Below are 57,671 nucleotides of genomic sequence, written 5' to 3'. Positions count from 1 at the left end.
AGCCACATCGTCTTGATGGGTTTGCCGCCGGTAATGGCCGACGCCGCGAAGGGCGAGAGTGCAGTGGGCGGGGACACTTCGCTAAGCACCGAGTAGTAGAAGATGAACATCGCGGCCGCGAAGGCTGGAACGCCGACATCCTGCAGGGCCGGTCCGATAATCACCCACGAGATGATGAAGCTTGCCGTCACCGGCACCGCAAGTCCCAGGAGGGTTACGGAGATTGCGGAGAAGATGGCGGTCAGGAGCAGACTGCCGCCGGCAAAGTCCACGATGATGTTCGCGAGCTTGAGGCCCAGGCCGGTGAGGGTCATGATTCCGACGATGAGGCCTGCGGCCGCCATCACCGGGATCACGGAGAGGGCGCCCATGGCACCGGTGGCGAGCGCGTCCCAGATGCGCTTGGGCGTCAGCCAGGACTGGCGGTCCAGGAAACTGAGCACGAATGCGAGACCGGTGGCGAACACCACAGCCCGGAAAGGTGTCATGCCCATGGCCATGAACACCACGATCGCAACAAGGGAACTGAAGTGGTATCCGAACCGCAGCAGCAGTTTGCCCACCCGCTTGACCTCCAAATCCACCGCCCGGGTCTTGAACCGCCGGGCGTCCATTTCGATGGCGAGGATGATGCCGAAGTAGTAGAGGACCGTGGGAATGGTGGCCCAGATGAGCACCTGGAGGTATGAGACTCCAAGCAGCGCGGCGATGATGAAGGCTGCGGCACCAAGCGTGGGCGGGGACATGATGGCGCCGATGCCGGCAGCGGCCAGGATGGCGCCGCCGTATTCCTTCGGGTAGCCGGCCTTGCGGAGCAGCGGCCAGGAGATGCCGCCCAGGGTCACGGTGGTGGCGACGCCGGAACCCGACACGGTGCCCAGCAGGAAGCCGGCAAGCGTCACGGTCCGGCCGGGGCCCGACTTCGACTGTCCGAAGGCGGAGAACGAGAGATCGATAAAGAATTTGGTGGCGCCCGAGGCGCCCAGAACGGCGCCGTAGATGGTGAAAAGAATGATGTATGACGCCGCGACGTCGGTGGGGACCCCGAATAGGCCTTGCGTCCCCATGACGTTGTGGCCAACAAGGCGGATCCAGTTGAAGGAGGCCGTGTTGAAAGGGGCAGGGATGAAGGACCCGAACGCCGCGTAGGCGAAGAAGGCCAGCACAACCAGCGGGACGAGAATGCCGACCGTCCTGCGGGATGCTTCCAAGGTGACCAGAATGGCGATGACGCCCATGATCAGGTCAAGGTAGGTGGGTGTGATTGCGCGGCGGAAAAAGCCGTCCCAGTCCGAGATGATGTAGGCGAACGGAACTACCGCGACTGCGGCGAGCAGCCAGTCGAGTATGTGGGGGTTGTCAGAACGTCCGGACGCCTTGGCCGCAGGGGAACGGCCCCACCCGCGGTAGACCAGGAACGTCAGGGGCAGCCCGATCATCAGGAACGCGGGCAGGTAGAACTGGGTGGGCATGGGGTTGAAGACCCAGTACAGGCTGAACAGGGACAGTGCCGCACCGATGGCGTGTATCACAGTGCCGGGTATCCCGTTCAGATGGCGGGCAGGCTTCTCCGCCTCGTACTCCGCGATCAGCGCCTCTTCATCAATCACCCCTTCCTTGTCCTGAGGGCCGGCTTCCTTGTCCCGGGGGCCGGCGACATCCTCCTCCGCATCCCTTCGCACGGAGTGCCGCGGGGGCTCGGGCGCCTTGCGTGCCTCAACGGCGCCGTTGCCGTAAGGATTGTCGGTCATGGGGTCTCCTTGAGGGATAGCACAACGAACGGGTCGCTGTCTTCGACTAACTTCCATAGTTCAAGCGGCGGGGCGCCCGGGACGTACACCGTGCGGTGGCCCAGATCCGTTGCTGCGAGTGACAGCCGGCTAAACTCCGCCGGGTGCGCCGGATCAGGGTCGGCCACCCATTCCCGGCGGTCGCCGCCCCCGGCCGCCGACGGCGGTCCGGGAACGGCGTAATACTCTTCAAGCACCGCCAGCTGGTCGGCGGCCAGCTGCGTCAGGCGGTAGCTTCCGCCGTCGTGGACGGTGTACCGCTCTTCAGCGGCGGTGCCGTAGAGGGAGTTGCGGTAGCTCACCGCGAACGTGTCCCCGGCAAGGGGAATGCTGGCCAGCACGCCGCCGTCCTTGCTGATCACGATGGCACGGGCACGGTGGGGTTCCACCGGCCCGCCGGCCACGGCTATTCCGCCTGCGCCCAGCATGCCGAGGCAGACGAGTCCGACGACGGCGGCGGCTGGCTTAGGCACGGGGTGCTAGCTTCCGGCCTTGTCGAAGTAGGCCTTCGCACCTGGGCAGGTCTCCACGAAGGGAACTTTCCCTGCTGTGGCCTTATCCATTTCGCCGGCTGCGGGATGGACCTTGACCAGCGCCTCTTTGTTGTCAAAGAGGGCGGTGGTGATGTCCTGCTGCAACTTCTGATCCATCTTCTTGCTCGCCACCAGGATGTTCGGCGAGGCGATCGCCGGGACGGCCTCGGTCTGGCCTTCATAGGTGTTGGCAGGGATGTCCTTCTTCACGTAGTAGGCCCCGTATTTCTGCGCGAGCGGGTCCGCGTACTCACCGATCGGAAGCAGCTTCATGTCGCCGTCGCCGGCCAGGTCAATCAGCGCGCCGGTGGGCAGCCCTCCGGACCAGAATCCGGCGTCGATCGTTCCGTCGCGCAGGGCGGCGACGGTCTCCGCCGCTCCGAGCTGGCGGCGCTGGATGCCGGAGGTCGGATCAATTCCGGCGGCCTCGAGGACGCGCAGCGCCCCAACCTCGGTGGCGGAGCTTGGTGCACCGACCGAGATGACCTTGCCAGCCATGTCCTTGACGTTCTTGATCCCCTTGTCGTTAACGGTGACGGCCTGCATGAAGTTGTTGTAGATGTTGCCCAGAGAGCAAAGCTCCAGGGGTTTTCCCTTGAATTCACCCTCGCCCTTGACGGCATCGGACACCACATCACCCACGGAGAAGGCGAGCTGGGCGGAGCCGTTATCGAGCAGCAGCATGTTGTCCACGGAAGCGTTCGTTTCCTGCACAGTGGCGTCATAGCCCTTGACGTTGTCCCGGATCACGGTGGCGAAGCCGCCGCCCAGCGGATAGTAGACCCCGCCGGTGCCGCCCGTGGCGATGGACAACGTGCCGCCCTCGCCGGCCGCACCACCGCCTCCACCCCCGCCGCCGCTGGGAGCGGGGCTGCCGCAGGCGGTCAGGAAAATTGCCGGTACAAGCGCTGCTGCCGCCCACAGGCGGTGCACGCGTCTCCGGGCCGGGGTTGTCATTGCGGTCATGGTTGTTCTCCCTGGGTAGTGATGATGGTGTTGGTTGAATGAAGGTGGGCCGGTCTTGTGCGCGGTTCTCCGGTGGCCGCTGGCGGAACGGGAACATCGCCGGCGGCGAGGATGCCTGCCAGCAGTCGGTAGTAGCCCACCAGCACCGAAAGCTCCGTGATGCCGCTGTGTCCGAAGTGTTCGAGGGCCGCCGCATGGACGTCCTCGCCGACGGCGGTGCCCCGCAGCAGGGCAAGCGCCAGGCCCAGCGCCGCGCCTTCGTCCGCCGACAGCGTGTCCGGGGATTCGCCGTCGTGCAGCTTTTGCAGTTCGGTGGCGTTGACGCCCACGGTCGTGGCGACCCGGCTGTGCGCGTACCATTCGTAGGCGGACTCCAGTTCCGCGGCGACGGCGCAGATGACCAGCTCCCGTGTGCGGTCCGGCAGGGATCCGCCGAAGCGCAGGACGGCACCCAAGGCCTGCACCGCGCTTCCGATGGCGGGCGAGTACAACAGCGCGTTGAAGGGGCCGGTAAGGCAGCCGCCTTCGTCGACGATGGAAAATGGCCCATTTCCCCTCGGCGGGCCTGCGATGGCGACGTACAAGTCGCGCTGCTGGTCCGAGAGTTCAGGCGGGGCGAGGAGGGGAAAGCGGCCGCCCCGGGGTGCGGCGGGGCTGACTTCCTCGTGGACCGATTTAGACAAGGGTCCTTCCCCCGTCCACGTACAGGACGTGACCGGTGACGAACGCCGCCTGGCGGGACGCCAAATAGACAACAGGACCGGTAAGGTCGTGGACCGTTCCGAGCCGTCTGGCAGGGACCATCGAGGTATAGTGGCGGCGCACTCCGGGTTGGTCCAGATGCGCCTTGGTAAGTTCCGTGTCCACGTAGCCTGGGGCGATGGCGTTTACCGTGACTCCGCTGGAGGCCCATTCGCGGGCCATGACCCGGACCAGCTGGTTGATGCCGCCCTTGCTGGCTGCGTAGGGACCGTGGTCGGGGTGCGCCAGGATACTTGAGACCGATGAGCAGTAGATCTGGCGCCCGAAGCCGGCCTGGACCATGACGCGGCCGGCTGCACGGCCCAGCTTGAAGGCGCTGGTGAGGTTGATCTCGAGGATGCGGCTCCAGTCCTCATCCTCAGTGTCGAGGATCGGGGTCCGATGGTTGATGCCGACGGAGTGCACCAGAACGTCCAGTCCGCCGAGCCGTTCCCGGGCCGCGGCGACGGCGTCCTCGCAGCCGGCCGTGGAAGTGAGGTCAACCTGTTCGGTTACGACGCCCTCACCAAGCGCAGCCAGCCGGGCCTGGTCACGGTCAACCGCGAGCACGTTCGCCCCGGCTGCCATGAATTCCTCGATGCAGGCGCTCCCGATTCCGCCGGCGCCTGCCACCAGAACGCGGGCACCGTTCAATCCGAGCCAGTCATTCACGGACGCCACGATGTTTCGCTGGCCGGTTGTGCCACGGCTGCGTTGAAGTCCGCATCATTGCGGAGGGTTCGGGAGACCATTCGTATATTGTATCCAATATCCCGACCTGGTGTAACCCGCGTCACACAACCGTTATGTTATCGGCGGCCGGGGGCGTCCAGGAACGTCCGGAGGGCATCCACTGCGTGCTCACGGTGCTCGTCCAGCAGCCCGATAAGCAGCTCCGCGTCCGAGTCCGCATAAGCCTCGATGATGCGGGCGTGTTCGCGCTCCACTGTGGCCCGGTTATGTTCAGACCCGTAGTAGACGAACCGGTAAGCCTCGGTCGCGTCCCACAGGACCTGGACGATCCGTTCCAGGCGGGGCATGCGCGCCGCTGCCAACAGTTCGAAGTGGAACCGGCGGTTCGCCTCTGTCATCTTGAGCAGATCGCCGGCCGCGCTGGCCGTTTCAACGTCAGTGGCGGCCACCCTCATCGCCGCAAGTACGCCGTCGCTCCGGTTTTTGACGGCAACCCGTGCAGCCTCTGATTCGAGCAGCTGCCTGAGCCTGTAGACCTCCAAAAGGTCCGCGAGCGACAGGCTGGCCACTTTGTGGCCGCGGTGGGGCTCGTAGACCACCTGGCCCTCACTTTCAAGGACCTTGAATGCCTCGCGGACGGGAACCCTGCTGACGCCGAACCGCTCGGCGAGCGTGTTTTGGCGGAGCGGCTGTCCGGGAAGGAAATCCCCAGCGATGATTGCCCGCCGCAGCTCGGTAAGGACGAAAGCCTGCGCAGTGGGAGGGCGCCTAAACTCTTTCGCGGCGTCCTCGCTCATCCCGCCACCGCAATCGCATCTGCTTTCACACCTGAATTCTAGTGGCGCGCAGGGCGTCCGCGATGACTTGGACCAGGTGCCGGCTCTCCAGTCCGGCCAAGTCGCGGACCTGGGTGCGGCAGGAAAAGCCGTCGGCCATGATGCCGTAATCGGGCAAGGACTCTGCTTTGGCGAGAATCCCCCGTCGCGCGATGTTCTCGGACACGTCGTAGTGCCCCTTTTCCATGCCAAAGTTGCCGGCCAGCCCGCAGCAGCCGGCAGACGTTTCCACGTCGCATCCCATGGCTGCCAGCAGGGCCTCATCGGCCGCGTAGCCCATCACCGCGTAGTGGTGGCAGTGCGGCTGGACGAGGAGCCTTTCCGCGGCGGGCGGCGGAGTCCAGTCGATCCCGGCCAGGAATTCAGCGACAGTTTTCACGGCGGCTGACACTTGCGCGGCGCGGGGATCGCCGGCCAGGAGTTCCACCAGGTCCGAGCGCAGCGTCGCGGTGCAGCTGGGTTCGAGCCCAACCACCGTGCGGCCGGCCTGGGTATGCGGCAGGAGGAGGTCTACCGTCGCGCGGAGCTTCGCTTTCGCGGCCGTCAGCTGTCCTGTGGAGATGAGCGTCAGTCCGCAGCATGCCCCGGGGCCGGCGATCTCCACGTCGCAGCCGGCGGCCACGAGGACTTCGACGGCGTCGCGCGCCACCTCGGGCGCCAGCGCGTCGGAGAATGAATCGACCCAAAGCAGGACTTTGTGTCCTCCCTTCCGGCCATGGCTGCGGTTCCGGCCCACCTTCGTCCTCCTGAACGGGGCACGGGGCAGCTGCGGAAAGGACCTGCGGCTGTCGGCCCCCATCAGCGCCATAATGGTCTCCCGCAGCAGCGGAAGGCGCCCGGCGAGGTTGACCAGGGGTGCCACCGGGGCGGAGAGGCGCAGCCATTGGGGAAGGCGTCCCAGCGTGTAGTGGCTCAGCGGACGTAACCGTCCCCGGTAGGACTGGTGGAGCGTTTCGGACTTGAACATGGCCATGTCGATGCCGGTGGGGCAGTCGCTGGCGCAGGCTTTGCAGCTAAGGCAGAGGTCGAGTGCGTCGTGCACTTCCGGCGAGGACCAGCCCAGGGTCACCACGCCGCCGTTCAGCATCTCCTGGAGTACCCGTGCCCGGCCGCGGGTGGAGTCTTTCTCCTCCCGGGTTGCGATATAGGACGGACACATGAAACCGCCCTGGGAGCGCAGGTCCGCGCGGCATTTTCCGACCCCCACGCAGCGGTGTACGGCTTTGGTGATGTCGCCGTCGTCGTGGGCGAATGCGAATCCGTCACTGGCGCGCAGGGACAGCGCCTGTGGCCGGCGCAGGTCAGCGTCGAGGGGCGACGGCCGGACTACGACACCGGGGTTGAACAGGTCTTCCGAATCGAAAAGGGCCTTGAAATCACTCATTGCCCGAAGTGCTGCGGGGCTGTACATGGTGGGGAGCAATTCCGAGCGGGCCCTGCCGTCGCCGTGTTCGCCCGAGAGCGATCCCCCGTGCCCGACTGCCAAGGCCGCGGCGCGCTCCAGGAAGCGGCGCATGACCACCCCGTTGGCGTCCAGCGGGAAGTCGATGCGGACGTGAACGCACCCGTCGCCGAAGTGGCCGTAAGCCAGTCCGGAAAGCCCTTCCTCACCCATCAGCCGTTCCAGGCCGCGGAGGTAGCTGCCGAGCCTCTCCGGCGGGACGGCAGAGTCTTCCCATCCTGGCCAGGCCTGCTCCCCTGAAGCGGTGCGGCCGGCCAGTCCCGCCCCGTCCGCACGGATCTGCCAGAGGCGGGTGGCTTCAGGGCCGGCGGGCAGCACCGTGGCAGCATCCGCCTTGGAGGCGGCGACCAGGTTCTCGGCGGACTCAACGGCTTCTTCTGCGGTGGCGCCGCCGAGCTCGGCCATCAGCCAGCCGCCGCCGGCGGGAAGCGCCGGGACGCTGGCGGGGCCGTGCGCCCGGCGCACGACGTCGACGAGCTTCGCGTCCAGCCCTTCCAGTGCCAGCGGGCGGAACGGCAGCAGTGCCGGAACGTCATCGGCGGCGGTTGCCATATCCGTGTAGCCAAGCACGGCCAAGGCAGGGGCCGGCGCCTTCGGAACGAGCCTGAGCTCCGCTTCGAGGAGTATTCCGCAGCTCCCCTCTGTGCCTGTCAGGGCAGCCGCGAGATTGTGCCCCTTCTCGGGCAGCAGGTGCTCCAGCGAGTACCCGGAGATCTGCCGGCCGAACCGGCCGAATTCGGTCCTCAGGACGGCCATGTTTTCCGCCACGAAGGCGGCCAGCCCGGGCACGGCCTCCAAGGCGTCCGTGCCCGAGCCTGCGGTGACAATGTCCCCCGAACCTGTCAGCCAGGTCATTGACACAACGTTGTCCGCGGTGCGCCCGTAGGAGAGTCCGTGCGGTCCGCAGGCGTTGTTTCCGATCATGCCGCCGATAGTGCAGCGTGTTGCTGTCGAAGGGTCTGGACCGAACCGCAGCCCGAACGGGGCAGCGGCATCCTGAAGGTCACTGAGCAGCACTCCGGGTTCCACGACGGCGGTGGCCGCATCGGGGTCGATGGCAAGGATGCGGTTCATGTAACGGGACAGGTCCAGGACCATGCCCGGGCCGATAGCGTTCCCGGCGCAGGACGTGCCGCCGCCGCGTACGGTAACGGGCATGCGGTGTTTCCGTGCGATTGCCACTGCCTCCTCGACGTCCCGGCGGGTCCTGGGCAGCACCACGATTTCGGGGACCACCCGGAAGTTGGAGGCATCTGTGGTGTATTGCGCCCTGGCCAGCGAGGAGTCATCCGCGGTTCCCTCGAGCACGGTGCGCAGCTCAGCGACAATCGCATGCGTGGGTTGTAGCGGGATCGGTGTACTCAGGGTCACGGCCGAAATGCTCCTCATTGGGCGGTAGGGTCTAGAGCTGCCGCACGGGAGAATCGCCCGCGCACACCTTTGTTCGGCGGGTCTCAGTCCTTCGGGCGGAAAGGCCCCGGCCAGTCCTTGAGCCGGATCCGTTTGAGTTCCTGGACGGCGCTCTGCGTGCCCCACTCGTCCAGCCCCAGCCGGGACAGCGGCTCCAGCAGGTCAATCCGAGGGTGGCTGCCCTCCAGCACCTCGTCACTCACCGCCGCGTGCGTCACTTCGCCAAAAACCAGCGTGGAGTCCCCCATCGGCAGCACGGAATGGAGACGGCATTCGAGCACCGCCAGCGATTCCTTCACCCGCGGCGCAGCCACGGTGAGGCTCGGCTCCCGGGTGAGGCCGGCGGCGTCAAACTCACTGACATCGGGCGGAAAATTGGTGCCGGTGGCGTTGACCTCCTCCAGCAGCGCTGCCGGGGCGAGGTTCACCACGAATTCTTTGGACTCGGTGATGTTGCGGAGCGAATCCTTCTCCCCCACCGAGGTGAACTGCACGATGGGCGGATTCGTGGAGGCCACGGTGAAGAACGAGTGCGGGGCCAGGTTGTCAACGCCCTCCGGCGAGACGCTCGATACCCAGGCGATGGGCCGGGGCACCACCACCGCGGTGAGCAGCCGGTAGAAATCACCGGCGGACATGGTTGCGGGATCGAAATCAGTGCGCATACTGCCAGACTAGCGGTCAGGGAAGTTCGGGAAGGAGAGAGGATATGACGTTCCAGCCATACCGTTCACCGTCAACCGGGTGCGGGGTGCGCGCCGTCCTCTTCGACACCTTCGGCACGGTGGTGGACTGGCGCACCGGCGTCGCCCGGCAAGCGGCCGCCTTCGCCGCAACACATGGACAGGATCTCGACGCCGAGGCGTTCGCCGATGACTGGCGCGCCCTCTACCAGCCGGCAATGGAGGCGATCCGCACCGGATCCCGCGAATTCGCCACCCTGGACACACTCCACCGCGAAAACCTGGACCAGGTGCTCCGCTATCACGGCTTCGATCCGGACCGGCTGGACGCAGGAACCCTGGAGGAGTTGAACACGTCCTGGCACCATCTGCCCCCATGGCCGGACAGCGTGGAAGGCCTGGCCGCCGTGCGCCGCAGCTACATCGTGGGTCCCCTCTCCAATGGCAACACGTCGCTGTTACTGGACATGGCCAGAAACGCCGGCCTTCCGTGGGACGTGATCGTCGGCTCGGACATGACGCGCACCTACAAGCCTGTGCCCGCGGCCTACCTTCGGACTGCGGAGTTCCTGGACCTCAGACCGGGTGCCGTGATGCTCGTGGCCGCCCACAACAACGACCTGCGTGCTGCCCGGGAGGCCGGTCTGGCGACTGCGTTCATCGCCCGCCCCACCGAATACGGACCCGGCCAGGTTGCGGATCTGACGCCGGAGAGCGACTGGGACCTCTCGGCGTCGAGCATTCCGGAGCTGGCGGAACGGCTCGGAGCCTGAACCGGCTCAAACTGCTGAAGGGTTGCCGGTCTCGATCCGGGCCGGATCAGGCATCAAGCCGCTTGCGCAGGAGGCAGAACTCGTTGCCCTCAGGGTCGGCCAGGACGTGCCATGGCTCGTCGCCTGCCTGCCCGACGTCGGCCGGGCGGGCCCCCAGGGCAAGCAGGCGTTCCAGCTCGGCGTCCTGGTCCCGGTCGACGGGGTTGACGTCGATGTGCAGGGGGAGGCGACCGGTCCGAGGATTGCTGCTCGGGCTCAGGATGATGGTGGGCTGCAGGCCGCCGAACCCGGCGTCCGGCGGGCCGATCTCGATGGCACCGTCCTCCCGGCCGAGCTCGACATAGCCGAGGACATCGTTCCAGAACCCTGCCAGGAGTTCCGGATTGGCGCAGTTGAGGACCAGTTCGCTGATACGGGAGACCATGACCCCCAGTGTACGGAGGTCCTGGCCGCTGCGGGTGTCCACGCTCCAACTCGTGGAGGCTGGCGTCCTCTCTTAGGCAGGTGATTTGGCCCTCCCCTTAACGGCGGCCACGTCCGTAAAATGGACCATGGTGGTAATTTTCTCCGCGATCGGGCTGCTGTTGTGGATTGCCGTCCTGTTCGCCGCGATGGTCCTGTGCGGCATCATCTGGACGGGCTGCAAGCTGATTCTCTGGGCGATGGACCTGAAGCCCCTGCTCGCCGGGCCCGGAACCCGGCCAAAAGCGCTGGCCAGGCCAGCCGTGGGCAACGCACGGATGGTGGCGCGCGCACCCTCCCCGCCGAAGGTCCCCCGCGTCCAGGACCGGCCGCCGGCACAAGCGCAGCCCGCGTCCGGGATCTGGCCAAAATGGAGCCCGTCGCACAGGCTCTACAAGGCCCGCGAGCTGTCCCTCTGGCAGGAGCAGTTCGACGCCCTGGACTCCCGCGGCTAGGGTCCGAGGGTTAGGGGATCAGCTCGCCGGTTTCCCGGCGGACCCTCCGGCGCGGCCTCTGCGCCGGAGGACAAGCCGTGCGGTGACGGCTGCAATCAGGCCGGCGAGGGTCACCAGCTGCACTTCGTCAAAGGACAACCCGTCAATGTTCGGCTGCAGCTCCTCCTCGGTGGCCCAGCCGAACCAGGCTTCGCTGACCAGGATCCCCGCCACGAAATAGGCCAGGGCTGAATAGAGCCAGAGCCAGCGAGCCACGTGCCAGCCCACGATCAGCTGCGCCACCAGGCCAAAGGCCAGCGCCATGGCCGCCAGCAGCGCCAGTCCGGCTATTCCCAAGTCCCAGCTGCTCATGCCAGCCACCTCCCTGTTTCCTCTCCTGCCATCCAGCCTCCCCGGCCGCGGCCACGGCAGGGAAGGGGCGAAGGTCCCCGGTGCGGCGCGGTGGAACTCTGGGCAGCACCACTGCCGCGGCGCGCGGCGCGCAGATGCTCGACGCCGACTCCCGCCGCCGGTGCCCTGGCCCCCGAACTGCGCGGTTTGAGGAGCTGGGGGTGCCCACTAAGGGCAGGGCATCGACGGAACGGCCTTGAGTCAGTGGTCCGTGTTCTTGCGCCAAAGCTGGGAAGAAATTGCGCAGGCGTTGAGGCAGCAGGACAAGGATTGCTTCCATGGCCCTGCTTTTCCCACGCTCAGCTGGCGCATGTCCCATGCTGACCAACGGCATATTGCCTCAGCAATTTCATTCGGACTCCGGTGCTCGCAGCTAAGCCGGTTCGTGGCGATGATCAGGTCCCGCACCATAAGAATCACGAATGTTCGCAATTATGAGAATTACGGGGGCACAAATGAATATACGCATCGGACGCAATGGAGTGCGAAAGCCGATCACCAATGAAGCTGACCATGTGGTCCGGATGTCGCCGCGTCCGTTGATTTCCCGGCGTCGAGTGGCTGGTGCGGCTGTAGTTGCAGCCGTAGTGATATCCACGACGGCATGCGGTCAGTCGGCTGCCTCGTCCAGGGCCGCCCTAACAAGCGAGACCGCGTCCTCCACCGCAACGCCGACTCCTACTCCAACGGCACCGGCGTCATCCGCCTGCATCACAGAAAACGCGACCGAAAAGTACGCGCCCAAAGTCTTCATCTGCACGAAGAGCGACGCCGGGAATCTGCTGTGGATGGAGCAGTCGGAATCGAAGCGGGTAACGGACGCGCGGGCGGCAGCGGCCGCCAAGGCCGCCGCCGAGAAGGCGGCGGCAGAAAAGGCAGCACAAGAAGAAGCCGCAGCCAAGGCAGCAGCAGAGCAGGCCGCCGCGGAGCAGGCCCGACAGGAAGCTGCTGCTGCAGAAGCGGCCCGCCAGCAGGAAGCCGCGGCCGCAGCAGCTGCCGCCGCGGCGGCCTCAAAAGCCCAGACGCCTGTGCAGCCCGCCGTCCCCGCAGCCCCTACCGGATGCGATCCGAACTATGCAGGCGCGTGTGTGCCGATTGCGTCCGACGTCGATTGCGCCGGAGGGAGCGGTAACGGCCCCGCGTACGTGAGGGGACCCGTCACTGTCGTCGGGTCCGACATCTATGGCCTCGACAGCAACCGCGACGGCGTGGGCTGCGAAAGGTAAGCACCCCTACTCGGCGATGTCCTCCGCCCACAGGTCCGGGTTGTCGGACTGGAAGGTACGCATCATGTCCACGCAGCGCTGATCATCCAGGACCACCACCTCCACCCCGCGTGACCGCAGGAGTTCCAATTCGCCGTCGAACGTGCGTGCCTCCCCCACCACCACGCGGGGGATCTTGAACTGGATGATGGTCCCGGCGCACATGGCGCACGGGGCCAGGGTGGTGTAGAGCGTGGTGTCCCGGTAGCTCCTCTGCCGGCCGGCGGCGCGGAGCGCTGACATTTCTCCGTGTGCGATCGGGTCGTCCTGTTGGACGCGTTCGTTGTGCCCGCTGGCAATCACCACGCCGTCCCGGGCGATCGCCGCTCCGATGGGGATGCCGCCTTCGGCCAGGCCTTTTTGGGCGGCCTGGTAGGCGGCTTCGAAGGCGGGGAGGTCGGTGCTGTCCGGTTCCGGCACGGCGGACTGATGCTGCTCGTGGGTCATGGCGTCATTGTTGCACGCGGCTACGTCCCTTTCGGTGATGCAGCAGTTCCAGTCCTAGGACCTGACTTCCTCATTTGCAGCGACGGACTCGGCAATACGCTTGATTGCTGCGAGCGTTTTCGGAATGCCGTCCAGCGCCTGCCGGGTGCGGTCGGCGATCTGGGCGTCAGCGTCAGCACCGTACTTCTCCCCGAACATGGCTATCCCCTCCGGCAGGAATTCCCAGGACTCGCTCAGGATGGTTCCGTCGTCTGCCGGGGTGAGGGTGAAGCCCCAGCGGACAAACCTGCCGCCCACCACCCAGGCGAACTCGCGGCCGCGTTCGGCAGCCACCACCTGCGAGCGGGTCTCCCAGGACCGGTGCGGGAGCTCGTTACGGCCGGTGAACCAGGCACCGGGCTGGCCGGCGCTTTCCTCGTCGTCCCACCAGCACGATGTACAGACCGGGCTCCACTCACCGGTGCGGGTGATGTCGGAGACCAGGTCGTACAGCGCCTCTGCTGATGCCTTGACCGTGACCGACTCCTGGTGGTGGCGGATGCTGTTCTGGTTCATGGGTCCATCCTTACAGACGGTCACTTCTTCTGCCGTCGGCTGCCGCCGTGCCAGTCCTCCTGCTGGCCAGCCGTACCGGGGCTGACCCCGAAGGCCGGGAGCTGCGGCTGCTCGCGCAGGCTTCGCTTGAGCTCCGCGAAACCAGGGAACCGTGCCAGCCCCACCACGTGGTCCCACAGCTCGGCGGCCGACTGGTCGTCCGGCAGCCGGCTGATCACCGGCCCGAAGAAGGCCACACCGGCGGGCGGCTCAAAGTGGATGATGGGCGTGCCCACGTCCTTGCCCGTCAGCCCCAGCGCCTCATCCGTCTCCTGCCGGATCTCGCAGTCCCAGGAGTCGTCGTCGAGAGCCTCCGCAAGCTCCAGGGGCAGGCCGGCCTGGGCCAGGACCGGCTCCACGAACTCCCGCGTCCCCCGTTCCTCGCGCACCTCGGCCTCGCTGCGCTGGCCGGCCGTGTCCGGGGCAGTTTCGAAAATCTGGGTGCCGAATGCCTCGTACAGCCGGGCGATCGACTCGCGGCCATGCTCAGCACGTGCCCGGGCCGCCACCCGCAGGAGCCGGAGCCCGGCCGTGTGTCCGGCCTCATACTCAGGCGGGAACTGCGCGTCATAGTCAACGTGGGCGTTGATCAGGCGCAACGAAATAAACCGCCAGTCCACGGTGTACTCGCGCTGCGCCTGCACCTGCCGCACCCACTTGCTTGTCATCCAGGCGAAAGGGCAGACGGGGTCGAAATAGAAGTTGATGTCGGCATTCACGCGTCCACCCTTGCACCTGTTAGTGACCTGCGTCTAATTTCGCTTCCCGGTCTCTCCAGCCTTTGAGAGCGTGAAGATCCCATACCGCATCGCGCCGGTGCGGTAGGCCAGGATCAGGCGGGGAATGCCCAGAAAGGAGTTGCGGTTGCGCGCGCCCAGGGCCAGGCGGCGCGTCCCGCGGTCGGTGAGCAAGGCCTTCACGAGCCGGCCGGCGCAGATCGGCCAGGTGCGGGCGACGCGGCGGCTGACGTCCTCAAAGCCGGTGATCTCAAAGCCCGCCGCCGTTGCCATCGCCTCATACTCCTCGCGCGTGCCCATCGAGGGCAGGCGCCCCTCGCGGCAGATCGGCTCGAGCAGGTGGCGGACCTTCCAGCCGCTGGCACCGGTCCCGGCGAGCCACGCGCAGATGACGAAGCGGCCGCCGGGCGCGAGCACGCGGTGCGCCTCGGCGAAGAACCTGGGCTTGTCCACCATGTGCTCGCTCGACTCGATCGCCCAAGCCGCATCGGCCGAGGCGTCGGCCAGCCCGTTGGCGAGCCAGTCCCGGACCTGGATATCAACGCCGGGGACAGGATGCGCGGCGGCGTAGCGGGCCTGCTCAGCGGACAGCGTGAAGCCGGTGACGCGGACCCCGCGGGTCACCGCAAGCCGCCGTGCGGTGGAGCCGTAGCCGCAGCCGATGTCGACGCACGTCTGGCCCGGCATGAGCCCCAGCCTGTCTCCGACCGTGTCCACCAGCGCCTCGACGGCCTCGCCGGGTGTCTCGCGGCCCGTCGCCCACAGCCCGTGGTGGACATGATCACCCCACACCCGGCGGTAAATGGGATCGAGCTCGTCGTAGTGATCCGCCACCGCCACGGCGTTCTGGGAAATATCGGGGACGATCACGCCCTGACCCTACATCGGTGCTCCGCAGCGAAGGAAGAGGCAGGACGACGGCGGCACGTGCGTCCCGCCGTCGTCGTTCCTTCCCTGCCGTGTCCTTGTGGTTGATCAGGGTGTCGAAGCCCTGCCGCCAGGTCCTCCAGCGCGATCCTGCCGGTGATGAACGGCTTGAGGTCCACCTAGCCCTCCTGCACCGTCTTGATGACGGCGGGGTGGTCGCGGACGTAGGCGATGGTGCCGGGCAGGTTGATCTCCTTCGGAAGCGACGCGACTGCGACGCGGCATCGAAGGAAACTGCACCGTCCATACGCGCAACTGTCCGATAAGGTCAATGACGCGTTTCTGCGACGCTAGTACACCATTTGCGGCTTCATGGTCTTCCCAGTCTCGCAGGGCGGTCTCAACCAAACTCGAGGCATTCATCCGCGGATACAGGACCGATGGGACTTGACCCTCGAAGCCATCCGGCGCTTTTACGACGGTGGCACGAGTCCCTTGGCTTAACCATTGACCGTCATGCGGACTTCTTCGAGCTATTCGGCTCCTTTTGAGGATACGTCGATACATTTCGTTCTGGGTGACTTCTTGGATGAGTGTGGTGCTGTGCGCTTCTTACTCCCCTTCGACAACTACGAATCGCCTGCGCTGCCCTCCGACCTGCCAACCTAAGCGCCCTACCGCCTTGGCAGCCTGGAACTTTTCAAGGCACGCCGCTTGAGCATTTCGGATGAGATCAAGCGCCGCTGCGTGCTCCGCTGATGGCTAGGTCCGGCACCAGGGCTTTCTCACCACCACAGGACGCTGAAGCTGAGCAAAATCTGAGCCAAATCTTGGACTCTCATCTGCGGCCGGCCTATAGGATGCCCTAGACGCCCCGTGCCATGGGCACTGGGCGTCACTGGAAAGGGGGAACCGATGCAGGAGCTGGGCTGCATGTATCGGCGACGTCAGAACCTTTACATGGCGCAGTCGGCAGTGATGGTGTTGCTCGCCACCACGAACCGGGTGTGCGCGAGCGGCTTGAAAGGTAAAAATGTTTGACTCCCACGAAAAGCGAGTTAGGAAGCAAGCTTCTTTGCGAGAATCCCGGCTGCAAGCTGCGCTCAGAAGGTATGACGGCTCTTCCGCTCCTATGCCCTCGGCGTCTTTCGTCGGTGCTCGAGGAAGCTTGCTTGTTTACTCGGATCACATACTGATTCAGAAGGCGACAGACCTAGGTCCGGTGCGGGAAAAACGCTTTTCATTCAAGGACGTAGGCGGCCTCCTGCGATCGACTGGTGAACAGGAAGCCATCGCCGTTATTCACAAAGGCTCGAGCTTGGTCGTACTTGATGTTGCTGCAAATCCATGGGCTATTGCTGCGTACCCGGGCGAGAATCCAGACTTCTGGCGTGATTTCTTCGATCTCGCAACAACAGTGCCGGTGGAAACCGTGACAAGCCCCCGAGCTGCGATTGAAGAGCTTTGCCGCGGCGTCCGGGACCCCGCAAGACTAGCCGAGCTTCCATTCGAAGTCGGTTATGCAAAGTTCCCCGACTTTTCAGTCTCACGACTCCTGCACAATGACTATGATTCGATTGCCCTCGATAGCACAAGGAATAGGCTGGGAATACTCAACAAAGAATTCATGGCTGGCAGGGTTTACGACGCAGCGGACGTCATGTCTGTGGAAGTCTACGAAGACGGACGTTCGATAGCCCAAGCAGGCCGCGGACGCCAGGTTGGAGCGGCTCTGGTTGGAAACATGATCGCCGGCGGACCTGGTGCCGTGATTGGCGGTCTCGGGGCCAGAGTCAGAAGCCGGGACGAGATTCACGACCTGACTTTGCGACTCACCCTGAACGATAATGAATTTCCAATCTTTGACCTGCGCCTGAACAAGGCGCCTGTGCTCAAAGGTTCTGATCTACATGTAAAACTAAGTACAACGGTCCGGGGTTGGGCATCTTTTATTGAGGCGATGATGCGGAATGCCGAAGCCAGTACCCAAGATTCACGAGCCCCAGCCGAAGTCGGGACTGGTGAATCCATTTCAACGGTGCGTGGACTAGCGGATGAACTGGCCAAGTTGGCGTCGCTGCGGGATAGCGGTGTACTCAGCATGAACGAGTTCAACACACTAAAACAGCGCCTCATCGAGTGAGTCGCTATGCACCTCGCCCGCCATCCGCTCGATCTGGGAGACGACGTCGGTACTTGCCGCCGGCGGTGGTCGCGCCCCTAAAGATGCACCAGCACCTTCACCGCCGTGTACTTGTGTTTGATAAAGGCGTCCAGGCCCTGCTCCACCAGGGCCTCCAGCGCGATCCGGCCAGTGTGCACAGTTTGAGGTCCATTTTGCCCTCCTGCACCATCCTGTCCCCTCGCCCGGAAACGACGCTCAGGGCAGACTCGCCGGATCATCGCTCCGTCCTGCCATGCCTGTCTCGCACTGGGTACACTCACGCGAGAACTTAGAGAGGAATCCGCCATGACCAATACGACCGCCCTCGAGCCGGAGGAGACGCCGACGTCCGCCGTTCCCGAGGCTGATGAAGCGCCGACGGCTGCCATCATCGAAGACGAGGAAGTCTCGATGACCACCGCCGAGAAGGCATCAAACCAGCTCATGAAAATGGTGGGCACCGTGGTCGACACCGGTATCGGTCCACTGACAGGGTCGATCGCGTGGGCGGAAGATCGTTTGGCTCGAGTCCAGGGAAGTCGCTACGAGCACAATGACAACCCGACACGGACAGTCCGGACGGACGAGCACGACGATATCGAGAAGACGATCACAAAGCTGATTCTCGAGTCGGTTCAAGCTGCCAGTGTCAACGGTTTCGTGACGGGGCTCGGTGGGTTCATCGCGATGCCAGTGACCGTTCCAGCAAACATGGCCGGCGCACTCGTGGTCAACGCGCGTCTCGCCGCCGCAATCGCCTACCTGCGCGGATACAACCCTAAGGACCCGCACGTAATCACGGTTGTCACCCTCATCGCAGTGGGTTCGAACGCACAGCAAATCGCCAAGACCGTCGGCATCAAGATTGGCCAAAAGGTGGCAATGGAGGCGATTAGGAAGCTCCCGATCGCGCTGATACGCGAGATTAATAAGAAGGTCGGTTTCATGCTGCTGGCCAAGTACGGCACGAAGCGTGGGCTCATTGTCTTGGCCAAGGGTGTTCCGCTCGTTGGTGGAGTGGTCGGCGGCGCGGTGGACGCAACCATGACCCACGTTATCGGCCGCACCGCGCGAGGGATGTTCTCCCTCGACTGAATAGCGGCGCCTGCTGGACGAAGTGTGACCGTGCCAGCCGGGCGGCGAAAGTGCGGGAGCATCCGTGGAGAACGTGCATTTAGTGAGAGAGCGTTGGAGGTGTGGACACGGTAGACGGCGAGGGCGGCCTGCCGGTGGTTGGGTCCGTCGAGTTCCAACGGGCTCAACCACCAGGATTCGCAGGGTTCAGTCCCCGGGGTTCAGCGGGTGTGGTGGCTGGGCTGCAGTTCGTACACCGGCGTCTCCAGCCCTTCCATCCGGGCCTTGAACTGCAGGGCCAGGTAGGAGGAGTAGTGCCTGCTTGGTGCAGGTTGCCGCCGTGGATCCAGACGTTGGGGACGTTGGGGGTTTCCACATATTGCCTAGGACGACGACCGCAATTTTCCCTCAAGAAGTTATGTGAGCAGTCACTCATCCTCATACACCTGCAACAATCCTCAGAGGAAACGCAGGTCGGAAGGATTTGGGGATGACTGAGAACTCTGCAGGGAGGCAGCAGTCCCGTTGTCAGCTACTTGGGACGTCGCCGATAATAACCGGAATCCGTGAGTGCCGTGAAAGTTGCCGCAGGAAGCAATCATTCTCCCTTTCGGCGTGCCAGCGACGGTGCGTCTGCGCTGACGAATACGGCGAGAGGCCGACTCAATGATCAACACGCTTGAACTCCATAGGTACAAGGGATTCAAAGATTTCAGCGTTGCTTTTAAAGCAAAATCGCTGCTATTAGGGCCCAATAACGCTGGGAAGAGCACAATAATCGGGGCCATTAGGCTCGCTCACGAGGCGGCGCGATTCACCACCCGGAACACGCCGAGGGAGCGTTTCCGCGACGGCGACAGAAGCGTCTACGGTCATCACATCGCGAAACTGCGAACTCATTCATATAATCTCGAAAATCTCAGATACGAATTTGAAGAGGAAGCTACCCGCTTATCGCTCCGCTATGAGTCCGGTGCGACGATCCATCTTGTATGGCCCGTACACGAACCGGCGTTTTTTTGGTTGGAGTACAGGGATCAAGCGGTGGTGACAGCGGCGGCAGCCAAGCGCCTCGTGGGCGCCATCGGGGTAGCCCCGACTCTCACACCTCTGGAGCGAGATGAAAAACAGTTGAGCTCAGTACATCTTCGTTCCAACTTGGAAACCAAACTTTCGAGTCGCCATCTCAGAAACAACCTTTTTGCAGTGAAAGAAACAGACCCGGATGAGTTCGAAAGCCTGAACACTTTCTTGCTGGAACACACTCCTGAACTAGCGGAGCTTCAACTTGTCCGCCAGTTTCGTGACGGTGAGAGTTGGATTGATCTCTATTACAGGGACACGAATGGCCGTACCGAGAAGGAAATCTACTGGGCGGGTGACGGCCTTCAAATTTGGATCCAGATTCTATTCCACATTTGGAGGGTCAGAACTAGCCAAACAATCATCCTTGACGAACCAGACGTATTCCTCCACCCCGACCTTCAGCGCAGATTAATTCGAATCCTAGAGGCTTGCCCGCATCAGGTGGTGATCTCGTCCCATGCTGCTGAAGTAGCGTCGGAGGCTGATCCTGAAAGCCTCGTCTGGATAGAGAGAAGCTCGTCGCACGAGAAAAGAATCACTTTGGAGAGCGAACGGGGTGGAATCACTGAAGGTCTTGGCAGTGCCTTCAACCTTTCTCTCGCTCGGGCCTTAAAAGCAAAACTGGCCCTCTTTGTTAAGAGTGACGACTTTAAGCTCATCAGGGTCCTTGCTGCGCAGTTGGGGTGCGCGAAGTTGGTCAAGGAAGAGGGATTGGCCGTAATCCCACTACAGGGTTTTCGTCAGTGGCCGAGCGTGCAATCCTTTGCCTGGCTGAAACAGGGATTTCTTGGCTCCGACGTTAAGGTACGCCTAATCCTTGACAGCGGTTACCGCGCTCCGACCGAGTGCAGATCCATTGAGACGCACCTGCTCGAGTCCAGCGTCACCGCACACGTCTGGCACAGACGTGAACTAAAAAGTTACTTACTGGAGCCTTCCATTATCGCTGCGGCAACCGGCCGTCCCCATGATGACGTAGTTCGTCAATTGACGGATATTCTGGAGGAACTGAAGATAGAGACTTTCAACGACCTTTCCAGCGCAAAGCTATCCCCGATGCCCTTCGCTGGTGCCTCGACACTGCTAACGACGATTAGGCAAGAGTTTGAACAGGAGTGGCTAAGCTTCGAGAATCGACTACGCCTCGTTCCTGCGGACAGAGTCATCGAGGCGTGGAACAAGCGCTGCCGGAACGCCGATGGAAAACTGCTCTCCGCCCGCTCATTAGCCAAAATGGCCACCGCGGCGACATTGGACTGGGAACTTGTAGATTTGCTTCAACGCGTAGAAGCAGAATTACTCAACCAGCACTCTAGCTAGAGGTATTCAGTGGATCCACGCTTGCGCGAGAGAGCCTAACCAACTCGGACCTTGCACCATGCACGAATTCCGACTACAAGAAGTACAGCGAGTGCTGTCATAGCCAACTTTCCCGCCATTTGTCCAGGAAGCGCGTCTTGAATGGCAAAGCCAGCGATGGTTAGGAAAGCGACAGTGTCAATGAAAGCCCCTACGACATTGGACGCTACCGCGGCACGAATATAGCCTCGCTTCCTCAATGGCGTATAAACCGCAAAGTCGGTTACTTCAGCCAGCAAAAATGCGACAGCAGAAGCCGCTGCGATGAATGGGTCCGCGAGGAGAAATGACAAGGCAGCACCAACCGCAATAAGGCCCAGCACCCATTTGTTACCGAGTGCATCCTGCAACAAATCGCGAAGGACAAAAGTCAAACCTGCAAGATAGGTCCCTGCTGTGGCCATAAGTCCAAAACCAACCGGGACCAAGCCATAAAGAGTGGTCACGAAGTTTGCAGCTATGACGCCGACTAGTAGGCCTGACGCCGCCACTGCACCTACGGCAACGTTCTTCCTCCTGACAGGAGTGGGCGTTTCAGAAAGGACGGCGTGTGGCATTGGTAGTATCTCCTAAGATTCATGGGTCTGAAACGCACATGGTGTCCTAGGTGCATCCCCAAATGCCAAACCCCGCGCCGACCCTAGATCATATCCAACCATTGGCTCCGCGCCCAGCAGATGACAGTACCGAGTCACGGCTAGTGGCCGAAGTCCATGATGGCGCTGTGGACTGCACGCATCATCGAACCGGAACCGCACCCGTCGGCATAGGCAACTCGAGTGCTCTCTCGGACATGCGACTGGATGAAGAGTGTGGCCGCGTGCGTGGCCTTTCGTGTGGCAAGAACAACTACCTCCGCGTTTCGCACGTGGGATTTCAATGCATCACTGCCCACCTTGGCGTCGGACAGATGCACAGTTAGAGAAGGATAGAGCTCACCTAGAGCCGACTTGGCGCGGGCCAGCACGCCCTTGTCGAGGCTGTAGAGAAGAAGTGCACGTGGTAATACAAAAGTTGAGTTTTCGTCGTCCAGAAGGTCGACATCAGGAGCAGCCCAGTCCCATCCCAGGGCGAGGTCGGCTGTGACGAGGGCAGCAACGGTGCGGAGCGACGGCGGAAGTCGATGCCGTAGCGCGTGCAACGGCTCCAAAGCACTCGCAACAAAAGCTTGGCGGGCCTGACCGTCGGCCGTAGGAGCGCAAACGACGAGATCAGCAATGTCGATCGCCGTTGCTGCCGTATCAATTGACGACCAGCGTGCTCTAAAATCGGCGAGATCCTGAAGTAATTCTCGATAGTCGGATTCGCCAGGTGCAGCGCGGAGAAAAATGGCAAGCAGGGCACTAATGGCACCAAGATCACTGGGCGTCAGGTAGTCCCCCACCAGGTGCCGGAGAATCAACTCCGCGGAGGTCCGCCATGCAGGTTTCGATGGATCATCCGCACCGATGAACGCACCCAGCCCCGAGAAAAGCCGGTCAGTGAGATCTATAGGAAATTCTTGAATCGCAGAGGCAAGTTGCTCGTCTGATTCCCCCGGAGCAGTCCACCCTTCCACATGTTCGGTGGTGAGAGGGCTGTCATATCCAGCCGACAGTGATGAGAGCCACCCGGCCCAAGAAGCCGGTGCTGCGTCCCGCAGGAAAACATCTGCATCGGGTTCGCGGTGCAATCCCAGGTTTGTTTGGTTTTCTTGCCCGGACTCCTGACGAACTTCTGAATCGAATGCCTGTTCCAGATTTGTCTCGGGGGATGCAGGGGCGGCCTCCTGGTGTGCATCAAGCAGAACTTCCAACTCATGTCGAAGATCCGCAACCCCTTCCACTTCTGACTCGAGCAACCGCGTGGCGAACTGTAAATCGCCCCTTGCCAGGGAAATTACCATGCTCGCCGCCCACGCATCTGGGTCAGTTGTTCGAACAAGCGTTTCGTCCACGAGCAGGGGGATGTCAACGCCTTCCCTGCGCATCCCGTCATTTATGGAATCTAAGAAGGTGCGACAATTCCTACCCGTGCTGCGAAACCATGCTCCGAGAATTGCCTCCCTAACTAGGCGAGGCGGCTCAACTGACACGACAGTTCCCAAGGAAGGGCTGCCGAGCAGTTCTTGGTCCTCGCCAAGTTGCCCGAGTCGTCGGATGCGAAGAAATGCAACATTCTCGTGCGACACTCCGCCGCTTTGCTCAATTGCCTCAAGGAGTTCAAGGGAGGTCGCGGCTTGACCGGCCGCAAGGGAAGTCTCAAAGTCGCGAAGCAAACGTCCCACTGGCCGAGGCATTCGGTTGACACGACTAGGTTTATGCCCAATCGTATCAACCATTAGGCCCAATGCCTGAAATAGTCCAATGTGAGCCCGAGTATTCGGTGGTTGAAGCAAGTAGGTTGTACCAGGTCCCACCAGGCCAAGTATTGCTGCCTCAAGCCGGTCATCCATGCGTAACTGCGTCACACGACCATCGAAGTCACACCAGTTATCTGCAACCCATGCTCTAAGGAGCGCCCTCATGCGTCCCGAATGACTACGCGACCAGCAAACCACGTAGGTGCTCGCAACCGGCCAACCTTCTTCCTTGCGGGGAAGTACCAAGGGCGCCTCGCCCCTATGAGGGAGTTCCCGAAGGAACTTCTCCAAAAACGCCGCTGACGGATGCAGCGGATCGCGATTTGGCCAAACAACATTAGGGCTGGCAAACACGGTTTCTAAAAAATCATGCTCAGAGATAACCATCAACCGTTTCCTCCCCATCGCACGCTCAATTCGAGGCGGTGCCTGGCGGCTTCAGCCGCATCGAGAACGAACTCCATGCCTTCCTCATGGGCATTGAGACCATTCCAGGTAAAGTTCATTGAGCCTCTCAAGAACCAGTTGTCCCCGGCGAGGATCTTTTCGTGTAGGTCCGGGCTTTTGTAGATGCGGAGGCTCCCCTGGGCGCATCGCCGCCTCAAAACCTCAAGGAACTGCTCATTGTGCTGGTCATCGCGGACGGCTACATTGATCCGAGTACCGAGATCGCTTATCCGCGCTAACGCATTGCTTAGTGTCACTGCACCCGGTCCAGCATCAGGGATTACATCATCGAATGCACCCATTTCGTTTCTGATCACGATCACGTCGCTCACCCACCCCGACACCAGCCATATTTCACTGCTAGGGTGCACGAGTTCGGAAACCATGACTGTGCTCAGAACTTCAGTTATAGCGATGCCGTTGCGAGGGCGAGTACGGATTGTTCGGCTTCGTCTCATTGGTTTCCCTCAGCCAGCGCGATGGAGGCAATAAGGTATCTACCCTTGCGCCGCACTTTTCTTAGTTGTCCGTAAACGCGAAGCGCACCGATTTCAATGGGCAAGGCAGTGACGGTTCTAAGGGCACTCGCGAGCTTCTCGCGTTGCGAGACCACGACCGATAGGCGAACCTCGCCGTCACAAGCAATCGCTTCGAGGTACTCGCCCTCCCAACGCAACGAGGATATGTCCACGATCGAAGAACTGTCGGCCACGATGCTACGAAGAATGAGCCGTTCACGTAGGCGATTTGTTGCAAATGGCTGCCAGTCATCAATGCCGACATTCCGCGCTACCGATCCTCGCTGCCAAAGCGTAGCCACTGCTGAGTCCGCGGTAAGTGGCTTGATGCTTTGACCGAGGTTCCCGCTGGCACCATGAAAGGCAACAAGACGGGCATCAAGTTCAACACCAAGTTGCGACTCCAACTCACGCCAGCGACTGGCCAGGAAGGCGGCTGCAGTGTCGGCCGAACGCGAAGCGCCGGGGCGCAGAATCCGGGTGGCGATGGTCGACATAAGGAGGTGAGACGGTGGACCGTCATTTTCCTGAACGATATCTTTGATTTCCCCGATCGCCTGGTCAAGTTCGGCAGACGAGGCAGCGCCCCGATACCGAGAAACAGCGCCTGCAAGCCGGGAGTCCTGCTGGGCCACTTCGCTTACAGCCCACTGCATGGAAGCGTCCACGTCCTCGTAGTCGCTCGGACCACAAGCATCGCCAACGATTTCCCAGAAACGGCGGGGGTCAGAGGCGTAGTCTCGCTGGAACTCCTCGAGTAACCCGAGCCCACCCAACTCTGTTTCGGAGACGATAATGCGATATTCAAGTAATGCCTCGTCAATCACTACATCTACAACGAGATTTGCGTCCTCCGCGTCAGGGACACGTCGGTGTATCGCGGCTAAAAGTGCCGATGCGAATGTGTCCAGCACGCACCGTAGAAGCAGGTCCTCCGTTGTGGAGGCGGTGTCAGAGTCGGAAAGGATCCGCGCGTGCTCGTCCAAGACCTCGTTCACTTCAGGTGTACCGGCCAACTGCTCCAGTTCCTTAACTCTTTTCATGCCCGCTTCCGGGGCGCCTTCATCTGACCTGTAGATAGCGCGGAAGAAGTCGTCTACGGGCTTATACCAGCCACCGTTGGAAGTCTTGAGCAGTGCCGAGGAACGGTCCCCATCAATGATAGCGTTGCGCGCATAGGCCATCAGGTACAGTTCGGCAAGCGACGTCCGCACGAAGTTGTTAGCCCAGTTGTCCAAACGATTGTCTTCCTCAACGCGAGCCCTAAAAGCTAGAGTTCGCCATTCAGGGCCAGTCGCAAATTCCTCAAGATTGAGCTTGCGAAGCTCATTCAGCTCGCCTCGCACAATGAACGAGTCAACTTCGATTTCAAATCCTAGTGCCGCGGGCACTCCATCATGATTGAACCGAGTTGAATGAGACCTCCGAGTGCCATCGTTATAGACAATTTCACCTTCCGAGCCGATGGCGAGTCGTCTCACCGTCAAGGGGTTGCCCGCCAAATGAAGAGCAAAGTCGCAGGACTTGACCAAGGGTGCAAAGCGCGAATTTTCCGGAAAATCCGCCTGGGAACTGCCGCTTACAGGGAAAACAAACGAACTGCGCCACACCGGTACAGCAGAGGACGAATCCCGGACTTCCTTCGGAGGCTTCGTCATCCGAAGGCGGATGGGACGAACGGCTAGGAAAACCGATCCATCGGATGTTGTCCATTCGCCCAAATTATGGCCAGCGGCAACGATGCCTTGTAGGGAAAGGTCATTTCCTTCTTCTGGAAGGGCCATCCAGGATCTATGGGAGGCATGTTTGTAGCCGAACCGGCGGCTGACCCTACCGGGTGCAGCCTCCGTGAGGGCTTGGCGGATGGGCATGGAAGGATCTTCATCCGAGGCCATCTCAGATGGAAGATCGAAAATGACGTCGGGGCTATCGAGGGCGTCAAAGAGCGCTGCTGTCATGAATTCCGGCAGGGGCGAGCCTGCGGAGGGAACGAGTTCCCCTTTTGCGTTTCTCCACTTTGACTCCAGGTTCTTCAGTGCCGTAGGCACCGCTGCAAGCAGCAATGACCGTGGCTCCTCCCAGAGTATGGCGGCCGCATCGTCGGAGCTGACATGAAGGGCCCTCTGAATGAACTCTTGCAGCGAAGCTCTGGCTGCCTCATTCTGAAGCAGCCCATCGAGTTCCCTTATAAGCCGGGTGGACACTTCGTCAGGCGCGCGCCGGCCGTTTGGGGCGACGAGCAGCGATCGCACGTCCAGTCCGAGTTTGCGATGGAGCCAGTCCAGCATCGCGTGTGTGGCTTGGATTTTCGCGATAAAGCGGTTCCGTGTCGGAAGCGAGCGTGCGTCGATCTCTGGAACCAGCAGCCGCTCGTAAGACTGGTAGAGAATCCGATCACGGCCATAATCCGACAAGACCACGACCGTGATTGGCCTCATATCGAGGGAACGGCCGGCACGCCCACGCCGCTGCACAAACGACGCCATGTCACGCGGCGCCTTATGCTGCACCACCAGACCGACGCGCGGGTCGTTAAACCCAACCTCCAGTGACGCCGTCGCGACAATGACGTCGGCAGCAGAGTCAACGCCCTTGTCTTGCGAAGAGGTCCTGCCGATCCGGAGGCCTCCAGGTAGACGACCTATCTGTTCTACGACGCCCCACGACTGCCCCTCGGCATATCGTGCGGCCCCCTGAGGGCCCGAAGAAACACGAAGATCCGCTAACCGAGGTTTTCCATTTTCCCGGTTGTTGTAGTAACCCTCGGCATCTCTAAAGTCGTCATACAGACGGTTTGTCACATCCAGATCGTCCGTGAAAACGAAGGTGGAGGCACCGTAGATCCCTGGCTGAGTGTCAAGCAGTCGCGCGCCGAGCATGACGGACTGGATAGTGGTGGACAACAGCGACGTGCCAGAGGACGGGTCTCCGCGGAGCACGAGACCGTACTCCCTGCCCACAGCTACCAGTTCGCTGTCTCTAGGACCAATGACCTCGACATCTGATCTGTTCGTACCGACTAGTGTGGCAAAATACTCGCCAGCGTCCTTAAGTGTCGCCGACAGCCCTACAAAAACAGGGGCAGGGGACCCGAACTGCCCGTTAGCGAAGCGCCACCGCCGCAGCATAAGCGCAACCTGGGCTCCATGTACCCCAGCATATGTGTGAGCCTCGTCGAGCAAAACAAGCCGAATGGAACTGTTTCCTCTCCATCCAAGCAGTCGGCCCAGCGTGCTGCTCGTCGAAGTTCGACTAAGCATCTCGGTCGTGCTGAACAGAATGTCTGGTGGTGACGCGGACATGGAGCTACGAGTCAGGGCAATTTCGGAGCCCTCAGTTACTGATCCGCAGTCACTGCATTTCAGCCGTTCTATTTTACGTGCGCGATCATGTTCAGCCCACACGAGGTCGCCCGGGCATTCGTCGGTGGTGCAGGGGAAGTACGGAGCGATCCAACCGTCCCTGGACGCGGTTTGGCGCCACCCCTTCGGAAGATGCGGTCGGCGGAAGTGCTCTGCGTCCTTGGGAGTGGCGGAGTACAGAAGGGCTATCTTTATGGGACGAGCACCCTTAGGAAGAGCTTTGTTGGCTCGTCGGCACTGAAGCAGAGCTTCGCGCGCCTGATCCCGAAGCAGTTCGTTGCGTGGGTACAAGGCGAGTACTTGGGGTGTTTGGGAGGAGGAAACTCGATTCACCGCAAGGTGGAGTAGCGCAGGCAGATAAAAAGAGAGCGTCTTACCTGAGCCGGTACCAGCCGTAATGATTCGGCCTACCGTGCGGCCAAGCTGAAGGGCTTCAATGGCACTCAGGGAAGCATCGACTTGAAAACGAGCCAATTTACGCTCGCCTACAATGTTCTCAACAACTGCCTGTTGAACACCGTTCCACCCCGCCCTGCGCCCGAGTCGCTCGATCACGTCAGACGTAGAGATTTCGCGCCGTGGATAGAGCCGAGGTGCGACACGCAACCGGTAGTCAGCCACTAAGGGGGGGCGAGATCGCCACCAACCGATGGCATCCTTCGAGTCTGGCACCCATAACTGACGTAGTCGACGAAATAAACGAAGTCCTTCCGAAAAGCGCGTTCGGAACCGCGGTTGCATTACGCCCTCCACACGGTGCAGAAGGCCATTCGCCAGCAAGTAATCTAAGTATTCGTCGCTGGTTGGCCCTGAATTCCCAGAACGAATGTCATCCAGCACTCGGTCTTCGAGAACGCGTCTAACCTCAGCCTCACTAATAAAGCCATCGACGATGCCCCAAGATAGGCGAGGGAGTTCGAGATCCTCGAGCGCGGTCAGCAGGGCAGGGACCCCAGCCCATGTCTCGCTCATCGAACCTGCCGGCGTACAACGAACTGAGCCGCGATCTCGGGATCGGAACGAAGCGTAACAATATCTGCGTCGCTCAGTTCCGTGAGGGGCACCCCTTCTGCCGAAGAGAAACGCTTGAGAACCTCGAGGACGGCATCACTAAGTGAAACCTCTCCGAGGTCTTCATGCACTTGACGTAGCAGGTGTCGAAACGTAGTCGTCAGAGCCTGGGTGGGAATGCGCTTGGCAAGAGACTCAAGTTCCCTAATGCTGTTATAGACTCTCTGCCGCCCTTGGGGTGAAAGGGCGGCAGCCTTATGCTGCGGCAGATGCTCAAGCTCCGCCTGCGTCCAACTTGCCCACCGCACGCGCGAATCGCCTTCAAGCACGGTAATTTGTTGGCTAACGCGACCCGTGGCCCCCTGGAGTTTCTGGGGTGAAGGTCGACCTCGGCTAGCAATAAATGTGCGAAGTTCCTGAAGGGGGCCAATCAAGTCCGGTTCGGCTCCTCGCGGCACATCAAGTTGATCTAGCGCGCGACGAGTTTTCAACTGATCATCAAGATCACGGATTGAAACCGTAAGTTTTTCGAGGGACGTCTTAATTCGCTCAATGTTTTGCTTGTCACCTTGGCTATCACTCGCAATTTTTGCAAGCTTCTCAAGGCGATTAGCACGTGATATCAGATCATTCGACATTGAACCCCTCATCCCCATCTGCACTCAGGACTCCCAACCAACTCTCAAGTGCCTTCTCGATGTCATTGTCAACATCAATTACTCCGGCTCTTTCCCGCCCCTCTGCATCGGCGAGCCCGGCATTAAGCCATTCCGAGGTCCAGTGCAGGTAGTTTCTGATCGCCAATACCTGGTCAGCGTTAACACTGCCGACAACGATTGCCAATTCGTTCGATGGCAGGCTGTCCACAGCAGTGAGTGACGCCTCCATTCGCGTCACCGCGCCAAAGTCGTATTGTTTAGCCAGTCGATTTGCCGTCTCAACTTCAGCAAGAGATGCCTTTACAAAGCCCAGTGCTTGGCCCACGCTCGTGGCGGCGATGACAGAATCAACGGTGGAGGAATAGGACGTTTCAAGGGGTACATGCAGACGGATTTCACCAAGGAGAGTTTTCCAAGCGGTTACTTGAGCCGGGATGTGAGCTTCCAGGATAGTCCGCGCCCGTTCTGCTGTGCGGCACCAAGCCGGGAAATCGCCCGACTGAAGAGCGTCCATTCGATTAAGGGCGGCTTCGGCAACCTTTCGTACCCGCGGATCATCGATAGCGTGTACGGCGCCAGCACCCTGACTGGCGCCGAGCGCGGCCCGCAGTTGCTCAACTGCCGATTCACGGGCAGCGATGTAAGATACCTCGGCTTCTATCCATCTGGCAGTGCGCGCCGCGTCCCCCCGACGAAAAGCCTTGCCACTCCAAAGCATGGCGGCTACCGCTTCCTTAAGTTTGGGTTTGGGCGGAACTTGGCCACACAGAGCAGCGCCAGCAATTAGCGACGCCGCGGCAGTGGCCAGTTGTTCTTCCGTATAATCAGCAGCCCTGATGACACGTGCAACGACTTCTGGACGATATTCGTCAGAGATCGACCGTAGGCGGATGAGTGCTTCAGTTGATTCCTGCCCTCCGCTGTCCTTGAAGCGCAAGAGCGACTGAAAGAAACTCGCTGTTTTGGGGTTGCGCTCGAAGCGCACAATTGATTTGACCGACTGCGGCAAATTTTCGGGGCTTCCCTCAATAGAAACCGTGCGAGCCAGTTGTCCACCGTCTGGTGCAGCAGCCCGCAGGACATTAGCGGACGGGTTCTTCATGATGGGATCAGACCAATCGAGGTCTGCCACTAATGCTGCGCGCACAATGTTTCGGATGTCGCGCGCTACAGCCTGCGGCAGTTGGCTGCCCTTTGACCATTCGTCTACGTCGGCAAGTTGCCGCCGGAGCGACTCTCGGATTTTAGGCGTACCCGTCGGTTGAGCTTCAACCGGAGGCTGTTGGTTCTGTGAGGAGCCCTCAGATATAGATTCAGACGGGATATCCGCAGGCGGAAGCGAGAAGGCACGATAAATGTCAGTTTTTACTATTGGCGTCCTAGCACCCCAGAACTGGAACATTGACATATATCGTCCACGTTCCGGTTCATCATAACGGTCGTATACAGCTTCTCGTACCGACAGGTCGAGGTCAGGCAGTCGACGATTGGGCGGTTGTGAGGAATCTCTTGCCCTATCCTCTTGCAAAAACTCGGGCGACGGGAAGCGTCCCTCCCTGATAGCGCTGGCCTCGGTTGTCAGGACTCCCCTGACCATCCGCGACAACACTCGGCGAGGATTGAAAAAACCCTTACGTTCCGGATCAGCAGTAATCGCAATCGCTCGCCGGATGGCTGGCTCATTGTAGGGATACAAGCCGTACCCATCCTTGGTGGCACCAAAAGCAGCGTGGCACTCGTCCATCAAGGGACACTCCATGCACGCGTTAACGTGATCCGGTCCCGCTTCGATCCGCTGAGCCCCGAGCCGCGCTGCGTTGAGATAGCGCCCGACAAATTCAGTTAATGTCCCACCGCCATCAACGTCAGCGTCGGTTATGGGCAAATCCACCGTATATACAGGAGAACTAGCCGCCACTCGAGTGCGGAAGGTGTCGTCGAGTTTGTCGTAGTAACCCGTGGTCACCGCCATCATTGTTCGTACGGTTGCGTAGCGCTCCTCACCTTCTACTTTGCCAACCTCGATGATTGCGTCCAGGAGGTCTCTCCTGATCCCTTGAATTAGTGCGAAATCTTCGATCAGGAGGATGATTTCTTGCCCAACAAGTTGTTCACGAAGGGCCATGAAGGCACGTTGTATGCTGCCAACACCGATATCCGCTGCCCGCATCACGGCGACGTCAAGATGATCGTTGAGAAGATCTATGGCGGCGGTCTGCAAATTAGGATCTGACGTCAGTCGCCGATACATGGCCCTGGCCGGACCACTGGTTTCGGAGATGCTCGCAATCGACGTAGGGAGGTCGTCCGTTGTGAATGCTGGTGGGACGTCGTCATCGTTTTCACCTCGACCGCGCAGGGCGTGCTCGGCCCGTTTTGGGACGAACGATTCCGACTGAAGCATGTACTCACGGAAGACTGGATCGTGCAGCAGCACATAAAGCCCGCGCTCGCCGCCAAGCACTTTGGTGAACATGTTGACGCGTTCAACTTCGCGGACTGCCTCGGCGAGTTCATCGAGGATTCGCCGCTGGAGTTTCTCCTTATCCACAGATTCACGCAGACTACCCAACTGACCGCGGATTTCGTCGAAAATGGGACCGCTTTGACCCTTCAGTAACTCTTCAATAACGTCGCGGAGGCTCGTGCGCGTCTTTGGCAGATAAATGACTTTCCGTTGACCGGGAATTTCTGAAATCTTGGCCTTTGCCCATCGAACTAGATGCGACTTGCCGGAACCCGACTCACCGAGGATTGGCGCAACACGTACACCCTCCTTCGCTGGACTGTTCAGAAACTGCTCTAGAAATTCAGCTTCAGTTATAGAACCCTCGGCTTCGGCTTGATCTCGCAAGCGAATCTTCAGAGGAGTGTGTGTTGCCAACAGCACAGCAGAGGAAGGGCTTGCTGCTTCAGTCGCTATTGTTGCCGTCACTACTTCCGGCTTCCAGCACACATAATTTGTCATTACGGTCATCAGACATCCATCCTGATAAGGACATGAGAGTACATTTCTTCGGTCGAACCCGGGAGTGGTGGAAATCTGACAACGGAACGGGCGTCAGATCGGCGCTCAAAAAAAAGCAAGCCTTGGCTGCCGAGCGAGCGAAGTGCATGGGCCAATGCATGGCTCACGTCATGTTCCGCTCCAAAACGTTCCCCCGCGATGAGCGGCAATTCCGTTTCAACACGCTGAACTAGCGACTCCAACTCGATTGCCATTCCGTCTTCTCCAACGTGCAGGCCAGAGGAAGAACGAATGACGTCGGCCACCGCGTGAGTAGGGTCCGCCGTCAGTCCACCGGGTTCCAAAGGCCATTCTCGCCCCAACCCAAGAAATGTGGCCCAATAAGTGAAGGTATTCCACCGAGTGTCATTAATGAAGAGTCCGGGGACTTCATGATCCGCTGTACGCTGATCCAACCGCTTTTGTGGAGGCTGCGTTAGTAGCCAGGCCGCACCTCGCCGGAGGTCTTCCGGTGGCGGTTCGACACCCTCTGAGGCCGTTAGCATCCTCCAACGCACGTGTCGCACAAATGCCTGGGAAGAAGTATCTTCTGCTGCAGTCAAAGTCTGTGTTTCGGCGTCCGAGTTTTCGTCGATAGTGACCAGTTCATATCGAATAAGAGTGTCCAGCGCACGGTTCACATGCGCACCGTTGCTCGGAGTCTCATCCCTCATGCTGGACGGGCATACCGCCTCGGTCAGTTCGCACCTAGTTAGCCCTGGCGTGGCCATTAGCGCCCGATACAAAACCCACATCGTCCGCGGCAGTATTGGCGCCGGGCTTGGATTCAATAGTTCCATTACAACTCCCTGAGCAGCGCCTCTGCGCTGATAGAAGGATCATGGACGTCTACATACGCCCACCCGGTTCGAAGAGGATGCTCTAGTCCCCTGGGCCCAATAACATAAGTCGGGAGCCCCAACGCCGCCCGTTCGAGCGCGAGATCCTGGTTCTTGGCGAGGTCTGCGTTCCTATTGGCGAGCACAAAAACGATACTGTCTCGGTAGTACAGAGCCAAGGGAACGCTGTCGGAATTGTCATCCCCGATAATCACTGGTCGAGGCCCTGCCACACTTTGAAGCCGCCGTCCTCCTTCGGGCGAAAGTCCGTAAAAGACCTGTAGACCGAGAGACGAGAACTTTCGAAGCAGTCCCGAGATATCGTCACCGTCAGACAGGGCTATGTACAGCATCGGCGATGCACCTCTCCAGCGGAGCAAGGGGTCAGCAGGAGTGCGGCGATCGGGGAGGCGTGGGAGAGTAAATTCCTCGGTTGTCACCCCGATGGCAGACTCGGGATGAGCCCGACACCATTCACAACTTCGGCAAAGAGGATGAGTTTGCAACATGCCACCACTGCTCGGATGGACACGATAGTGGGAGGCAAGTACTTGACCCACACACTTATTTCCCTTAACGATTCCGTGGACAGCATGAAGGGAGGCAGCCGATTCCGACCTTGCACGCAGCCTTTCTGCTTGCAGAGCTGCCGACCATCCTTCGCGTGATAACAATCGGCCATCTAACAATTCAAAATCGATAAGATCCGACGCCTGGTCCAGGAAATTTTCCTTCAGTAGGTCGGATTCCTCCTTGCTCACCCCGATAGGAGGCAACCACAGGGGGGCCCGAAGTGCGATGATCCCAGCTTGGGCCATTAAAGTAAGCGTGCGTACGTTCCATTGACTGCTTCGGCCAAAGCCTTTGTCCAAGTAAGAGGGTAAAGCGCTCTTCCTAACGCGATAACGCCGACCTTCCTGTCCGTCTGGCAGTGATGCTGTGTCGAGAAGCGACAGCCACCGCCGCCATCCCCTTTCTTCCCCAATAAAGGTAGCCCCTGCGAGCCCCGCAGCAATCGCCGCATCCCGCGGCCCGGCGTATAGCACTGCAACTGTCGCGCGTCCGTCCCGGCCTGCGCGCCCAACTTCCTGGTAATAGCGATCGATGGATTCCGGTAAGCAAGCATGAACAATGCTCCGAACGTTTGGAACATCTACTCCCAGCCCAAACGCAGACGTTCCGACTATGACGTCGTATTGCGTGGGCGCCTCCTCACCGCCTACCGCTAGTCCCCGCCATTTCTCGACGGCCGTTTGCCGGTCATGATCTGGTGACTGTCCTGTCACTACCCCTGTCCTGAACATGCCATGTGCCTGGAGGCGTGCGGCCCAAGCATTAGCATCTTCGACTGTAGTCGTGTAAAGGATTAGCGGCTTGGGCAGCATGGAAACGGCGTTCAAAACGGCGCTTCTCCGAGCATCGTCATCCGTGAACTCATGGGAGAAGTAAGCGGGTTCGGACCGCAAGGCGGAGCCCCAAACAAGATCAACCTCGATGTCCCCTTGTGAAAACAAGCGCGAGAGTTTATCGACCTGCCGTTGCGCGATTGTAGCGCTCATCATCACAAGCGAAGGTTTGTGGTCATGGGGAGCTATTTCGTACGCCACTTTAGCGAGCCCCGGAAGGACTTGAAACTCGGGACGAAAATCATCCCCCCATTGGTCCACAAGGTGTGCTTCATCGACGACGATTTGTTGAAGAAGACCATCACGTGCGCAATCCAGGACTGCCGAACTCAGACCTGTTACGAACGCTTCAGGGCTCGTGTAAAGGATTCTTTGAGTTCCGCTCCTAACAGCACTCCGGATTGCTCGCTTTGTCTCTGCATCAAGACTGCCAATATATGCATACCGGTTGACGGGACTAAGTTTTACCTTACTATTCTGCTCGTGTTCCCGTGTTCTACGTTCCATGTCCAGGGCAAGAACAACCGTAGGCACAATTATGACCGTGACGCCCCGAGGCGCTAAGAGCGCCTTCGACCAGGCGACCGCAGTCTTCCCTCGGCCAGTCGGAAGTGAAATTAGCAGGGGGTTACCGTCATTCGTTACGGCCGCGCGCGCTGCCTGCTGTTGCGCCACACCGCGATAGGCATCGTAGCCGTGCGCCCGAGCCCAAAAAGGGTCAGCGTCCAGTTGTTGCGGCTCGTTTGTCAACTGCCCACGGAACACATCCGCAAGCGCGATCTGTGCCAACTCCTCGGCGCCGTCACTTTCTCCGAGGCTAGGATCCCAGGGATCAGCGACCACTATGAGTCCCCCGCTAGGTATCGATATGGCACGACAATGTAGTTCTCGCCATTGGGCCAAACTGGGCCAGGGCCCAGTAGCGGGAACGACTAGCTGCGGAGTTCCACCGAATGAGTACTGATCAGTTAGCAGGATCTGGCGAACGAGGCTTCCAACGTCACGCCAACCTGCTCTTTCCGCTCCGTCCCTAAAATCCTGCAGGGCATCGCGGAGCCGGCGAACCGCGTCGCTCGCACCATGCCCACCATTGCCCGCTCCCGGCCAAGCATCAATTAGGGTCTGGGCAAGGGCAAGGTTTCCGCTAAACATACTCATCCCACCCCTCGGCTGAGCGCACTAGGCAGGTCACCGCGAGCTCGCGAATAAGCGGGTTCTCCACGCCCTCTCGGACGGCACGGCCAATCTCGATCTCCATTTCTAGGGACTCCGGGTCAGCCACCATCCCTACGGCTGAAGTCCTAGCTTTGTTTCTCGCCACCAGCACCTCAGTCTCGCTTGCCACCTTCGCAGCAGCGCGAGCACACGCTTCTTTCAGCGCAGTGGTCTGCAATAAAGCTTCACGTGACGCAGCCTCCGCCTCCATTGCCACTGGTTCCAAATTGCCTACCCCCAGGACATTGTGCAAAGCGGCAATTCGCGTTGGATTCAGATTCGTATCTCGCGCGTCATGAAAAGGTGCCTCTAAAAACTTCAGATCTGCCACGCTTTTAACCGGTTTCATGTCATTAGTTGCTATCCAAATCCGGCGCAAGAAAGGCCGGAGCGCCCAGTCACAACGCCGCACTGCCATAGCGATGAGGCTGTTTTGGTCACCCAACAACTTGAGAAGCGGTCCCGGATCCGCTTCCACCAGGATATCGAAGGCGAAGTACACGAGGGCATCTCCAGACCAGCTTGGATCAACTCGCCAGACTGCGCTCGATTGACCCCGATCATCGAGTGTTAGGACCTTCTCGACGGCGTCTACAAATGGGTTTCCTCGTCGAAAGAGACGTCTGCCTGGTTGCACTTTCCATCGGTCGAAATTACCAATTCGCGATTTCTCATCAACTCCGAGGACCTTGGCCAACCGAGGGGCGAGAAGCGGATCCTTTCTATCGTCAGGTGCAAACCGCAAACTTCCGTCCCATGGACGCTCTTCAAATCTGAATCCTTCGACTCCTGTTATTAAGGACCGGAAGTGGCGCTCTATCGAATCATGACGGTCGTCGTAATTAGTGATGCTCTCGGCCAGAGTTCCTAGCTCTTCAGTTATTTCCCAACTTGACTCCAGCGCATCCAACTCATTGATGCGGCTTGTTTCAGCGGCCAGTGCGGCCGCTGTCAATTGCTCCCGCAAGCCAAATGCCTCGACCCCTTCTCGGGCTAGATCGTCCCATGCCTTCTCGGCAAGCAAGCCGGCAGCCTCTTGTTCTGCCGAAATCGAGCGCTCAAACACACCGAAACCTCGCGACAACAACCTTGCCCAGGCAGTGAGTACACCGTGCGGGTTGCTGTCGGCAATGACCATCCCTCGGGAGGACCGAGATCTACCATAACGGTCTACACGGCCAATTCTTTGCTCCAAATGATTGGGGCTCCAAGGCAGTCGTCCGTGAACGGTCAGGGTCGCGTCCTGAAGATTGCGTCCTATGTCGCCGGACTCGTCAGCAATAAGCACACCCCCTCGCCTTCGCCATTCGGAGACTGCTTGTTCCCGCTCACTGTCTGATTGCGTGGCCAAATGTTCAAGCACCCACCGGCGCCCTCGGATCGAGTTTTGCAGCCTTCTGACAAGGTCATGAGCAAATAGTCCCCGTCCGCAAAAGACTACGACCTTGTCGCCCGGGCTTGACGCGGCGACTATCTGATCCGAAAGCGCAGAGACGGCATCCTGTTCCACCTGCTGAACTGTTCCCAGCAAATCGCGCTCAAACGGCAATGAGGGCGCGGATTTGACTATGCGACGCTCCTCGCCGGATAGAGACGAAGCTTCTCCGCCAAGTCCTACCCGACACCGCAGGATGTTTAGCAGGTCGCTAATCGGACCTCCGACTCGAGAGACGAGCACACCAGCAAGCGCTCCGTACGCGCGTGGGTTCAGTTCGTTATCCAGAAGATGTGCACTGCACGCCGCGAGCCACTCTTCAACTAGGTTTGCGGTGTAGTCCACTTCGGTAGATGCCAGTCTGGCCAATTTCGGTTTCACCCGACCCGTGAACGTGAAAGGCGTCATGACACCTTCTTCGTCCAGTCGCTGGTGCTGAATACTGTGGCGACGGTTTCTGATCACTCGTTGGTGTAGGCGGTAAGTTTCGGAGACATGTGCCCTTACTGCCGCAAGGCGCCCTTTGAGCAGGTCCGCGTCGGCTGGTTCAGTGTCGAAGGTGGACAAGACTGAGGCGATACGTTCCTCGAGCAACTCATCCGCAGGCACTTTGCTTTTCAGTTCTTCAAGTTGGTATTCGAGGTATTCCCGGTTCTCGGGGTCCGGTTCCTCGTCGAGGAGGTAGACGGCGTAGGCGAGTTCCCGCCTGGCCGCCAAGAGCGCTTCAAAATCTCGGCGTCGCTCCCAAGAGAAAAGTTCCTTATCAAGGAGATGCAGCAAAGCGAGGTGCGTTGTGCTCTCCTGCCCAAAGGGCGTCGCAGAGAGCAACAGCAAACGGCCCGCGCTGTGTGCGAGATGGGCAAGCGAGGCGTAGGGCGGCTCATTCGGGGAAGCAACCTTGGCAAGTAGGTGCGCTTCGTCCACAACCAGAAGATCTACACCCTCAAGAGTCCTCCACATCCGGAGATCGGAATGACCTGCAACGACCACGCACCTTCCAAAGTCACCGATAAAGAACTTATCGCGGAGTTCAGCCCGCCACTGTTCGACCAGTGCATCCGGGCAGATGATGCCTACCTTGCAACTCGGATCATCAAGGAGCGTTTGCCGGATGACAAAGCCGGCTTCGATGGTCTTTCCCATGCCCACTTCGTCTGCCAACAAGTATCGCTGTATGGGGTCCCGTATTATTCGAAACGCCGCCGCCACCTGATGGGCATGCATCTGCACACCGGCAGAGGAGATACCGGTGGCCGAAGCACTCGACGCGCGATCCTCGAGGAGGAGTGCACGAACGGGTTGACGAGCATCACGAAATCGTGGGGTCTCATTACCGTTGGCAAGCAGAATCTGCAACGGATGGCACGACGGCCTATCCCATCGAACACGGATACTACATGCAGGTACAAGCGTGTCTTGAAGGGAATTGGGCAAGCGGACCCAGTAGGCGTCCTGGCCCTGGGAATCGGTCGTGGAAGCAATTATGCGGCCTGCACGCCACCGCAGATCCTCATCCTCAAAGAAGACGCGAGTCTCGCGTTCTAATTGGACTATCCTCAGATTTTGGACCGGAACAATCGTTGCACCTACCGAAGGCTCTGCGACTGATTCGAAAAATTCCACCGTTGCAGCGTCCCTACCCACATCCGCTATTCGCCCAATACCAGGGGCACCTGCGTAAGTGACGAAGCGGCCGAGGCTGAGCCTGCCGGCAATCAAATGTTCACCTTAGGTTGCTCCGGGCAACTACAACCGATGCACGCATCCGCATGCGCTCCTTTGCTCCGCTGCATCCCCATGTCGAACCTGGCGCGGCGCAGCGGTGACGAGCCAGAGTGACCCAATCTAACCACCGAGATGCGACTTTGACATAATCACCACACCGCAGTATCCAGAGCACCTGGCCCTGCCGGCACGAGGGCCCTAAAGCCTCCCTTCTTGCTCCTCCGCCCACAGCTTTCGACACCTCAACTGTGCGGTCATGTCGTGTACCAAAATGGACGTTATCCGCCTCGCGTTACTTACCGCACGGCGACGCCCTATTTCAACGCCCTGAGTAGGTGGTTAGTCAGCAGACTGACATCGCTGGGCGTATTCTGAAGGCCGTTCCACCGCCGGACGTTGTCTGGTCCAAAGGCCCAGGTACCACTCGTCCACGCCACGATTGGCTTGAGCCTACTAATGGTTTTCTCCAAATCTAGGCCTGGGAGCTCAGCGGCAGGAACTCCCTCTGTTAGGGAATCCATCACGTAGCCCAGGGACTGTATGCCTGCACCGTGTGTGAGGCGTGATTTAAGTGGCGGCAAGTTCCAGGCTTCAGGGAAAGCGGCCTGTACCACCGTCCAAAAATAATTGAGATGTAGTTCAATCTGTTGCACATCCGCTGAACCGTCGGAGGGGTCCCGATACTGGTAGAGCGCACCTTCGTACAGGCTGTTCTCGATCATTTTCAATATGCTGTTGTCTTTTATGTATCCATCGGGTGTGGTTGGGGTAGAAATTCTTCCCCCAAAAGGTGTCCCTATTTCCTTCGCCGATGCGTTTAGCCGGGTCATTATGAGGGCCGGCAGTTGCTTGCGCGCATACGCAACGGGAAGATGCCCTGTTGTATCCGGCAGAAGTTCATGGATAAGCCCCTTCGGCAGAGGCTTGGTGTTGTTCACCAAGATGAATTGGGAGCGTTGTTCAGCCTCGCCGTGGGCAATAAATCCGACGGCAGCAACTGGAAATTGAGCCAGATCAGCATCCCGAATGGCCGCGCTACGCTGCTGACCGTCCACCAGCCAGGCCGGTTTTTTTTCGTCGGGCAGCGCCTCATCCACCGGGATGATGAGTTCGCCAACGACCGAATACGATAAATCCCCCACCGGTGCACTCGGCTGGAACTTCACACGTTCATCAAAGGCCAGGACGATGGCGTTCGGAAGAAGAGGTGAGTCTGACTCCAGATAGCGGCGAATAGCTCGTATGTGACTCAGGACCTCTGGCCTCTGGTAGCCCTGCAGCCGGTCGTCGTCGCGGTGAACGCGGGATACGGTTGCGAAATCGTGGATGCGTTTGCCGTCCACCCCAAAACAGTAAATATGCTGCGCGCCCTGCTGGAGCCGGATTGCCGGCAGCCTCATCTCGTAGCGGTCAGCCATGGTTACTCCTTGTTGTGGACGTGAGCACATTGCTCTTGAGTTTTTTCATTTTGTTTGCCAGTACAGACATGTTGTGAAATCCTCGGCGCTTATTTCTTTCGGTCCCCCGAAAGATAGCAATTTCAATGCCAAGCGTTTTGCAAAGCGAGCACTCACACGCGTTCCATGGGGCAGCAGTGAGTGTGCGCTCGTACTCCGCTTGGTGACTTCTGTTGACCTGACAGATCGTTTCGTAGGCATCAAGTTCTGCGATGGCTCGTTCGATGGCCCCGGCGCTGCCATCGAATTCGCGCAGGACGCGGAGGCAGACTCGTTCCTGGGCAATCGCGTCCTTTTGGGAGACCCTACCGGCCAGGATGGCGCGCTTCAGTGCTGGATTTCCGTCAACCTGTGGCACGCGCAGGGCTATGAACGCGTCGTTTTCCGTATGGAAATTGTTTCTATCGTCCATAAAAGCTTGTCGGAAAGCGGACGTGCTGTCGAAGCTCGTAACCCCGAAGTCGCTGAACAAGTCCATCGATTCCACTCGCGTTACGCCGAGGAGGTGCAACTCAGTACCCGGAAGGCGAACGTTATCAATCTCCTGCAAGCAGTCGAGAATGTCCTTGGTCTTTAGCGGGACCATGCCGCCCAGGGCAATCCGCTGGTAGCCCATTTTCTGAAGCTGTTCGACACTGTCAGCAAAACTTGCAGGACTCCAGCCCTGGGCAGCACCCACTGGTTGGAGATTCAGGTTCTGCTCTGACACCCGTGTTATGAACTCCTCAGCGAGACGAAGGGTGATCCGACGGCGCTCCGCCCACGCGGGATCTACGTCATCCAGTGAGGCCAAAGGGTCGTATCCGAAAATGATGTGGTCGACACTTACCCCCGCGTCAAACCCACATCCAATATAGAAGTCAAGCGTCTCCTCGACCGTCACCGGCGGCACCAGTTCATCCACGTAATTGAAGGCGCCGTTGTCACCGAGTGATTCAACACCCTTGGGCAACCGAAAGAAGCGCTCAACTCCCAACCTGTACAGGCGAGCCCTTTGCGCGCTCGTGTATTTCCCCGCACCCTTCATCGCCCCATCGACGATGGATTTGCTCACAAGAAGGCCACTGTAAGGCGGGGTGTCTAAGATTTCGTGCGCGTAGAGATCGTCTCTCTGCCTCACCCTCAGAGGAGAGTATTCGTCATGGTGGAAGTCATATGTCGGACTGACCAAGTCCTGGCTATCGGGAAAGTAGAACTTCACTTCATAGCCGCCCGGTTTGCCACGTACGCTCGCGCTAAATAGTTTGAGAGTGCACTGATATGCCTGGGCGTGTTTTGTAGTTCATCCCAAGGCAAGCCCAACTCTGGCCATACGCCCTTGGTCCAAAAGCAATTCGCTGCAATGATACCCAATTCTCTTTCGGCGTCTTCTATTGCACTCGGCGAATTGACATCGACATGGGCCATCACCCGTTCCATCAATCGGCCCATAGCACGAATTCCGACCCCGCCCATCAGCCGGGATTTGGTGGGCGGCAAGCCCCAGGCGTCCGAAAATGTATTGCGTACGGCCGTCCAGTAGGTGATCAATACGTCCCTGATCCCCTCCGTGTCAGTTGTTCCCGTGGCGATGTTTCGGTACGGGAACAACACACCAGACGGCGATTCCAAAGACTCCTTCAAGGCTTCGACAAGACCGGTGTCAGTAACAATGGCCGCCTTCTTGGCCTCGTCAGTTGTGGAAGCGCGTTTGATAATTCCCGCAAACGGCGAAAGTGGGTCCCGGTTCAACATATCGACCAGGGCCGAAGGTAGTTTCCGGGTGGGCATGCGGCCCGACGGCACACGTGTTATGTCAGGCAGCAGTTCCGTGACCAGGTTCACGGGCAAAGGTTGTACCGTGTTTACTCTCAAGAACTGCTCGCGCTGTATCTCCAGGTTGTCTGCAACGAATCCGGCTATCGGCACTGGCAGTCGACGGTTCTTGGTTCGTGAAAGCGCAAGGCTCCGTTGCTGTCCGTCGACAATCCATGCAGGTCTGGGACCGTCTTCTCCCTGGCTCAGCGGAATCTCCAGGGTTCCAGCAACAACGAGACCGTCACTCGTGGTCGGTCCACGACTCGACTTGAAGCGCACCTCGGGAGGCAACGCCAGGATCAGTCCGTTCGGGAAAAGAACGTCTGCACTATCCAGATAGTCTTGAATTTGCTTTACATGCTTTTTCTTTTCAGGGCGTTGATAGCCTATGAGTTTGCCCGCTTCATCGCGTCCTATCCGCGCGACTGAGGCAATGAGATCCACTTCTTCCGCAGCCAGCGCAAAAAGATAAAGCGGTGTGTCCTCGTTTTGAAGTACCTTGAGGCACCGCCGCTCCAACCAGCCCTCGGTCATTTGTCCTCTTTCTCTACAGCACTAAACAAACCACCGAAACGTCGCTGCTCGCAGGCCCACCCGTTGTCCCTCAGCAGCCGAAGGGCAGCTGTCTTTCTCATCTTGGGCTCACGTACGCGCACTTCGCGAATGAAGGCTAGGACGTCGGCGTCGGCCATCGGCTTGCGTTCGTACAGCTCGGGGCAACGCACCTCCTCCACCCAGGCACGCCAGCGGCCATTATTGCGCTGCCCCACGAGGGTCGGCGAATCGAGCGTAGCAATCCAAGCCTTGGCCGTTCTTACGTTGAGGCTGCCCGAAGTACCCCCAAGCTCCGCTCGAAGTGCAGCGTCAGCGGGAATCCTCAACTCCCTCGGAACGTCCTTGGACCCGCCAAAAATTACGACGTCGTCACGTCCTTTGAATGCTGCCAAGTCGTCAGCCATAGCTGAACTGTAGGTTTCGGAAAGAACCATGAGCGTCTGCCCCTGTGCGTGCTCAGCCAGCTTTTTCTGTTCCGCGGTAATGAGTTTCCACCATGCTCTGATATCTGCCGTGTCACGGCCTACGGTATCCGAGTGACGTAACGAAAACGTCGCGGCGTATGCGGGCCATTCTTCTTCCACCTGCACCAGTCCCAAACCTGCTGAAGCAACCACAACATGGGGGTCAAAACCGACATCACGGAGAGTGCGCTCGAGTCGAAACGCTTGCTTCCAAGCGTCACCCTGATAAAGGCGCCGCAAACACACGCGCCCGGACTCCTGGTGGAGTGCGGCCCGCCAATGTCGCACGCGTTCCGACTGTTGCCCCTCGGGAAGGTTCTCGGCCCGCAAACGTTCGGGCGGCGTCATGGATTTGCGGTCGGTACATGTCACGACCACTGTTAGTTTTTCCGCCACACCACTGACCCTTGCTCCTAAACTGCAAACCTGTTGGACCTACTGTATCGTGTAGTTTCATCGTAGGCATGGCGAAGCAAAACTGTTTGTGGAACAACGAGAGGGACGGCATGACAAGGAAAGCAGTAGTTCTCCTGAGCGGAGGACTGGACTCAACGACAGTGCTCGCCCACGCGAAGAGCAATGGGTTTGAGCCCTTCGCTCTAAGTTTCCGCTACGGCCAACGCCATGCTGTGGAACTGAGGGCAGCAAAGCGCGTGGCAGAGGCACAGGGTGTTGCTGACCATGTTGTCTGCGATATCGATTTGCGAGTCTTTGGTGGCTCAGCCCTCACTTCGGATGTCGAAGTTCCCAAGCACGCTTCAGTGGACCAAGTAGAAGAGAATATCCCGGTTACTTATGTCCCTGCAAGAAATACGGTGTTTCTCTCATTCGCACTTGCATACGCCGAGGTAGTAGGGGCAACTGACATCTTCATTGGCGTGAACGCTTTGGACTATTCCGGCTACCCGGACTGCCGCCCGGAGTACATCCGGGCCTTCGAAACCATGGCTAACCTGGCCACACGCGCTGGAGTCGAAGGCGGGGCAATAACCATTCACACCCCACTGATGGATAAGACTAAAGGTGAGATTGTCCAGATTGGGCTGGCCTTGGGCGTCGACTACAGCCTGACGTCGTCTTGCTATGACCCCGACGACGCCGGTCGTTCCTGCGGGCACTGCGACTCTTGTCTTCTCCGGCTCAAGGGTTTTGCGGAAGCCGGAAGCCGCGATCCCATCGTTTACCAGGACGTGTAGCTTGAACTACAAAGTCAAAGAGATCTTCTACACGCTTCAAGGTGAGGGAACGCACGCCGGTCGACCCGCAGTATTTTGCCGCTTTAGCCTTTGCAATCTATGGACAGGTCGTGAAGCGGACCGAGCACGGGCCATCTGCAAGTTCTGCGATACGGACTTCGTGGGAACGGACGGTGAGGGTGGAGGAAAGTTTGCCACTCCTGAAGACCTTGCTGACGCCGTGGAGGCCGCATGGCCTGCGGGCTGGACAGAGAACAGGATGGTCGTTTGCACTGGTGGCGAACCGCTGTTGCAATTGGACGACGCTGCAGTCGCCGAGCTACAGCGACGCGGGTTCTATGTAGCAGTTGAGACTAACGGCACTCAAATTCCCCCCAGCGGCGTCGACTGGTTGTGCGTCAGCCCCAAAATCGGCGCGGATCTGGTAGTCGCAGGCGGCCAGGAACTCAAATTTGTCTATCCACAAGCAGGTGTCGATCCCAGAATCTTTGAAGAACTGGACTTCGATACCTTTCGGGTTCAGCCCATGGATGGCCCAGACGTCGTCGAGAACACACGGCTTGCAGTCGAGTTCTGCTTGGAGCACCCCAACTGGCAACTGAGCATGCAAACCCACAAGTACTTAGGAATCCCATGACTTTCTCCGCCGAGATTTACCGCGAGTTCACTTTTGAAGCGGCTCATCGACTGCCGAACGTTCCTGACGGACACAAGTGCAGTCGGTTGCACGGGCACTCGTATCGCGTCGAGGTTCATGTCACCGGTGCAGTAGGTGACGACACAGGCTGGGTGCAGGACTTCGGCGACATCAAGGCTGCCTTTAAACCTCTAGAAGATCAACTGGACCACAACTATCTCAATGAGGTGCAGGGTTTGGAAAACCCTACGAGTGAGATCCTTGCTAAGTGGATCTGGACCCGACTGGTGAACATACTGCCCAATCTTTCAGCGATACAGGTGCGCGAGACGTGCACTTCGGGGTGTATCTACCGGGGAGAAACATCTGATGCTGCCTGACGTACAAGACGAAGTCGATGCTCGCGGCATTGCACTAGATGAAGTGGGCATCTCTGGGCTCAGGTATCCAACTGAGTTCACAGATGGGGCAACGCGGCAATCAGGCATTGGCTCGTTCGATGTGCTGGTGACTCTCCCCTCCGATCGCAGGGGCACGCACATGAGCCGAATGGTTCAGTTGGTGCAGGAACAGTTGGCGGTCATCGATCCCCGAGAGCTACCGCTCGTCTTAAAGCAAATAGCCGCCAGAATGGACATTGATAGGGCGCTTGTTCGGGTGGCATTGCCAGTAGCCACCACCGTCGTCGCACCTGTGTCTGGGCTTAAGGCGTTTCAGACAAGTGACCTGCATCTTTCAGCCGCCATCAACACTGGTTCATTTGAGCTGGTCACTTCCATCACTGCTCAGGTGACGAGCCTATGCCCCTGCAGCAAGACCATTAGTGACTACGGTGCCCATAATCAACGGAGCGATGTGAAAGTATCAGTCTCCGGAACGGACAGCGATCCGTATCCGATGAGCATTGCGGACCTTGTCCAACTCATTCGAGCAAGTGGTTCATGCCCGGTGTACCCCATCGTTAAGCGCCCCGATGAGCGAGCCATCACTATGACCGCCTACGACAACCCGGCGTTCGTCGAAGACATGGCCCGAGACATCTCGCTGGAGTTGCGAGGAAGAAACGTCGGCCACACCGTAAGAATCCGGAATTTGGAGAGCATTCATAGCCACGACGCAGTCGCCTCAGTTTCGTGGGCTCCCCCGTCTGCACCAACTGTATAGCCCGGGCTTTCATCGAGAAGCGCCAGACACTGCTCTTTAGAGTAACGTCTGGCGTTTTGTCCGTGTGGGACGGAGGCCGGCGTCGCGGACACTTCAACCGCCATGTATCTGGGCAGATTCCAGGAGAGATCGAAATTTGGCTTCTCGGCGCCAGTACTAGGCCTTATCAAGCAACACTTGAACGCCCTAGTAAAGGACGACCTGGCTAGTGCAGCACACTAGAGCTATGTGGGAAACCTTCTTGCCGGACTTGGTGGTGGCACTCGTCGGCGCCCTAGTGGGCGCTGTACTCACCGTCGCCATTGCATATGGCACATTCTTATTGCAGCAGGCCCGGCAGGAAAAGCAAGTCGTGCGGGGGCTGATTAATGACCTTTACCACCGTCGAGCTTTGGCGGTAGTCAGTCCTCACGAAATCCCTAATGCCGGTGAAAGAAAAGACTTTGAACGCGCCGGCCTTAGCGTCATCGACATCCGCGACCATATCCGCCGCGTACGCGACCAGGTCCGCCAAGACACCGAGACCGTCAACGCCCTGTCCAACATGATTCGAGCCTGCAATCGATACTTAGAAGTGAGCGAAGGAAACCCGAACTTCTACGCCTTCCTCCTGAATGAACTTCAAAGAGATCTGGAAGAAGGTGTCACGCAAATTGCGGAAAGAATGCGTGGGGTAGATGCACTCCCGCCTGGCAGAGGCGCGATTTAGTAAAGGCCTGACCACCATCTGTAGAAAGTGCGCCAAGTCAGCGGATCCTTTCCTCGGCTTTGCGCGAAGCGAGCAAGCGACGGGAGGAGATTGTTGTGTTTCAGCAATGCGTTTGCGTAAATAGGGGCTTCCAGTTGCGCTAATATTCCCTCCGACCAGATTGCCCAGGTCCTATCTGTTATGTAGCCCTGCTTCCTCAAATCGAGTTCATCTTCGGACAAACGAAGATATGCCACTGCAAGACGGGCTTCGTCCGGCGTAGGCTCAGAAATTTCCTGATTCAAATACATTCGGTCTGTCATGTGATCTAGGATCCGCCAGTAGCGCTGGACGTACATGTTTTCAAATTCCCTGTGACGCTGCGTTCTTGCACTGATCACTTGCAGGACAGCAAAATGACCGCTACGGCTGTGATAATAGCCCCAACGGCGGCCCAGTCATTCAGGTTCATACATCTCCACCTGGATTGGCTCTGGCTGTTTCTGAAGTGATCTGTTCCTGCATACCTCATTGCGCCACCGCCGCTGCTGTCGCATACACGTCTGCCGGCATCGGCCGGTGCAGTTTCCAAGTAATGGCGATTGGCTTTTCCCCGGCATGCTTAACGTAGTCCACCTGTCCGAGGCACGTGTAGGGAACTGTCAGCCCGGTCTCGTCGTCTGCTGTGTCTCTGGTGAAGATCAGAACCCGAGAACCATGCGAGGCATTGTCAAGATATCGGCGACCCGTAGGGCTCGTCGGCGACGTCGCATTCTGCGACTCCCAGTGAAACAATTCGGGGCTGATGGCGTAGTCCTTGTACATCGTGGACGCTGAGTGCTTCTTGTCGTCCTTGTTCAGGGTGACAAAGAAGGCGTCGGTAGCCGTCGCCGGGCACCATGCAACGCCTTCCCGGTGCTGCACGTTCTTGCCCTGCTCCAGCGAGCCGTACTGCAACGCCGCCAGAACCTCCTCGCGCCGGTACGTGGCGTGCGACAGCAGCGGGATGTGCTGCAGTCCTGCGCCCAGGCTCTTCGCTGCATGTTTCGATACGGCCACCCCCAGCTTCACCACCTGGCGGATCTCGCGGCACACAAACTGGTAGCCCCGCAGGTAATCCAGTCCGTCGTCGTAGGTTGCGAACCCGCCGCCGTCATCCCACAGCGTGAAAAAAAGCATTCGCGCGAAAGCTTGCTCGCGCATGCCAAGATCCGCGTAGCGAGGTGCGTCTGGAGCAACCAGCATGGAATACGCAGCGGCGCGTTCCGGATCGTCCACATGAATGAGCGCGGCCATGCGGCCCAGCAGCTTCTTCTCCTCCGCGTCCGACAGCTCCTCAATTTTCCCGCGGAGCACCGTCTCCAGGGGCGAGTACCCTTCGATCAGCCCTGCCTGCCGGAGGTAACCGGTCCACGAGTCCCTGGTGGAACGGTAGATCGTCTTCACGTCGTTCCCCGACTTCTCCAGATAGTCCTCCAGCTCGGTCTCGGCGTACGAGGCAATATCCCGGACCAGCTGTGCCCGGTTGAACCGGAGCTGTGCCTTAATGTTGTCCAGCACCACCTTCTGTGCCACCCGGTCCAGCACGATTTGGGAGCCGGACGGCAGATACGGGAACTCGTCCTCGACCGCCTTCTCCAACTCCTTTCGCCCGTAGCCAGTCAGCGCCCGGTAGCGCAGGTCAAAGCGGAACTCACGGCGCTGCTGTCCGATGAAATCCAGGACCGTCAGCACCGCTTTGCCCTCCGCGCGGCGCAGCCCGCGTCCCAGCTGCTGGAGGAAGACCGTGGCACTCTGCGTGGGCCGGAGCAGCAGAATGGTGTCCACCTGCGGCAAGTCCAGTCCTTCATTGAAGAGGTCGACGGCGAAGATGCAGTTGATCTCCCGCTTGCCCAGGCGCCGCAGGGCTTCCTCGCGGTCGGCATTGTCAGTGGTGCCGTCGACGGCGACGGAGGCGACACCGGCTCGGTTGAACACCTCGGCCATGTAGTGGGCGTGCTGCACGGAGACACAGAAGCCAATGGCCCGCATCTGGTCGGTGCTGGTCACCTTGTCCCTGAGTTCGCGGATCACCTTGGCGGCGCGGGCGTCGTTCCCCGTGTAGAGGGCGCTCAGCTGGGTGGGGTCGTAGTTGCCACGTTTCCATTCCAACTGGCTCAGGTCCACGTCGTCAGAGACACCGAAGTAGTGGAACGGCACCAGCAGGTCAGCGTCCAGTGCATCCCAGAGGCGCAGTTCGCTGGCCGTGCGGCCGTCGAAGAACTGCTTGGCGACGTCGAGGCCGTCACCCCGCTCCGGTGTAGCCGTGAGTCCAAGGAGCTGCTGCGGCTGCAGGTGATCAATCACGCGACGGTATGTGGGCGCCATAGCATGGTGGAACTCATCGATGACGACGACGTCGAAGAAGTCAGGCTCCAGCTGCTCGATGCCGAGGGAAGATAGCGACTGGACGGACGCGAAGATGTGCTTCCACTCCTGCGGCTTGTGGTCCCCCACGTAAAGTTCACCGAAGGCGCCGTCCTGCATGACGTCACGGTAGGTGCGCATCGCCTGCTTGAGAATCTCCTGGCGATGGGCGACGAAGAGTAGTTTGAGGTCGCGGCCGGCAGTTTCGTATAGCCGTTTGTAGTCCAAAGCGGCGATAACCGTTTTGCCGGTCCCCGTGGCAGCGACCAGGAGATTCTGGTTGAAGCCCTTGAGGCGCTCTGCTTCCAGATCCTCCAGCATCTCCTCCTGGTGAAGGAACGGCTGAACCTCAAGACCAGTAGTTGCATCCGGGGCAGCGGTTCGACGGCCGCCGTTCCGTTCCAACGCAGCGTCCAGCTTTTCGCCGTCGCGCTCCGGGTCATAGCTCTGGAAAGCCCGCTGCTCCCAGTAGCTGTCGAAGGTGACCTCAAACTTCTGCAGGAGGGCGGGTGTTGCGACCGAACTAAGCCGGACGTTCCATTCCAGCCCGTCCAGGAGTGCAGCCTGGCTCAGGTTTGAGCTGCCGATGTACGCGGTATCGAATCCGGTGTTCCGCCGAAACAGCCAGGCCTTGGCATGCAACCGAGTTGCCTGCGTTTCATAGCTGATCTTTACCTCTGCCCCGTACCGGTTGACGAGCTCGTCAATGGCGCGGCGTTCGGTGGCACCCATATATGTCGTGGTGATGACCCGGAGCATGGTGCCGCGCTCCTTGAGCTGCTCAAGGGCTGGCTGGAGGAGGCGCAGGCCCGTCCACCGGACGAAGGCGCAGAGGAGGTCGACAGTGTTGGCGGACTCGATCTCGGCACGGAGCTCGGCTGCGAGGTTGGGATCGTCCTTGCTGTTAGTGAGCAATGCTGAGTCGGACAATCTAGTGGTGGGCCGGCGAAGATGACGACGCTTGAGCATGTCCGGAGGGAGGAGCGATTGAAGCTGGGTAGGGCCTTCGGCAACACGGTCGCCGTGCTGCAGCTCCTGGAGGAGGCGGTTGGCGAGGCCGACTCGATCATGCGGCTTTGCTGCGACCAGAGCTTGCAGGAGTGCGTCGGCCACATGGCGGGAGAGGATCTCTGGGGTATCTTCGTCCTCAACTCTTACAAGGAGCGGGTCCAGTCCTGGTGTGTTACTTAGCAATCTGCCGAGGGCATCCGTGTTGAGGAGTTCGTACAGCCCTTCGGACAGGCTGCTGGAATTGAGCTCCCCAAAAAGTTCATTCACGCAGTCAGCATAGTGGTCAGGGCACGCACTCGCAGTTCGCGTTGCGTCCCTTCGAAGCTGAATTATTCGCTTTTGCTCGCTATCTGATTCAATGCACAGACGGAAGTGCTGGAATTGAGCATTGAATGGAGACGTCGTATGGAGACTGCAACACTGCAACTGACCCGGCCGAATACGATTGAATCCGCGGAAAAATTTCTCCAGCAGATCGTTTCAGACTCATCCCAGCGCCTTGATCTTCGCATACCTCATGCACTCAAGGGTGACGACCTAGGGGGTTTGGCTTCCACACTCCAAGTCATCGCGACTTGGGCCCGCCGCAATCCCCATGGACGCCTCCGCACTTATGTCCCCAGCACCGATGCTCAAGCAAGCCTGGAAAGCCTGCTGGAGCATGACCACGGACTATTTTCTGTACTAATGGCTCCGGCAGTGCTTGATAAAAGCGGGAATGATATCACCTATGCTGCAAGGCGAGACGCTATCCGCAGATTGGACCGCATTGCGGATTTTTCAGGCGCAAAAAGAGGCAGCGAGGCACTCATAGCGGCAGCGGACCATACCTCTCGACATGAACCCGAAGCCCTTTACACTCCGGCTAGCGCATCCGCCAGCGGCAAGCTTCGCAATGAAGGAGCAATGGCCCGCCTGGTGCGTCAGTTTGGTAGCCTCGTCCAGGTAGGCCCAAGGAGCAAGGAACTGCTTCTTCAAAATGCTGAACCGATCGCCCAGATCCTTCACGAGCTACTAGATAATACTCACCGATACGCTCGGTTCCATACGGACGGCCTGACAGCACTCAACCCCTCTGTAAGGCTGGTGAAGGCCGAGGCGGTAAGCCAAAGCCTCGACGTATTGGTCACCCGAGTAAAGAACCAACCCCTCCTGTACAACTATCTCCGACATGAGAGTCACCAATCTCCTCTGTACCAGGAATCTGTGGTTCAAGATATGCGGCGGTTCCTTGAGATAAGCGTTCTAGACACAGGCCCGGGAATTGCAGCGAGACGCCTCGAGGAGCTTCGGCAGAGCGAGAACCCATCCCTTCATATGGAAATAAGCGCGCTATTCGACTGCCTCCGCAAACACGTAACTACTTCATCAAATTTATCCCGCGGCCTCGGCCTTGATCACGTGCAATCAACGCTCACTACATTGCGAGGATTCATACGAATCCGCACCGGTCGAGTAGAACTAATCCGCGACTTCATTGCTTCGCCGTATTCTCCACTTGAAGATCCAGTTGAAAAGTGGGACCTCGACTTAGCAGGACAAAGCCGTCAAAAAGCATGTGGCTCACTGGTAACAATGCTAATACCGACAAATTTTCGCAGGGGAACGTAATGTATGCACCAGAACGAGTACGGATGGCGTCGCCGTACTTTATATATGAGGCGTTGATCGAACTTCGACCCAGGCAGTCCACGGCTGTCACCATTGTCTACTGTTCCTCTACGCAAATCATCCCTAGAGACATAGGGAATGCTTTAGCTGCGCACTTTGAGACGGCTACTTTTCCTCAGCAGATCTGGCTGCTGGGACCGTCCGACACAGAGGAGTCACTCAACGCGGCTGTTAAACATCCGGATCTCCTCGACCGAGTTCCCGCAATAACCCGCTACTACAAAGCACCAGCCGTCATAGTCGGTACCATTGATATCCACGGCTTGATTTGCTTGCATGTCGAATCGCCGATAAAGCTCGACAGACGGGCAAGCGACACCGTCTTCAGCAAAGGCCTGGTGGAAATTTTTCGAACCCATGATGGAGTTATCAACGCGAGCGCGGGTTACCATTATGTCAAGCCTAGCGGAAAGCACTCAGACGCCTTTTTGCGCACCGCAAATGTATTGAAGTACGGTAACGAGATTTCGTTTATAGCCGCCGCACTGTTATCGCATCTTCCCGATCCTGACATACAATACATCTACACAGACACCGCGTCGATAAATTCGTTAGCTTATTCACTGGCTGAAATTATTGGTCGCCTTCGCCCCGCGTCGCCGCGCCCCTCGATAGATAGCTTCGGGAGTTACGCAGGAATTAACGGGGCGTTTGAAATTGAAAAAGACACTGCGAGCGTTGCGCTAATATCAGCGTCAACGTCTGGTGCAATAGTAGACCAAATTGAGCAGTCCCAGAAATTGCCGCGGCATCGCCAGATCATTCTGTACTTCGTGGGCAAGAGGGATGATTCAATTAAGGTCCTCTGCGACCTTACTGAAGGGCAAGCGCCCCTGGGCTACATGAACCCCATAAGGTCGTGGAAGGCCAGTGACTGTCCCCTGTGCCAGGGCGGACAATCGACCGTTCACGTGGGCGGGGATCAGTTCCTACCCGCGAACCCAACCGTTTCTTCACGCATGATTACGGCCAAGGACGCGCCGGATTGGCTAAGCCCGCTGATGAAATCGGTTTACGGACATGGGGTCGTGGCTTGCCACACAACAGTGTCAGGATCAGATGACCCGTTCAGAACGATATTCTTCGATTTATCTGGAATCATCGCTGAGCCCGATAACTTGGCCTCGGATATTTCGAACAAGCTATCAAAAACGTTGATTCGGCACATCCCTGCCGCCACCAAGTGGTTGGTGCATCTAGACGATAGAGATTCGTTGCTGCTGGCTCAGCGAATTCGAACCGAACTAAATTGTCTGGGTGTCCGATTGTCAGACGAGCACATCGTTAATGCAAAGGACCTAATCACCAGGCAGCGAACGTCCCTAGGTGATGGAGTTGCTGTCATAGTTGCGAGTGCAGTAGTAACCGGACGCAGTATCCTAAGCCTAAGCAGGAGCCTTCGGCGAGCGCATGAAGGGAACCCGCTTGTGTTCCTTATATTGGTAGCGCGCATGCAGGACGAGGCTCAGTGGAAAGAGCTATCTGTAAATCTAACTTATGGGAACTCCAATCCGAAAGAACACGGCCTGTGCTGCGTGGAGTCAATCCATTTACCACCGGATTCAGCGGCAAAAGGCACTCCCTGGTATGAGGAAGCGAAGCTCTGGCGTCGGCTTCGGGATGATGCAACTCCGTTCAATGGATCGCTTGGGGCGGAGGACCTAATCCGAAACATTGAGCAACGATTGGAGGTTATAGAGGCATCTCCAGCAGTGGGCGGGTTGACATCATCGTTGTTCTTAGAAGCGACAATAGACGGGGAAGGGCTGCCCCTTCATCTTCAACCCAACTTTGCCTTTTGGGACTTTAGCTACTCAGTTAATCCCAATACGGACGGCCGTATCCCAAGTCAAGCGGACGTTTTTCTGACTGTCAGCGCTATTCTGCACAATCTTCGCCTCACTCGTAAGACAAAGCATGCCGCACTTTCTCATGATCACAACTGGACGGTAATTGCGCCCCGAAACTTTGCACGTTTCAATGATGCAATTATTCAGGCAAGCCTCCTTCGGGCCGCGCTCCCACGGGAACTCGACTACTCCTCGGATGACACCTTGAGTTTGCACATGTTTGATGTCATCCAGGAGACATTGACCGCTGTGGGTACAGAGGAAGGCGCAGCATCGGCAGAATTTCTTCTCGCGTTGGTTCTGGGGAGGGTTAAACTTGGGAAACCCGATATACAGCGATTGCTTACCATGTACAGCACGGTAGCGCCGACATGGCCCGTTCTTCACCAAGTACTGTGGAACGAGTTAGAGAACACTTACTCAGCGGTTTAAGCGCCGGAAAATTTGAATACAGGCGTATGGGGCCTTCGCAGATGAGCGTGGTTAGGGCGGTCTGGAGCCGAGGGCAGGAGCTTGTCCTGAAGCCGCTGCGGCGTGGTGCGGGAGGAGAGCGGTCAGAGCCTCTTTGGATTGGTAGCGACCAAGCTTCCAACTAAATAAAGAGACCCTGATAGGCCCAATGTTACTTCCTGCCCGGGCGGTCGCTGGTGCGCGCGGGCGGACGCGCTTCTTGGTGTCGAGGGCATCCACGTCTGCTCGGTCACGGCGGCCGGGACCGGCCTCGTTCTGCAGGTTGAAACATCCGAGACTCTTAGCGGGTGTCCGGACTGCGGTGTTGGCGCGGTCGGGCACGGACGCCGGCAGGTCCGGCTCCATGACACCGCGTGTTCCGGGCGGCCGAAACGGCTGCTGTGGGCCAAGCATGTCTGGCGCTGACCGGATCCTGACTGCCCCAGAACCACCTTCCCCGAATAGCACCCGTTGGCCGGCCCCGGGCCAAACTGACTGCCAGGGCCGTTGCGTGGGCGACCGACGGCCTGCAGCGTTTCCAAACCGGCACGGTCCGGCGCGCTGACCATCGGCACTGCGACGGCAATAGAGGGGGTGTGGGCCACGTGTCCATAGCCATCCAGCACCTCGAGCACGAGCAACAACGGGGGTCCCCCGTCCGAAAGTTTCAAAAGTTAATTAGCGTGCTGTATCGGGCTGCCAGCTGCATGCGAAGCTGTCGAACGCCATGACGAGGGCGTGTACGCTCTGCGTGAGAGAGCACCCGCCGAGGACGCGGTGAAGAGAAAGAAGCAGATGGCTAACGAACAGTTCGACAACGATGTTGACGAGGCGGCCGCCTCTTCGCGACCGGCGCCTGACATGGAGATAGCGCGTGAGGTTGGCGAGGTCATCACTCACATGCTCGGAGACGGTCGGTCCGTCATCGACCCGAATGCTACGATCTGGACAGCCGAGGCAGCTGAGGAGCTTCGATCCAGGATCGCTGACAACCCGATTCTTGGCTCCGGTCAGGGACAATGGGACAAGCTCGACCAGCAGCTCAAGGGCGCACCACGTGAGGTAGTACTCCTTGCAGCCGAGATCGTCTTCCTGCGCGAACATCCGCCAACCTCGGTCCTGCCCGAGACTCGCCGAGCCCATGTCGATGGAGTTCTTTCCCGGATCGACCCGCCCGTGACGATTCCCGCGCAGATGTCAAGGTAGCTTGCTCGCCCAACCGGGACCGCTGGGTTTGAACCCGGCTCCTGGTACAACGGCGCGATGTGGCGGCACGTCACCTGGACCGCGTCCTTCGTACGCTACTGGCAGGGTCTACCCGAGGGCGAGCGTGAGGTCGCACGGGCCGATCCGTGGAAGCTACAGCAAGCCATGCTCTCTTCTGGTAGCGACCGCTCCGACATCCGTAACGCGCTGCAGTTCCTAGCCCGTTGTCAGCGATGGTCGAAAAGTGAGCCGTTTCGCGGGCTGAAAAGTGAGCCACTTTGACGCTGGTTATTCTGCCGTATTTTCCGGTCTTGTCGAGGGCAGCGAATTGACCTGAGTGTGTTTGAGGCGGTAGCTGGAGCCTTTGAGGGTGATGACTTCGGCGTGGTGGACGATGCGGTCGATCATGGCCGAAGCGACGACTTGGTCGCCAAAGACGTCTCCCCAGCGGGCGAAGGGCAGGTTCGAGGTCAGGATCAGTGAGGCGTGCTCGTAGCGTGATGAGACGAGCTGGAAGAACAGATTCGCGGCATCCTGTTCGAAGGGGATGTAGCCGACTTCGTCCACGATGATCAGTCCGTAGCGGCGCAGCCTGACCAGTTCCTGAGGCAGCCTGCCGTTCTGGTGGGCTGCCTGGAGCCGGGCGACCCAGTCGATGGCGGTGGCGAACAGGACCCGGTGACCGAGCTGGGTGGCCCGCAGCCCCAGGCCGGTGGCGAGGTGTGTTTTGCCGGTTCCTGGCGGTCCGAGCAGGACGATGTTGGACGCTTCGGTGAGGAACGCGCCGGTGGCCAGGTGCGCGATGGTGTCGCGTTTGAGGCCGGGCTGGTGATCGAAGTTGAAGTCCTCGAGTGATTTCCGGGCCGGGAACCCGGCGGCCCGGGCTCTGATCTCGGCGCCGGAGGCTTCCCTGGCGGCGACTTCCCGGGACAGGACAGCGGCGAGGTATTCCTCGTGGGTCCAGCCTCCTTCACGGGCCTGGTCCGCGAGGCGGGGTGCTACTTCCCGGATCCGGGGTGCTTTCATCGCCCGGGAGTAGTACTCGATCTGGCCGATGGTTTCCTTAGCGTCCGGCATCAGGCGACCTGACCGTCGTCCAGGACAACACCGAACGCCCGGTCATAATCCGCAAGGTCCCGCAGCGCGGTGGTCTCGCCCACAGGTTGCGGGGTTTGGAAAGCCTTCCGCAGCGCCCGTGCCGCCTCAACATGGTCCGGGTCGGTGATGGTCAGGCCGGCGCCCCAGGACCGGGCGTGGGTGCCGACGCATCGGCCATCCAGGCTGATCGTGACGGATTCGAGGCCGGCGGTGATGTCGACGAACCGGCCGATGGCCTGCGGGTGAACGGAGTAGTCGTTGGATCCCATCCGGACGTAGTAGTCCCTCGGCAGCCGAACCCTTGAAGTGAAACCGATGACCGGTGGAACCGGCGGCAGCGCCAGCATGGCCGCTTTGTCCGCAGCGAGCAGGTCCGACGGGCGGGCGCCGGTCCGTCTGACCAGCCGGGCGTTGGCCTTCGGCAGCCACTGCCCGAGCTGGGTGTTGAAGTCCTCCGGAGAGGTGAAAACCCGGCCCGGCAGGAAGGAAGTCTCCAGGAACTGGTTGGCCCGCTCCACCACGCCCTTGCTCTCCGGGTCGTAGGGTTTAACCTGCACGATCCTGGTCGCGAGGACCCCGGCGAACGCCGCGACTCCGGCGGCGTAGCTGTTCCGCCGGCCGATGCCGGTTTCGTTGTCCCAGATCAGCCGCCGCGGAACCGCGCCCAGGGATCCGAGCAGTTCCCACATTCCGGCCAGCAGGTCCCCGGTCATCCGGGACGGGATCATCCGGGCCATGATGAACCGAGAATGCGAGGACACCATCACCAGCACAGGCAACACCCTGGCTTTGCCCGCGCCGACGGGTATCCGCACCTCGGGAAACCACAGATCGCACTGCGCCTGATCCCCGGGATCGTAAGAGATCCGGTCCGCAGGATCAGCCGGGGCATACTCGGGCCGGATCCTGGCAACGTTCTCCCGGAACCACGCCGGCGACCCAGACCAGCCCACCCGCTCAGCCAACACAGTCGCCGGCATCCGCGGGTTCTCCAGCAGCAACGCACGAATAGCCGGTTCCACAGCCTTGATACCAGAGTCCTGCGGCGCCCGAACGTACGCTGGCGGACCCTCCGAGCTGACTGCCTTCGCGACCGTGTTCCTGGAGACCCCCAACCGCGCCGCTATCGACCTCATCGATTCACCCTCGGCCAGATGCAACCGCCGAATAAGCGCCCAATCCTCCACTGTGATCACCCACCCAATCGTTTGGAACGGGTGGCTCAGTTTTCAACCGTCACAATGGCTCACTTTTCGACCATCACCGACA

The 57,671-nt window shown here is 59.6% G+C and carries 45 protein-coding genes (1 of these 45 running past the window's edge); 15 read left to right on the top strand and 30 right to left on the bottom strand.

The features are described 5' to 3' along the window. The 8 genes from ACQ3DC_RS06700 to ACQ3DC_RS06665 form a co-directional block, all read right to left on the bottom strand. On the bottom strand, positions 1-1,751 hold the 5' portion of the coding sequence (locus ACQ3DC_RS06700) for a TRAP transporter permease (RefSeq protein ID WP_430751862.1). It extends 355 nt beyond the left edge of the window; the window shows 1,751 of its 2,106 coding nt (coding positions 1-1,751); it begins with the start codon at positions 1,749-1,751; its stop codon lies beyond the left edge, outside the window. Further along, positions 1,748-2,263 carry a hypothetical protein gene (locus ACQ3DC_RS06695; protein ID WP_321215606.1) on the bottom strand — a complete coding sequence of 172 codons (516 nt, stop codon included), beginning with the start codon at positions 2,261-2,263 and terminating at the stop codon, positions 1,748-1,750. The genes ACQ3DC_RS06700 and ACQ3DC_RS06695 overlap by 4 nt, the downstream gene beginning before the upstream one ends. 6 nt (positions 2,264-2,269) lie before the next feature. Then, positions 2,270-3,289, bottom strand: coding sequence for a TAXI family TRAP transporter solute-binding subunit (locus ACQ3DC_RS06690; protein ID WP_430751861.1), 1,020 nt, complete (start codon positions 3,287-3,289; stop codon positions 2,270-2,272). Beyond that, entirely contained in the window at positions 3,286-3,972 is a 687-nt protein-coding gene (locus ACQ3DC_RS06685) for a carboxymuconolactone decarboxylase family protein (protein ID WP_430751860.1), read from the bottom strand. Before ACQ3DC_RS06685 ends, ACQ3DC_RS06690 begins: the two co-directional genes overlap by 4 nt. Further along, positions 3,965-4,711, bottom strand: a complete 747-nt coding sequence (locus tag ACQ3DC_RS06680; protein WP_430751859.1) for an SDR family NAD(P)-dependent oxidoreductase — start codon at positions 4,709-4,711, stop codon at positions 3,965-3,967. Before ACQ3DC_RS06680 ends, ACQ3DC_RS06685 begins: the two co-directional genes overlap by 8 nt. A 128-nt stretch (positions 4,712-4,839) precedes the next feature. Further along, a complete protein-coding gene (locus ACQ3DC_RS06675) occupies positions 4,840-5,520 on the bottom strand; it encodes a GntR family transcriptional regulator (RefSeq protein WP_321215602.1) in 681 nt (226 codons plus the stop codon). A 25-nt stretch (positions 5,521-5,545) separates the two neighbouring features. Continuing rightward, positions 5,546-8,392 (bottom strand): FAD-binding and (Fe-S)-binding domain-containing protein, encoded by a 2,847-nt coding sequence (locus ACQ3DC_RS06670; protein WP_430751858.1) that lies wholly within the window; start codon positions 8,390-8,392, stop codon positions 5,546-5,548. 83 nt (positions 8,393-8,475) lie between these two features. After that, positions 8,476-9,096 carry a flavin reductase family protein gene (locus ACQ3DC_RS06665; protein ID WP_323056313.1) on the bottom strand — a complete coding sequence of 207 codons (621 nt, stop codon included), beginning with the start codon at positions 9,094-9,096 and terminating at the stop codon, positions 8,476-8,478. Positions 9,097-9,140: 44 nt separating this feature from the next. Here ACQ3DC_RS06665 and ACQ3DC_RS06660 point away from each other — a divergent pair, with 44 nt between their 5' ends. Continuing rightward, positions 9,141-9,887, top strand: coding sequence for a haloacid dehalogenase type II (locus ACQ3DC_RS06660; protein WP_430751857.1), 747 nt, complete (start codon positions 9,141-9,143; stop codon positions 9,885-9,887). A 46-nt stretch (positions 9,888-9,933) separates the two neighbouring features. Here the strand turns inward: ACQ3DC_RS06660 and ACQ3DC_RS06655 are convergent, their stop codons facing one another. Continuing rightward, entirely contained in the window at positions 9,934-10,311 is a 378-nt protein-coding gene (locus tag ACQ3DC_RS06655) for a VOC family protein (protein WP_157238837.1), read from the bottom strand. A 127-nt stretch (positions 10,312-10,438) separates the two neighbouring features. On the opposite strand from ACQ3DC_RS06655, the gene ACQ3DC_RS06650 reads away from it, so the two are divergent. Then, complete coding sequence (locus ACQ3DC_RS06650) at positions 10,439-10,804, top strand: hypothetical protein (RefSeq protein ID WP_430751856.1); 366 nt, start codon at positions 10,439-10,441, stop codon at positions 10,802-10,804. A gap of 18 nt (positions 10,805-10,822) precedes the next feature. Here the strand turns inward: ACQ3DC_RS06650 and ACQ3DC_RS06645 are convergent, their stop codons facing one another. Beyond that, complete coding sequence (locus tag ACQ3DC_RS06645) at positions 10,823-11,155, bottom strand: hypothetical protein (RefSeq protein WP_430751855.1); 333 nt, start codon at positions 11,153-11,155, stop codon at positions 10,823-10,825. 827 nt (positions 11,156-11,982) lie between these two features. On the opposite strand from ACQ3DC_RS06645, the gene ACQ3DC_RS06640 reads away from it, so the two are divergent. Continuing rightward, complete coding sequence (locus ACQ3DC_RS06640; protein WP_430751854.1) at positions 11,983-12,420, top strand: hypothetical protein; 438 nt, start codon at positions 11,983-11,985, stop codon at positions 12,418-12,420. A 6-nt stretch (positions 12,421-12,426) separates the two neighbouring features. On the opposite strand, the gene ACQ3DC_RS06635 is transcribed toward ACQ3DC_RS06640, so the two are convergent. The 5 genes from ACQ3DC_RS06635 to ACQ3DC_RS06615 all read right to left on the bottom strand — a co-directional run bounded on the left by ACQ3DC_RS06635 (position 12,427) and on the right by ACQ3DC_RS06615 (position 15,436). After that, positions 12,427-12,906, bottom strand: a complete 480-nt coding sequence (locus ACQ3DC_RS06635; protein ID WP_430751853.1) for a nucleoside deaminase — start codon at positions 12,904-12,906, stop codon at positions 12,427-12,429. Positions 12,907-12,960: 54 nt separating this feature from the next. Then, on the bottom strand, positions 12,961-13,461 hold the full coding sequence (locus ACQ3DC_RS06630) for an SRPBCC family protein (RefSeq protein ID WP_430751852.1): 501 nt from the start codon (positions 13,459-13,461) through the stop codon (positions 12,961-12,963). Positions 13,462-13,481: 20 nt separating this feature from the next. Further along, positions 13,482-14,219 carry a hypothetical protein gene (locus tag ACQ3DC_RS06625; protein WP_430751851.1) on the bottom strand — a complete coding sequence of 246 codons (738 nt, stop codon included), beginning with the start codon at positions 14,217-14,219 and terminating at the stop codon, positions 13,482-13,484. A gap of 33 nt (positions 14,220-14,252) precedes the next feature. Further along, positions 14,253-15,107, bottom strand: a complete 855-nt coding sequence (locus tag ACQ3DC_RS06620; RefSeq protein WP_430751850.1) for a class I SAM-dependent methyltransferase — start codon at positions 15,105-15,107, stop codon at positions 14,253-14,255. A 176-nt stretch (positions 15,108-15,283) separates the two neighbouring features. Then, positions 15,284-15,436: a hypothetical protein gene (locus ACQ3DC_RS06615; RefSeq protein WP_430751849.1), complete on the bottom strand. Its 153-nt coding sequence runs from the start codon at positions 15,434-15,436 to the stop codon at positions 15,284-15,286. Between the two features lie 28 nt (positions 15,437-15,464). Here ACQ3DC_RS06615 and ACQ3DC_RS06610 point away from each other — a divergent pair, with 28 nt between their 5' ends. From ACQ3DC_RS06610 to ACQ3DC_RS06595, 4 genes are all read left to right on the top strand, one after another. Beyond that, positions 15,465-15,608, top strand: a complete 144-nt coding sequence (locus ACQ3DC_RS06610; protein WP_430751958.1) for a DUF6994 family protein — start codon at positions 15,465-15,467, stop codon at positions 15,606-15,608. A gap of 664 nt (positions 15,609-16,272) precedes the next feature. Then, on the top strand, positions 16,273-17,247 hold the full coding sequence (locus tag ACQ3DC_RS06605; protein WP_430751848.1) for an SHOCT domain-containing protein: 975 nt from the start codon (positions 16,273-16,275) through the stop codon (positions 17,245-17,247). Between the two features lie 327 nt (positions 17,248-17,574). Next, positions 17,575-18,363, top strand: coding sequence for an EcsC family protein (locus tag ACQ3DC_RS06600; RefSeq protein WP_430751847.1), 789 nt, complete (start codon positions 17,575-17,577; stop codon positions 18,361-18,363). A gap of 645 nt (positions 18,364-19,008) precedes the next feature. After that, positions 19,009-20,748, top strand: a complete 1,740-nt coding sequence (locus ACQ3DC_RS06595; protein WP_430751846.1) for an ATP-dependent nuclease — start codon at positions 19,009-19,011, stop codon at positions 20,746-20,748. 35 nt (positions 20,749-20,783) lie between these two features. Here the strand turns inward: ACQ3DC_RS06595 and ACQ3DC_RS06590 are convergent, their stop codons facing one another. The 12 genes from ACQ3DC_RS06590 to ACQ3DC_RS06535 all read right to left on the bottom strand — a co-directional run bounded on the left by ACQ3DC_RS06590 (position 20,784) and on the right by ACQ3DC_RS06535 (position 43,421). Continuing rightward, entirely contained in the window at positions 20,784-21,344 is a 561-nt protein-coding gene (locus tag ACQ3DC_RS06590) for a VUT family protein (protein ID WP_430751845.1), read from the bottom strand. Between the two features lie 140 nt (positions 21,345-21,484). Then, the gene (dpdD, locus tag ACQ3DC_RS06585; RefSeq protein ID WP_430751844.1) at positions 21,485-23,515 is read right to left on the bottom strand and encodes a protein DpdD; all 2,031 of its coding nucleotides are present in this window, start codon (positions 23,513-23,515) and stop codon (positions 21,485-21,487) included. Beyond that, positions 23,515-24,033: a phospholipase D-like domain-containing protein DpdK gene (gene dpdK, locus ACQ3DC_RS06580; protein WP_430751843.1), complete on the bottom strand. Its 519-nt coding sequence runs from the start codon at positions 24,031-24,033 to the stop codon at positions 23,515-23,517. Before dpdK ends, dpdD begins: the two co-directional genes overlap by 1 nt. Beyond that, the gene (gene dpdJ, locus ACQ3DC_RS06575; protein ID WP_430751842.1) at positions 24,030-28,427 is read right to left on the bottom strand and encodes a protein DpdJ; all 4,398 of its coding nucleotides are present in this window, start codon (positions 28,425-28,427) and stop codon (positions 24,030-24,032) included. The genes dpdK and dpdJ overlap by 4 nt, the downstream gene beginning before the upstream one ends. Continuing rightward, positions 28,424-29,104 (bottom strand): hypothetical protein, encoded by a 681-nt coding sequence (locus ACQ3DC_RS06570; RefSeq protein ID WP_430751841.1) that lies wholly within the window; start codon positions 29,102-29,104, stop codon positions 28,424-28,426. The genes dpdJ and ACQ3DC_RS06570 overlap by 4 nt, the downstream gene beginning before the upstream one ends. Then, on the bottom strand, positions 29,094-32,102 hold the full coding sequence (gene dpdH, locus ACQ3DC_RS06565) for a protein DpdH (RefSeq protein ID WP_430751840.1): 3,009 nt from the start codon (positions 32,100-32,102) through the stop codon (positions 29,094-29,096). Before dpdH ends, ACQ3DC_RS06570 begins: the two co-directional genes overlap by 11 nt. 829 nt (positions 32,103-32,931) lie before the next feature. Next, entirely contained in the window at positions 32,932-35,529 is a 2,598-nt protein-coding gene (dpdF, locus tag ACQ3DC_RS06560; protein WP_430751839.1) for a protein DpdF, read from the bottom strand. Continuing rightward, complete coding sequence (gene dpdE / locus ACQ3DC_RS06555; protein ID WP_430751838.1) at positions 35,522-38,746, bottom strand: protein DpdE; 3,225 nt, start codon at positions 38,744-38,746, stop codon at positions 35,522-35,524. The genes dpdF and dpdE overlap by 8 nt, the downstream gene beginning before the upstream one ends. A 320-nt stretch (positions 38,747-39,066) precedes the next feature. After that, complete coding sequence (gene dbpB, locus ACQ3DC_RS06550; protein ID WP_430751837.1) at positions 39,067-40,170, bottom strand: DGQHR domain-containing protein DpdB; 1,104 nt, start codon at positions 40,168-40,170, stop codon at positions 39,067-39,069. Continuing rightward, a complete protein-coding gene (gene dpdA, locus ACQ3DC_RS06545) occupies positions 40,163-41,410 on the bottom strand; it encodes a tRNA-guanine transglycosylase DpdA (protein WP_430751836.1) in 1,248 nt (415 codons plus the stop codon). The genes dbpB (ACQ3DC_RS06550) and dpdA overlap by 8 nt, the downstream gene beginning before the upstream one ends. Beyond that, entirely contained in the window at positions 41,407-42,540 is a 1,134-nt protein-coding gene (gene dbpB / locus ACQ3DC_RS06540) for a DGQHR domain-containing protein DpdB (protein ID WP_430751835.1), read from the bottom strand. The genes dpdA and dbpB (ACQ3DC_RS06540) overlap by 4 nt, the downstream gene beginning before the upstream one ends. Beyond that, a complete protein-coding gene (locus tag ACQ3DC_RS06535) occupies positions 42,537-43,421 on the bottom strand; it encodes a hypothetical protein (RefSeq protein WP_430751834.1) in 885 nt (294 codons plus the stop codon). The genes dbpB (ACQ3DC_RS06540) and ACQ3DC_RS06535 overlap by 4 nt, the downstream gene beginning before the upstream one ends. A gap of 68 nt (positions 43,422-43,489) precedes the next feature. Here ACQ3DC_RS06535 and queC point away from each other — a divergent pair, with 68 nt between their 5' ends. The 5 genes from queC to ACQ3DC_RS06510 all read left to right on the top strand — a co-directional run bounded on the left by queC (position 43,490) and on the right by ACQ3DC_RS06510 (position 46,731). Then, positions 43,490-44,221, top strand: a complete 732-nt coding sequence (gene queC, locus ACQ3DC_RS06530) for a 7-cyano-7-deazaguanine synthase QueC (RefSeq protein ID WP_430751833.1) — start codon at positions 43,490-43,492, stop codon at positions 44,219-44,221. A gap of 1 nt (position 44,222) precedes the next feature. After that, on the top strand, positions 44,223-44,858 hold the full coding sequence (gene queE / locus ACQ3DC_RS06525) for a 7-carboxy-7-deazaguanine synthase (RefSeq protein WP_430751832.1): 636 nt from the start codon (positions 44,223-44,225) through the stop codon (positions 44,856-44,858). Then, positions 44,855-45,238 (top strand): 6-carboxytetrahydropterin synthase QueD, encoded by a 384-nt coding sequence (gene queD / locus ACQ3DC_RS06520; protein ID WP_430751831.1) that lies wholly within the window; start codon positions 44,855-44,857, stop codon positions 45,236-45,238. The genes queE and queD overlap by 4 nt, the downstream gene beginning before the upstream one ends. Next, positions 45,228-46,022 (top strand): GTP cyclohydrolase FolE2, encoded by a 795-nt coding sequence (gene folE2 / locus ACQ3DC_RS06515; protein WP_430751830.1) that lies wholly within the window; start codon positions 45,228-45,230, stop codon positions 46,020-46,022. The genes queD and folE2 overlap by 11 nt, the downstream gene beginning before the upstream one ends. A gap of 226 nt (positions 46,023-46,248) precedes the next feature. Continuing rightward, complete coding sequence (locus ACQ3DC_RS06510; RefSeq protein WP_430751829.1) at positions 46,249-46,731, top strand: hypothetical protein; 483 nt, start codon at positions 46,249-46,251, stop codon at positions 46,729-46,731. 507 nt (positions 46,732-47,238) lie between these two features. Here ACQ3DC_RS06510 and ACQ3DC_RS06505 read toward each other — a convergent pair. Next, a complete protein-coding gene (locus ACQ3DC_RS06505) occupies positions 47,239-50,358 on the bottom strand; it encodes a DUF3427 domain-containing protein (protein ID WP_430751957.1) in 3,120 nt (1,039 codons plus the stop codon). A 174-nt stretch (positions 50,359-50,532) separates the two neighbouring features. Here ACQ3DC_RS06505 and ACQ3DC_RS06500 point away from each other — a divergent pair, with 174 nt between their 5' ends. From ACQ3DC_RS06500 to ACQ3DC_RS06490, 3 genes are all read left to right on the top strand, one after another. After that, positions 50,533-51,738: a hypothetical protein gene (locus tag ACQ3DC_RS06500; protein ID WP_430751828.1), complete on the top strand. Its 1,206-nt coding sequence runs from the start codon at positions 50,533-50,535 to the stop codon at positions 51,736-51,738. Next, a complete protein-coding gene (locus tag ACQ3DC_RS06495; RefSeq protein ID WP_430751827.1) occupies positions 51,738-54,080 on the top strand; it encodes a hypothetical protein in 2,343 nt (780 codons plus the stop codon). Before ACQ3DC_RS06500 ends, ACQ3DC_RS06495 begins: the two co-directional genes overlap by 1 nt. 756 nt (positions 54,081-54,836) lie before the next feature. Further along, complete coding sequence (locus ACQ3DC_RS06490; RefSeq protein ID WP_430751826.1) at positions 54,837-55,304, top strand: hypothetical protein; 468 nt, start codon at positions 54,837-54,839, stop codon at positions 55,302-55,304. Positions 55,305-55,592: 288 nt separating this feature from the next. Here the strand turns inward: ACQ3DC_RS06490 and istB are convergent, their stop codons facing one another. Both istB and istA read right to left on the bottom strand, forming a co-directional pair. After that, a complete protein-coding gene (istB, locus tag ACQ3DC_RS06485; RefSeq protein ID WP_430751449.1) occupies positions 55,593-56,381 on the bottom strand; it encodes an IS21-like element helper ATPase IstB in 789 nt (262 codons plus the stop codon). Further along, the gene (gene istA / locus ACQ3DC_RS06480; RefSeq protein WP_430751448.1) at positions 56,381-57,598 is read right to left on the bottom strand and encodes an IS21 family transposase; all 1,218 of its coding nucleotides are present in this window, start codon (positions 57,596-57,598) and stop codon (positions 56,381-56,383) included. The genes istB and istA overlap by 1 nt, the downstream gene beginning before the upstream one ends. Positions 57,599-57,671 lie beyond the last annotated feature (73 nt).

Origin of the sequence: Paenarthrobacter sp. NEAU-H11, assembly GCF_050573415.1 — a bacterium.
Classification (GTDB): domain Bacteria; phylum Actinomycetota; class Actinomycetes; order Actinomycetales; family Micrococcaceae; genus Arthrobacter.
Note: the sequence above shows the minus strand (reverse complement) of the source record. Positions and strands in the feature narration are given on the sequence as shown.

What these genes read in the sequence shown, in the direction of transcription:
- folE2 (WP_430751830.1), top strand. Translation starts at nt 45,228, where the DNA reads ATGCTGCCTGACGTACAAGACGAAGTCGATGCTCGCGGCATTGCACTA.
- dpdK (WP_430751843.1), bottom strand. Translation starts at nt 24,033, where the DNA reads ATGAGACGAAGCCGAACAATCCGTACTCGCCCTCGCAACGGCATCGCT.
- ACQ3DC_RS06665 (WP_323056313.1), bottom strand. Translation starts at nt 9,096, where the DNA reads ATGCGCACTGATTTCGATCCCGCAACCATGTCCGCCGGTGATTTCTAC.
- ACQ3DC_RS06595 (WP_430751846.1), top strand. Translation starts at nt 19,009, where the DNA reads ATGATCAACACGCTTGAACTCCATAGGTACAAGGGATTCAAAGATTTC.
- ACQ3DC_RS06640 (WP_430751854.1), top strand. Translation starts at nt 11,983, where the DNA reads ATGGAGCAGTCGGAATCGAAGCGGGTAACGGACGCGCGGGCGGCAGCG.
- queC (WP_430751833.1), top strand. Translation starts at nt 43,490, where the DNA reads ATGGCGAAGCAAAACTGTTTGTGGAACAACGAGAGGGACGGCATGACA.
- queD (WP_430751831.1), top strand. Translation starts at nt 44,855, where the DNA reads ATGACTTTCTCCGCCGAGATTTACCGCGAGTTCACTTTTGAAGCGGCT.
- ACQ3DC_RS06570 (WP_430751841.1), bottom strand. Translation starts at nt 29,104, where the DNA reads ATGTCGAATGATCTGATATCACGTGCTAATCGCCTTGAGAAGCTTGCA.
- ACQ3DC_RS06675 (WP_321215602.1), bottom strand. Translation starts at nt 5,520, where the DNA reads ATGAGCGAGGACGCCGCGAAAGAGTTTAGGCGCCCTCCCACTGCGCAG.
- ACQ3DC_RS06660 (WP_430751857.1), top strand. Translation starts at nt 9,141, where the DNA reads ATGACGTTCCAGCCATACCGTTCACCGTCAACCGGGTGCGGGGTGCGC.
- ACQ3DC_RS06650 (WP_430751856.1), top strand. Translation starts at nt 10,439, where the DNA reads ATGGTGGTAATTTTCTCCGCGATCGGGCTGCTGTTGTGGATTGCCGTC.
- ACQ3DC_RS06630 (WP_430751852.1), bottom strand. Translation starts at nt 13,461, where the DNA reads ATGAACCAGAACAGCATCCGCCACCACCAGGAGTCGGTCACGGTCAAG.
- dpdF (WP_430751839.1), bottom strand. Translation starts at nt 35,529, where the DNA reads ATGTTTAGCGGAAACCTTGCCCTTGCCCAGACCCTAATTGATGCTTGG.
- istB (WP_430751449.1), bottom strand. Translation starts at nt 56,381, where the DNA reads ATGCCGGACGCTAAGGAAACCATCGGCCAGATCGAGTACTACTCCCGG.
- dpdJ (WP_430751842.1), bottom strand. Translation starts at nt 28,427, where the DNA reads ATGAGCGAGACATGGGCTGGGGTCCCTGCCCTGCTGACCGCGCTCGAG.
- ACQ3DC_RS06600 (WP_430751847.1), top strand. Translation starts at nt 17,575, where the DNA reads ATGACCAATACGACCGCCCTCGAGCCGGAGGAGACGCCGACGTCCGCC.
- dpdD (WP_430751844.1), bottom strand. Translation starts at nt 23,515, where the DNA reads ATGGTTATCTCTGAGCATGATTTTTTAGAAACCGTGTTTGCCAGCCCT.
- ACQ3DC_RS06500 (WP_430751828.1), top strand. Translation starts at nt 50,533, where the DNA reads ATGGAGACTGCAACACTGCAACTGACCCGGCCGAATACGATTGAATCC.
- dbpB (WP_430751837.1), bottom strand. Translation starts at nt 40,170, where the DNA reads ATGGCTGACCGCTACGAGATGAGGCTGCCGGCAATCCGGCTCCAGCAG.
- ACQ3DC_RS06645 (WP_430751855.1), bottom strand. Translation starts at nt 11,155, where the DNA reads ATGAGCAGCTGGGACTTGGGAATAGCCGGACTGGCGCTGCTGGCGGCC.
- ACQ3DC_RS06690 (WP_430751861.1), bottom strand. Translation starts at nt 3,289, where the DNA reads ATGACCGCAATGACAACCCCGGCCCGGAGACGCGTGCACCGCCTGTGG.
- ACQ3DC_RS06590 (WP_430751845.1), bottom strand. Translation starts at nt 21,344, where the DNA reads ATGCCACACGCCGTCCTTTCTGAAACGCCCACTCCTGTCAGGAGGAAG.
- ACQ3DC_RS06635 (WP_430751853.1), bottom strand. Translation starts at nt 12,906, where the DNA reads ATGACCCACGAGCAGCATCAGTCCGCCGTGCCGGAACCGGACAGCACC.
- ACQ3DC_RS06655 (WP_157238837.1), bottom strand. Translation starts at nt 10,311, where the DNA reads ATGGTCTCCCGTATCAGCGAACTGGTCCTCAACTGCGCCAATCCGGAA.
- dbpB (WP_430751835.1), bottom strand. Translation starts at nt 42,540, where the DNA reads ATGACCGAGGGCTGGTTGGAGCGGCGGTGCCTCAAGGTACTTCAAAAC.
- ACQ3DC_RS06495 (WP_430751827.1), top strand. Translation starts at nt 51,738, where the DNA reads ATGTATGCACCAGAACGAGTACGGATGGCGTCGCCGTACTTTATATAT.
- dpdH (WP_430751840.1), bottom strand. Translation starts at nt 32,102, where the DNA reads ATGACCGTAATGACAAATTATGTGTGCTGGAAGCCGGAAGTAGTGACG.
- ACQ3DC_RS06510 (WP_430751829.1), top strand. Translation starts at nt 46,249, where the DNA reads ATGTGGGAAACCTTCTTGCCGGACTTGGTGGTGGCACTCGTCGGCGCC.